Origin of the sequence: Blautia sp. BIOML-A1 (assembly GCF_009883055.1) — a bacterium.
Classification (GTDB): Bacteria; Bacillota; Clostridia; order Lachnospirales; family Lachnospiraceae; genus Blautia_A.
In genome coordinates, this window is sequence record NZ_WWVR01000030.1 from 1 (window position 1) to 41,138 (window position 41,138).

31 protein-coding genes and 2 tRNA genes are annotated in these 41,138 nt (G+C 44.5%); 5 read left to right on the forward strand and 28 right to left on the reverse strand.

All coding sequences use genetic code 11. The features are described 5' to 3' along the window. Positions 1-124: 124 nt before the first annotated feature. Entirely contained in the window at positions 125-1,051 is a 927-nt protein-coding gene (locus tag GT674_RS12565) for a hypothetical protein (protein WP_161286022.1), read from the reverse strand. A gap of 134 nt (positions 1,052-1,185) precedes the next feature. Here GT674_RS12565 and GT674_RS12570 point away from each other — a divergent pair. Further along, positions 1,186-1,259, forward strand: a tRNA-Pro gene (locus tag GT674_RS12570). A gap of 169 nt (positions 1,260-1,428) precedes the next feature. On the opposite strand, the gene GT674_RS12575 is transcribed toward GT674_RS12570, so the two are convergent. The 22 genes from GT674_RS12575 to purF form a co-directional block, all read right to left on the reverse strand. Further along, positions 1,429-1,908, reverse strand: a complete 480-nt coding sequence (locus tag GT674_RS12575) for a fibronectin type III domain-containing protein (protein WP_161286023.1) — start codon at positions 1,906-1,908, stop codon at positions 1,429-1,431. 116 nt (positions 1,909-2,024) lie between these two features. After that, a complete protein-coding gene (locus tag GT674_RS12580; RefSeq protein WP_161286024.1) occupies positions 2,025-4,688 on the reverse strand; it encodes an isopeptide-forming domain-containing fimbrial protein in 2,664 nt (887 codons plus the stop codon). Beyond that, positions 4,685-5,905, reverse strand: coding sequence for a hypothetical protein (locus tag GT674_RS12585; RefSeq protein WP_161286025.1), 1,221 nt, complete (start codon positions 5,903-5,905; stop codon positions 4,685-4,687). Before GT674_RS12585 ends, GT674_RS12580 begins: the two co-directional genes overlap by 4 nt. Positions 5,906-5,919: 14 nt before the next feature. Beyond that, on the reverse strand, positions 5,920-6,465 hold the full coding sequence (locus GT674_RS12590) for a hypothetical protein (RefSeq protein WP_161286026.1): 546 nt from the start codon (positions 6,463-6,465) through the stop codon (positions 5,920-5,922). Between the two features lie 29 nt (positions 6,466-6,494). Then, positions 6,495-7,148 carry a TasA family protein gene (locus tag GT674_RS12595; RefSeq protein WP_161286027.1) on the reverse strand — a complete coding sequence of 218 codons (654 nt, stop codon included), beginning with the start codon at positions 7,146-7,148 and terminating at the stop codon, positions 6,495-6,497. Further along, positions 7,120-7,614, reverse strand: a complete 495-nt coding sequence (locus GT674_RS12600; protein ID WP_161286028.1) for a signal peptidase I — start codon at positions 7,612-7,614, stop codon at positions 7,120-7,122. The genes GT674_RS12595 and GT674_RS12600 overlap by 29 nt, the downstream gene beginning before the upstream one ends. Positions 7,615-7,853: 239 nt before the next feature. After that, complete coding sequence (gene ilvC, locus GT674_RS12605; RefSeq protein ID WP_161286029.1) at positions 7,854-8,873, reverse strand: ketol-acid reductoisomerase; 1,020 nt, start codon at positions 8,871-8,873, stop codon at positions 7,854-7,856. 91 nt (positions 8,874-8,964) lie between these two features. Further along, complete coding sequence (ilvN, locus tag GT674_RS12610; RefSeq protein WP_022214762.1) at positions 8,965-9,462, reverse strand: acetolactate synthase small subunit; 498 nt, start codon at positions 9,460-9,462, stop codon at positions 8,965-8,967. A gap of 153 nt (positions 9,463-9,615) precedes the next feature. Continuing rightward, positions 9,616-10,668: a tyrosine-protein phosphatase gene (locus GT674_RS12615; RefSeq protein ID WP_161286030.1), complete on the reverse strand. Its 1,053-nt coding sequence runs from the start codon at positions 10,666-10,668 to the stop codon at positions 9,616-9,618. 18 nt (positions 10,669-10,686) lie between these two features. Continuing rightward, a complete protein-coding gene (locus GT674_RS12620) occupies positions 10,687-11,499 on the reverse strand; it encodes an HAD family hydrolase (RefSeq protein ID WP_161286031.1) in 813 nt (270 codons plus the stop codon). Between the two features lie 22 nt (positions 11,500-11,521). Next, positions 11,522-12,790, reverse strand: coding sequence for a M18 family aminopeptidase (locus GT674_RS12625; RefSeq protein WP_161286032.1), 1,269 nt, complete (start codon positions 12,788-12,790; stop codon positions 11,522-11,524). A gap of 132 nt (positions 12,791-12,922) precedes the next feature. Beyond that, the gene (locus GT674_RS12630; protein ID WP_161286033.1) at positions 12,923-14,137 is read right to left on the reverse strand and encodes an LL-diaminopimelate aminotransferase; all 1,215 of its coding nucleotides are present in this window, start codon (positions 14,135-14,137) and stop codon (positions 12,923-12,925) included. A 29-nt stretch (positions 14,138-14,166) separates the two neighbouring features. After that, entirely contained in the window at positions 14,167-15,612 is a 1,446-nt protein-coding gene (gene gatB, locus GT674_RS12635) for an Asp-tRNA(Asn)/Glu-tRNA(Gln) amidotransferase subunit GatB (protein WP_161286034.1), read from the reverse strand. After that, on the reverse strand, positions 15,609-17,084 hold the full coding sequence (gatA, locus tag GT674_RS12640) for an Asp-tRNA(Asn)/Glu-tRNA(Gln) amidotransferase subunit GatA (RefSeq protein ID WP_161286035.1): 1,476 nt from the start codon (positions 17,082-17,084) through the stop codon (positions 15,609-15,611). Before gatA ends, gatB begins: the two co-directional genes overlap by 4 nt. Before the next feature lie 13 nt (positions 17,085-17,097). Then, complete coding sequence (gatC, locus tag GT674_RS12645; protein ID WP_161286036.1) at positions 17,098-17,391, reverse strand: Asp-tRNA(Asn)/Glu-tRNA(Gln) amidotransferase subunit GatC; 294 nt, start codon at positions 17,389-17,391, stop codon at positions 17,098-17,100. Between the two features lie 43 nt (positions 17,392-17,434). Then, on the reverse strand, positions 17,435-18,766 hold the full coding sequence (gene aspS / locus GT674_RS12650) for an aspartate--tRNA(Asn) ligase (RefSeq protein ID WP_161286037.1): 1,332 nt from the start codon (positions 18,764-18,766) through the stop codon (positions 17,435-17,437). A 49-nt stretch (positions 18,767-18,815) separates the two neighbouring features. After that, positions 18,816-19,364: an ANTAR domain-containing response regulator gene (locus GT674_RS12655; RefSeq protein ID WP_161286038.1), complete on the reverse strand. Its 549-nt coding sequence runs from the start codon at positions 19,362-19,364 to the stop codon at positions 18,816-18,818. Positions 19,365-19,453: 89 nt separating this feature from the next. Then, positions 19,454-20,761 carry a type I glutamate--ammonia ligase gene (gene glnA / locus GT674_RS12660; protein ID WP_161286039.1) on the reverse strand — a complete coding sequence of 436 codons (1,308 nt, stop codon included), beginning with the start codon at positions 20,759-20,761 and terminating at the stop codon, positions 19,454-19,456. A 128-nt stretch (positions 20,762-20,889) separates the two neighbouring features. Continuing rightward, positions 20,890-22,374 carry a glutamate synthase subunit beta gene (locus GT674_RS12665; RefSeq protein ID WP_161286040.1) on the reverse strand — a complete coding sequence of 495 codons (1,485 nt, stop codon included), beginning with the start codon at positions 22,372-22,374 and terminating at the stop codon, positions 20,890-20,892. Between the two features lie 15 nt (positions 22,375-22,389). Beyond that, positions 22,390-26,943 (reverse strand): glutamate synthase large subunit, encoded by a 4,554-nt coding sequence (gene gltB, locus GT674_RS12670; RefSeq protein WP_161286041.1) that lies wholly within the window; start codon positions 26,941-26,943, stop codon positions 22,390-22,392. A 31-nt stretch (positions 26,944-26,974) separates the two neighbouring features. After that, positions 26,975-28,612: a CTP synthase gene (locus tag GT674_RS12675; protein ID WP_161286042.1), complete on the reverse strand. Its 1,638-nt coding sequence runs from the start codon at positions 28,610-28,612 to the stop codon at positions 26,975-26,977. A 216-nt stretch (positions 28,613-28,828) separates the two neighbouring features. Further along, positions 28,829-30,238 carry an amidophosphoribosyltransferase gene (gene purF, locus GT674_RS12680; RefSeq protein ID WP_161286043.1) on the reverse strand — a complete coding sequence of 470 codons (1,410 nt, stop codon included), beginning with the start codon at positions 30,236-30,238 and terminating at the stop codon, positions 28,829-28,831. A gap of 305 nt (positions 30,239-30,543) precedes the next feature. Here purF and GT674_RS12685 point away from each other — a divergent pair, with 305 nt between their 5' ends. After that, positions 30,544-32,655, forward strand: coding sequence for a glutamine synthetase III family protein (locus GT674_RS12685; RefSeq protein WP_161286044.1), 2,112 nt, complete (start codon positions 30,544-30,546; stop codon positions 32,653-32,655). 247 nt (positions 32,656-32,902) lie between these two features. Next, complete coding sequence (locus tag GT674_RS12690) at positions 32,903-34,645, forward strand: ammonium transporter (RefSeq protein WP_161286045.1); 1,743 nt, start codon at positions 32,903-32,905, stop codon at positions 34,643-34,645. Between the two features lie 244 nt (positions 34,646-34,889). On the opposite strand, the gene GT674_RS12695 is transcribed toward GT674_RS12690, so the two are convergent. Next, positions 34,890-35,543: a trimeric intracellular cation channel family protein gene (locus GT674_RS12695; RefSeq protein ID WP_161286051.1), complete on the reverse strand. Its 654-nt coding sequence runs from the start codon at positions 35,541-35,543 to the stop codon at positions 34,890-34,892. A gap of 225 nt (positions 35,544-35,768) precedes the next feature. Between GT674_RS12695 and GT674_RS12700 the strand changes: the two genes are divergently transcribed. Continuing rightward, positions 35,769-36,731 carry a P1 family peptidase gene (locus GT674_RS12700; RefSeq protein WP_161286046.1) on the forward strand — a complete coding sequence of 321 codons (963 nt, stop codon included), beginning with the start codon at positions 35,769-35,771 and terminating at the stop codon, positions 36,729-36,731. Positions 36,732-36,874: 143 nt separating this feature from the next. Here GT674_RS12700 and ttdB read toward each other — a convergent pair whose 3' ends face one another. From ttdB to GT674_RS12715, 3 genes are all read right to left on the reverse strand, one after another. Next, on the reverse strand, positions 36,875-37,501 hold the full coding sequence (ttdB, locus tag GT674_RS12705; RefSeq protein ID WP_161286047.1) for a L(+)-tartrate dehydratase subunit beta: 627 nt from the start codon (positions 37,499-37,501) through the stop codon (positions 36,875-36,877). After that, complete coding sequence (gene ttdA, locus GT674_RS12710; protein ID WP_161286048.1) at positions 37,501-38,400, reverse strand: L(+)-tartrate dehydratase subunit alpha; 900 nt, start codon at positions 38,398-38,400, stop codon at positions 37,501-37,503. The genes ttdB and ttdA overlap by 1 nt, the downstream gene beginning before the upstream one ends. A gap of 88 nt (positions 38,401-38,488) precedes the next feature. After that, positions 38,489-39,754, reverse strand: coding sequence for an SLC13 family permease (locus tag GT674_RS12715; protein WP_161286049.1), 1,266 nt, complete (start codon positions 39,752-39,754; stop codon positions 38,489-38,491). Between the two features lie 255 nt (positions 39,755-40,009). Here GT674_RS12715 and GT674_RS12720 point away from each other — a divergent pair, with 255 nt between their 5' ends. Further along, entirely contained in the window at positions 40,010-40,876 is an 867-nt protein-coding gene (locus GT674_RS12720) for a LysR family transcriptional regulator (protein ID WP_161286050.1), read from the forward strand. 59 nt (positions 40,877-40,935) lie between these two features. Here the strand turns inward: GT674_RS12720 and GT674_RS12725 are convergent. Beyond that, positions 40,936-41,006, reverse strand: a tRNA-Trp gene (locus GT674_RS12725). Between the last annotated feature and the right edge of the window lie 132 nt (positions 41,007-41,138).

Consider the following 41,138-nt stretch of genomic DNA (forward strand, 5'->3'; position numbering starts at 1 on the left):
CAAAATCTTTTGGTTTATAATTTGTGATTTTTGATGTGTTCATAATATACCTCCATAAGTATATTTAAACACATTTAGCATCTTTTTGCAATATATTTAGTTGCTTATATCATCCTCCTTTTATTTAAAATTTAATTTTATATTGTGCTACATAAGCCGGACGAGAAGCTGCATTAAACAGAGCTCCGTACATATTATCATAATAACGACCATTGATCATTACAAAACTGTGTCCCTCTGCCAATGTGATTACATATGGCTGATATCCCAGTTCCTTTGCCACTGCTGCTACGGAACTTGCTATTCCATAGCAATTGCCGGTCAGACCATTCTGAAACATCTGAAGTGCATATTTATATACCCATTTGCGGCTTCTGAATTCAGCCGGGCTGGGATCCATATTTCCCACAAATCTGTTATAGGCTATAATGTAATTAAAACATGCTCGCAGTTTTTGATAATTAGTCATGCCTGAATTTGTATGATTTGCAATAAATCTCCTCGCGGCTATCTTACAGCGTGCCTGTGTAGAATCTGCAGCATAGCCATTCCTGCCAAGCCTGAGACCGCCTATCGTTTTGTTTACAACGCATCTTCCACTTTTGTATGCGTAATATATCTTTCCGTTTACTTCCTGCCATCCACTGACAGCTCTGCCATATTTGTCAACAATAAACCAGTTTTTGTTTATCTTTACAACCTTCGTCTTTCCAGGTAATACTCTGTGAGACTTCATATCAAAGATATAACGTGTACCTTTTATATCGTAAGAGCCACCCCTGGCTGCCACACCATTTGCACAAAACCAGTAATATTGTCCTTTTATCTTCTTCCATTTATTTCGGATGGGTTTATTATTCACATAATAACGATATCTGCCCTTCTCCTTGACAAGCCCTTTCTTAATAGAAATACTGTTCTTTTTATCGGAAGCAGATATCTTTGAACTGCTATCTGATGCCGCCTGAACCCTCCATGTGCCACACGAAATGGCTAATATGCAAATGAGTACCGCAAACATCGTCTTACCGGCCCACTTTTTCCTTTTCAATTTCACCTTCTCCTCTCCTTCTCAGTGTTTTATATTATAATATATTCCATTATTAATTTCAATCAATTACCTTATAAAAATAAAAAGCGGTTGCAAAAGTATTTTTAACTTGTTATAATACTACACAGATTCGTCGGGGTATGGCGTAGCTTGGTAGCGCGCACGGCTGGGGGCCGTGAGGTCGCAGGTTCAAATCCTGTTGCCCCGATTTGATATTGCAGAAGCAAAAATCCCGGAGTCTGATGACTCCGGGATTTTTTATTACCTTTATTACCTTTTTTGAAACCTAATTCAATATTTTTATTTTACATTTACTCAAATATTTCTGCTAATGTCATAGAAATTTTCAGAAAGTCTTTTAGCACTCCTTAATCAGCTTATTTTATTTTGACATTTCTGACATTGCTCCATTTGGAGTACCAGTAATTACTGCCTACCTTTTTGTAGGTCCGGACTCTCACATAGTATTTTCTTTTACTCTTAAGTCCTTTGAAGGTATAGCGTGTTACTTTTGTATTTTTTGTTTTGGCACCAGAAAATTTCGCATTTGTCGCATACTGAATCTGATATCCTGCATTGCCCGCCGTTTTTTTCCACGTTACCTGAAGTTGTCCTTTTCGAGAACTCTTGGCTGAAGAAAGGGTTGTTTTCTGTAAATTAATGCGGAAAGTTGTTTTGCCGGAATACTTTTTATAATTACCCTTGCCCTGAATGGTAATCATTGCAGTTCCTACAGCCGTATTGTTTTTATAGGATACTGTATAATATTTGCCGGAAATCTTTTTGTTTCCTGCGTAGACTGTTACAGCCGGTTTCTGTGCTTTTCCGTTATATGTGACTGCTGATTTTGAAGACACTACTTTGAAATTATAACTTTTAAGTTTTGGAATACTCCTGAATTCCAGATTTTACAAAATGTTTTTTACACAATAAAAGAGCACTCGTTTTCAGAATGCTCTTTCTTTACAGTTTTTTATTCTGTTTTTTTCACTGGTATTATGTTTCTTACTATATCTGTATGGCTGTATCCGTCATAACGCGTTTTTATATTGGTAAAGGTAAGCTTCGCCGTTTTGTTTTCTCTGTCCAGGACTGCAATTCCGTCTTTTCCTGTAATCTGCACATTTGAGGTATCGGCAGTAACATCCTGGAATCTATAGCGCAATGTCTCTTTTTCACTGATCGTATATCTGCCAAGTGGAATCCTGGAAATCGTACAGCTCAGAATCGCATAGTCATCTTGTTTATTATAATTTCCCTTCTCAAATTCTACATAATTTTCATAACTATGTTCCATCCCTCTCTGATCTTTTCCGGTTATTATAAAACGAAAAACCGGATTTCCATGTGCCCAGATAATATCCTTTTCCAGAATCTTCTTTGTCACTGTAATCTCACCATATGGAAGTCGGGCAAGTGTATTCTCTGCTTTTAGTGTAAAATCCTGTTCCATATCCAAAATGGAAATATCTTTTTTCCATCCACCTATATATCCTGCAGGTGCCTGTGTCTCAACAAGTCTGAATTTACCTTTGTTCTGTCCGGTATACTGCAATTTTTTGCTATATGTTTTTGTTTTCTTCGAATATGAAAGCCTCTGTCCTGCAGATGTATAATTCTTCTTCTGTTCGTTCCATTCATACACTTCAAACACTGCATCTGACAGGATTATGTTTGCATCGGCTGCGTCTGTCTTTTGAATACTGCAATTTCTTTCGATGCTGCCTCTCACCCACGATACATTCGTTTTTTGGACATCTGTCATCCTGGAAGATTCCAGCCGCCTCTCAGCCTGATTTGAAATATGATAATACATTCCGTCTTTATAATGTCCATGACCGGCAACTACTCTGTCAGCTTTCACCTTGACATGAATCCTGAAATAATATGTCACATTGTTGCACACCGCATCTGACTTAAGGAAACTGTCCACAGCTGTAAATTTTACTGTATTCTGTGCATTGCTGACCGTAAACCGCTGTGTAACATCATTTCCGAGTGCGGTCTTTACAGAAGCACTCCTGTATTCCAGACAGGAATCCAGTTTATCTGTAAGCTCAAATTTTTTATAATCTCCCGGAAGGACTGTCTGTGCTATCACATAATCAAATTCTCTGTTCTTTGGAATATGATAGGGTTTTTCCTCCGCTGTATCTGATTCTGATTCATGACGTGTCATATCACTGTAAGCGGCATTCGTATTGCCGACTTTTTTCTCCGGTTTTTCATTTGGCTCATACGTTCCGACTGTCTGTGCTCCTGACATAAAAAATGCAGTATAAGGATTAACACCATTCAGTCCAGCCTCTCCTGCAAGCCAGTTTAAGGTGAAAGATTTGTTAAAATCCACATGGCACCATCCTTTGACATCATCAATCTCTGTTGCCACCCCTTCCGGTGCACGCACTTCTGTGTATGCACCACCATTACTTGTAGTTCCTGTCGTAGCCTGCAGATGCTTATATCCACTTCGGATATACATGGCATCCACTCCCCAGCCATCATATACACGAAATCCCTGTCCACCGTCGAGGTCCATCATTGTCACATGTCCCTTCGGATAAATCTGATTTCCTGTTGCATGGTCAAAGAACTCAAATTTAAAGCGCACGCTTCCTGCAGAGACCGTCGAAAAGGCAATTCTGTCATTATAAAATAAAATGCAGGGAGAAATCACCGTATCATCCACGCCTATATGAGAATAGCTCACCGCTCCCCATTCCGGTACAGTGATTCGAAGATCCACGATCTTTCCTTTATATTCTCCTACATTTGTATATTTTACAGAAATTTTGCCCTTCTGATCTGCATTCTGAATGCTGCATGCAGAAAATGTATTTTTATAATTCGTCATTCCTTTTTGGGACCAGCCAAACTGTGCATCCAGTTTAGATGGAAGATTCGCAGAAGCTCCGCGCACTTCCGTCAGCTTTGTCACTCCTTTGCGAAACGCATATGCAAATGCATATTCCGCCCGCATTTTGTAGTTTTCCGCCACTGCCTTTACGGCTACGGTTCTTGCGGCTGCCGCGACATCTTCTGTCTCTTTGCCATCTGTAAAAATATCTGCTTCTTCTGCTGTTTCCTCATGATCCTTTTCAAATTCAGCCCGCAGAAGAACCTGTCCCTGGGGCATAAAAAACTCATATTTCTGATTTTCTCCCAGAGTTACAGAAATATTTTCTCCTTCACTTTCTGCCATTACTTCTCTGCATTCATACCCGTCAAAAGGCTGAATATAAAATCCTACGATTTCTCCTGCCTGAAAAGTATGCTCCTGCTCCTGTAGCTGCTGCAATCCTTCTTCACTCAGATCTGTTTTACTGTTTTTCTCCAGATTAAGAAGATCCGCTTCAAACACGATCACACCCTGATCAGCACTGGTTATTACCTCAAAATAATCCTCCGCAGAATCCTGTTCAAAATCTGTCTCCGGAGATTCCTCAAATTCACTGCTGTCGCCTTCTGAAAATTCTGGTTCCTGCTCTTCTATTGGGATTTCTTCCTCTTCTGTCTCATCCTGAAATGTTTCCTGCTGCTCTCCTGAAAGTTCCATATCCGAAGCGGCAGAGATTCCTGTCACGGCAGAAACTGCGAGCAGCACAGCAAAAACGCCGGAAATCACCCTTTTTTTCATGTTCGCCTGCCTCCTTTCCATGTTTTGACCATGAGCAGCAGACCACCGGAAGCTATAAGAAGTGCGAAAAGAACTCCTGGTCTTGATAAATCACCGGTTTTAACATGAGCTGTTTTTCGGCCTTCGACATCTTTTGCTGCTGTTGTTCTGCCAGAGTCTTCTTTTTTTCCGGAAGTTTCTCCTGTGTCGGGGACGACTTCCTTTGCCTTCTCATTGACCGTGAAGATCCAGGTAACGTCTGCTGATTTCTGTGCCATTCTGTTATCCCACTCCGTGGGAACTTCCAGACGAAATTTCATATTTCCGGTTTGCCCGGATGAGAACCTTCCAAGTGATCTGTTTTTTTCAAGTCCTGCTGATTCCAGATTTCCTCTGTACAGAATCTCATTTCCCATTGCCACCGTAAGCTTCACGTCCTTAAGCATAGCCCTCTTCTCTTCGTTTCTGCCCTTCACGCTGGTGCGAAACAGAAGCTCTGCCGGATCATCCGTAGTATTCGACAGGGTGATCGTATCTGTAAGAACATCTCCCGGCATTGCAGTTCCGAGATTTGTAAAAAAATCTCCCGGCACAGCCAATAGTTTATGTGCTTTTCCATTAAATTCTACCGTCAGCTTTGTCTGCGGTTTCTTACAGGTCATTATTCCGTTTTCTTCGTGAATACACTGCCGGATCAGCTGATTTCCCCAGGGTGACATTGCCGCAAAATCCGGTGTGAAATTTGCTGCCTGAATTGCCTCTGCCTGAATGATCATTCCCAGCTTCTGAAGCTCATGCTCCTTTTCCCAGGAAGCTGGAATGTGTACACTCTGAAACAGGTCGACAGATTCTCTCTTCTTCAGAATACTTGTATAATAGTAGTATTCACCACGTCGGATCCATTTGGCAGGAAAACCTGAAAGGTTTGTGTCATTCAGACCTTCCAGTTCCTTCACCGAATTTGTATACAAAATCCTGGCACGCACCCAGCATGGAAGTGCATGATTTGTAATTCTGGGAATTTTGGATATCACGGCACCCGGAAGGATCTCGCCGGTGTTGCTGTAAGGAACTTCCTTTGTCCCCTTTTTTTCATATTCTTCCATGCTGATCTTAATATCTCCCACTGAAATATGATTCACGACCTGTAAAGTGTCCGAGAAATACCCATATGTCCCTGACACACACAGAAGACCCAGAAAGAGAATTCCTGCTGCTGTCTTTATTCTTTTTCTCATCGCTTCTCTCTCCTTTATGTACAGTAATATTCCCATGCACTTTTGTAATCTCCGAATCCGGCTGCCTGCACCGATTCTTCATAAATCTGTACTTCAAAGGTGTCAATCTGATCCAGATAGGTCTTTTCCAATTTTGATGCATCTATAAAGATCCCGGAAAAAAGTGGTGTCGTCTTTTCGCCTTCTCTGAGGATTTTTTTATAATAATAAAATCCATCCTCCGCCTCCAGCCAATTCGTCCTGTCTAGCTGTTTCAGTACTGCCGCCCTTCCTATATCCGAATTGGAATAACCGACAGAAACTCTTACATAACAGTCGACAAGAGCGGCTTCTCCCTGTCCGTTTACAATCCTTACCTCTTTTGGAATATCAGAATTTTCGTCTTCCGGAATTGGTGACGGTATAGGGAAATCTTCCTCGATTGTCGTGGTATTCTTTCCGATCCCAATCGTATTTACCATCTGGTCATGTGAGGTCAGATACGCATTTGTACCTCCAATCCCCAAAACAAATCCCAGTAATACTGCTCCTGCCATTGCCAGTCTCTTCCTGTTTTTCATGCCCTTTACCTGCTTTCTTTTTTGTCATTTTATGGTGTGACACCACCTTCTTTATCCTTGTTCTGATTTACATATTTCTCATAAGCTGCTTTGGCCTGATCGGTCACACTTCCCGAATCACCTCCGGTATAAGAAGTCTGGATCGCATATGCTCTGATCGGTATGTTCAGTTTCTGTTCATCCAACTGTCCCTCAATGAGATTGATAAATTTCACGGAATCGAACAAAGCATCTGTTGTCTGTTCCGGTTTCAGAATCTGATTATATGCATAGACATAAATCTGATCCTCTCCAGCCTTTCTGGAACTTAATTTCGTCCAGGACGACGAAGCCTGAAAAGAAAACAGCTCCTGATTTTTCAGATCCAGTCTTGTGCCATCTTCCGCTGCGGTCTCCACATCTGCCATTGGAACGGCCACTTCCAGATACACGAATGCATCATTTACTCCTGTGTTTTTGATCTGAGGATCTTTTTTTACTTCTTTACCAGGTTCAATCTTCGTCTGCTCTTCCTGATCAAATCCCGGTTCTTCCAGATCGATAGAAACTTTTCCCACTGTAAACTGATTATCCGCCTTATCAAAATCCGTCAGATACGCGGATATTCCGCCAACGGATGCCAGGCATAAAATGCCCGCCGCAAGTCCTGCTTTTTTAAGATTTCTCTTCTTGTCTTCTTTCATATTGAATTCTCCTTTCTGTCAGTTCATTTTGGATAAAGAAAAAAATTTCCTGACCGATCATTACTGTCAGTATGGCCAGAATTGTTCTCTGCTTCATAAAAGTCACCAGATATCCGACAAACGGTATGCTAAATATCACTGTTCCCAGCACCTGCTCTACCTCTACCGGCAGCGGATCTTCGCCTTCGTTTGCATCTCCTTTTGTGATCAGAACTGTTCCTTCTCTTCTCACGACACGATGCGTTATCCGTACATCACGCAGGCGGTAAGTGATAATATCTCCTGTTTGCGGATCTCGTCTTCTGGTATCTGTAAACACCAGACCTCCTGTCCTGATCCCCGGTTCCATAGAACCCGACAGGACCACATCTGTGGAAATTCCTGTCCTTGAAAGAATCAAAAACAGCAGGCCTGCAATTCCAAACAGGGTTAGAAAAAAACGCCCTGCCTTTTCTGCTGTTTTCATAGATCTGCCTTTCTTTTTTATATAAAATTTTCAGTCTGTCAAAATTCATGAATTTAAACCAAAAATGGATTTTCGAAGAAACTCTTTAGAAGAAGAGTCCCGGCAGAGAGGTCTGCCTTGTGTAAGATGGTCTTATCATACTCTGCGATACCTTGAAAGTCAATCAGATTCGTTCCTCTTATTTCGGCAAAAAAAGACGCACCCAAAAGGGTGCGCCCACTAAAATACAACAGATTTATTTAGTTGTTGATAAGTTTGTCTTCGCCATTCCAGCTGTACAGTTTACGGATTTCCTCGCCAACTTTTTCTGACGGATGCTCGGAAGCAAGCTTTCTCATTGCTTTGAAGTGAACCTGTTTTCCGGCGTCAGACATATCAAGCAGGAATTCTTTTGCAAAAGTACCATCCTGGATGTCTGTAAGAATCTGTTTCATAGCTTTCTTTGTTTCTGCTGTAACGATCTTCGGTCCTGTGATGTAATCGCCATATTCAGCAGTGTTGGAGATGGAATATCTCATTCCTGCGAATCCTGACTGATAGATCAGGTCAACGATCAGTTTCATCTCATGGATGCATTCAAAGTATGCATTTCTCGGGTCATATCCAGCTTCGCAGAGAGTTTCGAAACCTGCCTGCATCAGTGCAACAACTCCACCACAGAGAACTGCCTGCTCTCCGAAGAGGTCTGTCTCTGTCTCTGTACGGAATGTTGTCTCAAGAAGACCAGCTCTTGCTCCGCCGATTGCAAGACCATAAGCAAGTGCTTTGTCAAGAGCTTTGCCTGTGTAATCCTGCTCTACAGCTACCAGACATGGAGTTCCTTTTCCAGCCTGATATTCGCTTCTTACTGTATGTCCCGGTGCTTTTGGTGCGATCATAGTAACATCTACGTTCTTTGGTGGAACGATGCATCCGAAATGAATGTTGAAACCATGAGCAAACATCAGCATGTTACCTTCTTCAAGGTTTGGCTCGATGTCATCTTTGTAAAGTTTAGCCTGTTTCTCATCATTGATCAGGATCATGATGATGTCAGCCTGTTTTGCTGCTTCTGCTGCTGTATATACTTTAAAGCCCTGCTCTTCGGCTTTCTTCCAGGACTTGCTTCCCTCATACAGACCCACAATGACATTACATCCTGATTCCTTTAAGTTCAGTGCATGTGCATGTCCCTGGCTGCCATAACCGATAATCGCAATGGTCTTACCATCCAGTAATCCTAAATTACAGTCTTCCTGGTAAAAAATCCTGTTTGCCATCTTTGTTTCCTCCTAAGCTATTTGTAAATTTTTTCATAATTTATCGTTAAGGGCTGTTACCCTTAGCAAACACTGTTATTATGTAAAACTCCTATAAGAATTTCACATCACTGGCACCTCTGGAAAGTCCGGTAATACCAGTTCTTGCAAGTTCCAGTATCTCATACTCTCCCAGAAGGTCAATCAGAGCACTTAACTTACTCTTGCTTCCTGTCATTTCAATGACCAGGGAAGTCTTGCCGACATCAATGACGTTGGCACGGAAAATATTTGCGATGGAAATGATTCCCTCTCTCTGCTCCGGTCTCGCTGCGACCTTCACAAGAACCAGTTCTCTACTCACACTGTTATCCGGCTCAAGAACCTTGATATCTCTTACATCTACCAGCTTGGCAAGCTGTTTGGTGATCTGTTCCAGAATCATGGAATCTCCACTGCATACAACTGTCATTCTGGAATAACGCTCATCTGCAGTCACACCAACTGTCAGGCTGTCAATATTATAACCGCGACGGCTGAAAAGTCCGGAAATACGGCTCAAAACACCTGCGGTGTTATCTACTAACAGGGACAAAATTCTCTTTTGCATAACCCACCTGCTTTCACCACTTTAATCTTTTAAACAATTCCATTGTAAAATTGTCTGCATGTTTTACATTATAGCAATATTAATTCGTTTGTCAACGTCAAATTTTGCTGTATTTGTATACTAACGCATACATTTCGCCATTTTTCTGTATTTTTATACAAGATATTTTCTGCGGAGTGCCTCTATTGCCTTCGGAGTCAGATAAAGAGCCTTTCTCATGAACACTTCCTCACTTCCATAATCCTGCTCGATCGTCTCAAAAACGGCTTCCAGATATTCTTCTTTTACACGATACAGAGCTTTGATCTTATCCATGGTTTCATTGTCCACGATCATCTTGGTCTCCAGAAGCCGGATCATATGCTGTAAATCTTCCTCCAGATAACGGTTTGTCCGAAGATAATCTTCCATGATCGTTTCTCTCGGAATTCCCAGTGCACAGAGAAGAAGTGCAGTTCCGACACCCACTCTGTCTTTTCCCATGCTGCAGTGCCACAGTACGGCCCCATCTTCCTGATGCAGAAGGACATCCAGAAAACGCGCATACTCTTTTACGGAAAAATCATCCCGCACAAAAGAAATGTACTGTTTCTGCATAAATTCATCGATTGGCTGGTCAAATCCAAGCAGCATCTCCAGAAGACCTTTTGATCTTGTGATTCCCAGGGTCTCTTCGTCCACGATCGGAATCTCATGGTACTCCACTCCCTCCAGAATACTGTCCGGTTTTTGCAGAATTTCCATTCTGGTACGAAAATCAACAACAGTTGACAAATGATATTCGTCAAGCAGGGTATCCTCATCCTGGAGAGATATATGATAGAGACAGCCGCTGCGCAGAAGCCTGTGAGGAAGAATATGCCTTCCGTCCCTTGCTATAAGTGCACCGAGATCGCGGGTATTTGGAAGACTTTTAAGTGGAATCCTGGCTCCTTTGGGAAATCCTGTCGCAAGTTCCGGATTCAGGACCTTAAGAAGCTGGATACAGTCTTTGATCTCTTTGTCTGTCATCTCAAATTCATAACGCTTCCGGCGTCTGGTAATGATCACCAGCGAGCTGGTGCTGAACTGCTTGTGCATTCCACCCTCGACACCTTCGCGTCTCATATATGCCCACAGGATATCTTTACATGGAAGATAATTGATCAGCATTCTTTTTGCGAAGATAAAATTTCCGTCCTCGATTCTTATTTTTCCAAATTTCATATCTTTCTCCTGCCTTTCTCAGATCAGGCCGAGTTTTGTGAGTCCGTTCCGGATTCCATAGTGAAACATATCTGTGGTCACATAGTCTGCCAGTTCCCGGATCTTCTTTGAGGCATTGCCCATAGCCACCTTTGTTGCCGCATATTCAAACATGGACAGATCGTTGTTGCTGTCCCCAAATACTACTGTATTTTCCCATGGGATATCAAAAATCCGGCATACCGCTGCGATTCCGACAGCCTTATTACAGCCCTTCGGAACAAGCTCGATTGTCGTTCCTACAAAATCATTGTTTTCATGACGGATCACATCATAATACTGTGACAGTTCCAGACATGCCTGTCTGTCATTGCAGCCCGCTGTCATCTTGGCACTGATCTTGTTGATATGCATAGTATCCTCATATCCTCGGATCGGTCTCCATTTTGGTCCAAGTGCCTCAGTAATGAGATCACGGTACCAGTTGATCTCCAGCGTATATTCGTCCTTATCATAATACATGAAATCTGCTCCCTCCATAACCGGGACCAGACCATATTTACGAAGGACCTCAACAGAAAGCTTCGCCACTTCCGGCGTCATCTCATTATTATACAGCCGGACACCATCCTTCTCGATCGTCGCTCCGCAGGCACTGATCATGCCGGTAAACGGGATCTGCTCCAGATATCCCGGCACAAAAGCCCTGCTTCTTCCGGTGCACAGCCATGCCTCATGTCCGTTTTCTCTCAGTTTGCGGATCGCTTCCAGTGCACTGTCCGGAACACCCTTTTCCATGTCACAGATGGTGCCGTCCGCATCAAAAAATACTGCTTTCTTTTCCGTATTCATGCTCTTTCCTCTTTATGTAAATTTATGCAAAAAATTCCTCTGCCACTTTTATGAAATAACTGGTATCCTTTACTCCGGCAGTCTCATACGGTGAATGCATGGAAAGCTGTGGAAGACCGATATCTACCGTGTTCATCGGAACCTGTGTATTGGAAATATTTCCAAGTGTAGATCCTCCCGCCATATCAGAACGGTTCACAAAGGTCTGATACGGAACTTCTGCCCTGTCACAGAGATCTTTGAAGAATGCCGCAGAAACCGCGTCTGTACAGTATTTCTGATTTGCGTTGTATTTGATGACGATTCCCTCATTCAAAAGCGGATGATTGACCGGATCTGTCATATCTGCATAGTTCGGATGCAGGGCATGTGCATTGTCCGCCGAGATCATGAAGCTGTCTGCAAGCGTCATCAGATATTCTTCATAGGTTCTGCCCAAACCATTATGAATGCGAAGCAGTGTATCCTTTAAGAAGGTAGATGCCGCACCCTGCTTTGTACCGCTTCCAACTTCTTCATTATCAAGAACACAGTGAACAGCGATGCAGTCCGCCTTCTTTGCACGCACAAAGCCCTCCATGGAAGCAAATGCACACTGCAGGTCATCCAGTCTGCCACAGGAGGCAAATTCGCGTTCTGCACCCCATATGGAGCCTTCCATGCGATCATAAAGGAAAAGATCATGGCTCAGGATGTCTTTTCCATCTACGCCAAGCTGTTCTCCAAGAAGCTTCTGCAAAGACACATCCTTTCCGCCCATACTGAATAACGGAAGCATATCTTTCTGTGCATTATAGGAGATTCCGCTGTTTGCCTCACGGTTCATATGGATCGCAAGATTCGGGATCATCACCAGATCACGGTCAAAATTGACCAGTCTTTCTTCTAATTTTCCGTCTTTTCGAACGATCACTCTACCGGCGATGGACAGCGGACGGTCAAACCATGGTGCCATCAGCATACCGCCATATTTCTCCACATTCAGCTTCACATACTTCTTCTCTACTACGATCTCTGGATTTTCTTTGATCTTGAAAGACGGTGAATCACTGTGGCTAGCTATGATATGGAACTTCCAGGATTCCTTCTCCGGTATGGAAAAGGCGATCAGTGCCGAATGATTCCGTGTGACCACATAGTTTCCTCCCGGAACCAGTTTCCAGTGTTCCTTCTCGGAAAGCACCTGGAAGCCTTTTTCTGTCAGTCTGTTCTGCATCTCTTCTACTGCATGGAATGCGGTAGGGCTTTTTTTAATAAAATCAAGCAGTTCTTTTGTTGTTTCATAATACATATCTCATCAAACTCCTCATCTGTCTGTTCTGCCCTTGATTATACGTTATTATTTTGCTCCTGACAATGCCAATCTCACCTTCACAGACGGAAAAACAGGGTGCCGTCCCGACACCCTGCTGCCATTTTTTTATTATAAAGCTTTGATCCTGCGAATTGCCTCTAACGTATTCTCATAGGTTCCAAATGCCGTCAGACGGAAAAATCCTTCTCCGTGTGCACCAAATCCTGATCCCGGAGTGCCGACAACGTGGGCTGTCTCCAGAAGATAGTCGAAGAAATCCCAGGAGCTCATGTTATTCGGTGTTTTGAGCCAGATATACGGAGCATTCACACCACCGGATACAGAATATCCTGCCTCTTTCAGTCCATGATAGATGGTATGTGCATTTCTCATATAGTAGGCAACCTGTTCTTTCAGCTGTGCCTTTCCTTCCGGAGAATAAACAGCCTCACCTGCTCTCTGTACGATATATGGAGCACCATTAAACTTGGTTCCGTGGCGTCGTGCCCAGAGGTCATGAATGGCAACATCTTCACGGACAAGATCTTTCGGAACAACTGTAAAACCAAGACGTACACCGGTAAATCCTGCATTCTTGGAAAAGCTTCTAAGCTCAATCGCACAGGTACGTGCGCCCTCACACTCATAGATACTGTGCGGCACATTTTCCTCTGTGATATAAGCCTCATAGGCGGCATCGTAGATGATCACAGCACCATTCTTGTTTGCATAGTCTACCCATTCCTGGAGCTTGTCCTTCGTGATCGCTGCACCGCTTGGGTTATTCGGGAAGCAGAGATAGATAATATCCGGAGTTTTCACCGGAAGTTCCGGAAGAAAACCGTTATCTTCCAGACACGGCATATAGATCACTCCGTCAAAGTTCTCGTTCTTTTTGTTGTAATCGCCGGTACGTCCTGCCATAACATTTGTATCTACATATACAGGATAAACAGGGTCGCAGACTGCTACTTTGTTATCTATACCAAAAATCTCCTGAATGTTTCCAGAATCACTTTTGGCTCCGTCAGAAACAAAGATCTCATCGGCACTGATCTGGCATCCGCGTGCCTCATAGTCATTTTTTGCGATCGCACTTCTCAGGAATTCATATCCGAGATCCGGTGCATAGCCATGGAAAGTCTCGGCATTTGCCATCTCATCTACAGATTTGTGAAGTGCCTCGATGATTGCCGGTGCAAGCGGCTGTGTGACATCACCGATTCCAAGACGCACGATCTCAACATCCGGATTTGCGGCCTGATACGCAGATACTTTTTTTGCAATAGTGGAAAAAAGATAACTGCCTGGCAGTTTCAGATAATTTCTATTTACTGTTACCATAATATTACATCTCCTGTACTATCAGATTATCACTGATTTTTTCTCTTTTCTACTTCTTTGACAATTGCCTCACGGACTGCATCCGGGCTTGCCTTGCCTTTGAGTTCTCTCATCATTTTTCCGACAAAAAATCCGAAAACTTTTTCTTTGCCGCCAAGAAGTTCCTCAAGCGGTCCGGGATTCTCGTCCATGATCTTCTGCAGTGTATCATTGAGGAGTCCTGTATCCTCCACAATCTTAAGACCGTGCTCCTCAATATAGGATACCGGCTCAATGTCCTCGTCAAAGACTTTTTCGAATACTTTTTTTGCATTCTGTGCACTGACTTCTTTTTTCTCTACCATCTGGATCAGATCTGAGAGATGTTCTGGTGTAAAGGAAACCTTCTCCACATCAAGACCTTTGTCCTTGGTCAGACGGAGAACTTCTCCCATAAACCAGTTTGCTGCTTTTTTCGGGCTGCCGCAGAGGTTTGCCACTTCCTCAAACAGCTCGGAAAGATGTCTGGATTCTGTAAGGATTCCTGCATCGTATGCCGGAAGCTCAAATTCCTGCTGATAACGAAGCTGTTTTTCTTCTCGAAGTTCCGGCTGTGAACTGCGGATCTCATCGATCCACGCATCTGAAATATGGATCGGCGGAAGATCCGGATCCGGGAAATAACGATAATCCTTGGCATCCTCTTTGGAACGCATTGCATGAGAGGATTCCTTGTTGTCATCCCAACGGCGGGTTTCCTGCACAACGGCTCTTCCCTCTTCGATCAGCTCGATCTGACGTTCTCTCTCTCCCTCAATCGCTCTTGCAATTGCCTTGAAGGAGTTCAGGTTCTTCATCTCTGTTCTCGTTCCGAAGGTTTCACTGCCGACTTCACGGACGGACAGGTTGACATCGGCACGCATGGAACCTTCCTGCAGCTTGCAGTCAGATACACCAAGATACTGCATCATACAGCGAAGCTTCTCAAGATAGGCAATGACTTCCTCCGAGCTTCTCATATCTGGCTCGGATACGATCTCGATCAGTGGAACGCCACTTCGGTTATAGTCTACCAGAGAGCAGTCCTCCCACTCATCATGGATCAGCTTTCCGGCATCCTCTTCCATATGCATTTCGTGAATGCGGACTTTTTTCTTTCCGGCAGAAGTTTCAATCTCTACCCAGCCATCATGGCAGATTGGCAGATAAAGCTGTGATATCTGGTAGTTCTGCGGGTTATCCGGGTAAAAATAGTTCTTTCTGTCAAATTTGCAGTACTGGTTGATCTGACAGTTTGCCGCGATGCCGGCTTTGAGTGCAAATTCAACAACCTGACGGTTCAGTACAGGAAGAGAACCCGGCATTCCGGTGCAGACCGGGCAGGTATGTGTGTTCGGTGCTCCACCAAACTCTGTCGAGCAGCCGCAGAAAATCTTTGTTTTTGTCGCAAGTTCTACGTGAACTTCAAGACCGATGACGGTTTCATACTGTTTCATGCCTCTCTGCCTCCTTTCAGAGGAGTGGGAAATACCCCTCTTTCTGCTTCATACGCAGCTGCTGCACGGAGGATCTTGTGCTCTCCGAAGCAGTTTCCGATCATCTGGACACCAATCGGCATTCCGGCTTTGTCCTGACCGCACGGAACTGTGATTCCAGGCAGACCACAGAGGTTTACGGCAACGGTATAGATATCGCCAAGGTACATGGCAAGCGGATCCTTGAGGCTTTCTCCAATCTTCGGCGCAGTATAAGGAGCTGCCGGTGCAAGGATCACATCATATTTGTCAAAGGCACGGTCAAATTCCTGTTTGATAAGAGCTTTTGTACGAAGTGCCTTCAGATAATAGGCATCGTAATAACCAGAACTCAGTACAAACGAACCAAGCATAATACGACGTTTGACTTCCTCACCGAAGCCTTCTGTCCTGGTCTTTTTGTACATATCGTGAAGTCCCTCATACTCAGCTGCACGGTAGCCGTATTTGACACCATCGAAACGTTCCAGGTTGGAACTTGCCTCCGCACTGGCGATGATATAGTAGGCTGGGATCATATATTCCATAGTCTCCACAGCGAAAAATTCTACAATCGCTCCCTGTGAGGTGAGGACTTTGAGTGTATCCATGAATGCCTCTTTGACTTCCGGGTCAAGCCCCTTTGCAAGGAATTCCTTCGGCACACCGAACTTCATTCCGAGAAGTTTTTTCTCCTCGATGCTCTTTGAGAAATCAAGATCCTTACGATCCAAAGACGTGCTGTCTTTCGGATCGTGTCCTGCGATCACTTCCAGAAGTGCGGCACAGTCTGCCACATCCTTTCCCACAGGTCCGATCTGATCCAGGGAAGAAGCATAGGCAACCAGTCCATAACGGGAAACTGTACCATAGGTCGGCTTGATTCCGGTCACACCGCAGAAAGAGCTTGGCTGACGGATAGAACCGCCGGTATCAGAACCAAGTGCCAGATAAGCCTCTCCTGCTGCCACAGCGGCACAGGAGCCACCTGATGAACCACCAGGTACATGTTCCAGATTCCACGGGTTTCTTGTTACGCCATAGGCAGAAGTTTCTGTCGTACTTCCCATGGCGAATTCATCCATATTTGTCTTACCTATGATGATCATTCCGGCTTTTTCCAGACGGTCGATGACCTCCGCATTATACTGCGGCACAAAATTCTCCAGAATTTTTGATGCACAGGTTGTCTTTTTGCCTTTGATGCAGATGTTGTCTTTGACTGCGATCGGCACTCCGGCAAGCGGACCTGTGTAAGTACCATCCATGATCCCCTTCTCTACTTCTTTTGCTCTTGCAAGGGCATCTTTCTTATATATATCAAGATATGCGTGTACTTTGCCTTCTTTTTTCTCAATCTGGTCAAAAACCTCTTTGACACCGTCTGAGACTTTTACCTGACGCTGTCTGATCTTTTTGGCCAGCTCAAGGGCTGTCATTGTCTCCAGTTCCATAATATGTTCTCCTCTATCCAATGGTCTTTGGTACCTGATACTGTCCTTCTTTTTCCTTCGGTGCGTTCATGAGCATTGCTTCCCTGTTATCTCCGTTTGTCACAACATCCTCACGAAATACATTTTCATCACCAAAAATATGAGACAGCGGCTCCACGCCATCTGTATCCAACTCGTCCAGTTTTTCTACATAATCGAGCATTTTCTGCATATCCTGTTTTGCCTTCTCCTTCGCTTCATCCGTCAAAGAAAGCTTTGCGAGGATGCATACATTTTCAATTGTCTCGTCATCTATAATTTTTGCCATCTGACCTTTCCTCCTTCTCTTATGGAATACTGCCTTTGCACAGTTACGGCTCCAGTCTGTTCAGATCTCTCGGGAACAGACATGCTTCACGGACATTTTCTTCTCCAAGAAGCTGCATGGTCAGACGCTCCAGTCCGATACCAAGTCCTCCATGTGGCGGCATACCATGTTTGAAGGTATCCAGATACTGTTCCATTCCTTCTTCTTCCATGCCTCTTGCTGCGATCTTGGCTTTAAGCTGGTCGTAGTCATGGATTCTCTGTCCTCCGGTCGTCACCTCAAGTCCGTGGAAAAGAAGGTCAAAGCTTAACGTAAATTTCTCATCGTTTGGATCATCCATTGCATAGAACGGACGTTTCTTGGACGGATAGTGAGTTACAAATACAAAGTCCGCATCGTATTCTTCTTTGAAATATCTTCCGATCAGAGCTTCCTCCTCCGGTTCCAGATCATATGGGTTGCGGATCTTACGGTTATATTTCTCAGCGACAAGCTCTTTGGCCTTGTCAAAACGTACCGCCGGGATCTTGTCGACTTTTGGAAGCTGGATTTTGAGGATCTGAAGTTCCTTAGCATAGTCTTTCCTCAAAAGCTCAACTGCATACTGAAGAAATCCTGTTTCCATTGCCATGATCTCTTCAAAGCTGTCGATATATCCCATCTCAAAATCAAGACTGGTGTATTCATTCAGATGACGCTTGGTGTTGTGTTTCTCAGCACGGAATACCGGTCCTGTCTCAAACACTCTGTCAAACACACCGACCATCATCTGTTTGTAGAACTGTGGGCTCTGTGCAAGCACTGCCGGTTTGTGGAAGTAGCTGAATTTAAAAAGGTTCGCTCCACCCTCGGCTCCTCTTGCTCCGATCTTCGGTGTATGGATCTCTGTAAATCCGTTTTCATAAAGGTAATCACGAAAAGCACGGGTAAGAGCTTCCTGAATCTTGAATTTGGATCGTTCCTGGATGTTACGGAGTGCGATCGGACGCAGATTCAGTTTGGCCTCCAGAGATGTGTTTAATTTCCATTTGTCGATCGCGAGCGGCATCGGCTCTGCCGGCTGTGACAATATCTCAACCTCCCGGATACGGATCTCTCTTTCATGAGGAGCACGTTTCTCCTCATTCAGGATTCCCTTTACACGAACTGTCATCGCCTCTTTGAGATCATGGATTGAAATATCTACTTTTTCATTTTCAAAAACTGTCTGAAAGAGTCCCTCTCTTCTTCTGAGGATCACAAATGCAACATCACCCATATTACGGATGCTGTGAACTGCACCTTCCAGAACAACTTCCTGATTCAGAAGAGATTCTCCCAGTAAATCTTCCCATGAACTGATTTCTTTTTTCCATGTACCATCCAAAAACTCCATTTCCTCATCCTCCATATATATATAAGTCTCTTAAAAGTTTTTCAGTCTGTCATCCATCATATAAAAGCATCAAAAGCATCTGTGCAGTTTCTACCATATTTGTCCCGGAATCCATACTGGATTTCTGAATATAACGATAGGCTTCATCTTCACTTAAATGATTCCTTTGCATCAGCATCATTTTGGCATTGGATATATAATTCTGTTCCTTCCAGGACCGTGCCTTAGGTTTCTGTTTCTCTTTTCGTCTTCTCCGCTCCTGCTGCGTCAGGATCATATTTACCGTATTGACAAGATCACTCGCCTTAATCGGCATCTGTACCGACAGAATCGATGTCGGCACCTCACAGATTACCCTCGCAGATGCAAGCAGCAGCATTTCAAATTCTCTCGGCATACATTCCGAAAGATCCAGATAATTCATATCCGGAAGCCGGTGGCTGCAGATCAGCACACCGCTTCCAAGTTCAGACGCACTTGACAGAGCATTTGATGCAGTTGTACATACAGATGCAACGATAAACCCATGCCGTTCCAGAACTGCACGGATTTTTTTTGCATCTTCAATTTGGGGTAATGCGATCACGATGCTGCTCATACAAGTGTCTCTCCTCTTTGTCGTTACTGTTCACTCCGTTCACAGCGGGATATTACCTGTGAACAGTTACTCTTTTTCGTCTTATGTGCTTACAGGCGATACAGGTATTCCTCTACTTCCCAGTCTGTCACCTGTCTGGTATAACGAAGCCACTCATCCTTCTTGGCTGAAAGATAGGTTTTGCAGAAATCCTCGCCCAGTATTCCGCGGATCCATTCGCTGTTTTCAAAAAGCTCAATCGCATCCTTCAGTGTCTCCGGAAGATGCTCAGGTGCCTGATCCTGATTGGCAATATTAGACGATTTTGCAGGAGAAATCTTATTTCGGATTCCATCCAGTCCGGCTGCAAGACATACTGCAAATACCAGATATGGATTCGAAGCCGCATCCGGACTTCTCAGTTCCACCCTTGTTCCTTCGCCTCTTGTCACAGGGATACGGACAAGAGAATTCTGATTGTGCTCTGTCCAGGTAAGCTCTGTCGGTGCATCATATCCCGGCACAAGACGCTTATAGGAGTTCACGATCGGATTCGTGATCAGTGCCATCTCCCTGCTGTGTGCAAGAAGTCCTCCTATAAAATAGCGTGCCTCCTCACTGAGTTCTCCCGGATGATCTGTATCCTCAAACAGATTTCTGCCGTTTTTGAATAAAGAAAACTGGATATGCATTCCGGAACCATTTACTTCTGATTTCGGCTTCGGCATAAAGGTTGCATGAAGGCCGTGACGTTTTGCCACGATGCGGACTGCCATCTTGAAAGTCATAATACAGTCTGCAATATCACGCACCTCGTCATAGCTGAAATCAATCTCATGCTGTGCCGGAGCTGCCTCATGGTGAGAAGATTCCACCTCCATCCCCATATCTTCCAGTGTCAGTACCATATCACGTCTTGCATTCTCGCCGAGATCCAGAGGACTCATGTCCAGGTATCCGGCCTTTTCATGTGTCACCGTTGTAGGATTTCCATTATCATCTGTGTGGAATAAGAAAAACTCACACTCAGGATCGATATAGCAGGTATATCCTTCCTGCTCTGCTTCTTTCGCTACATGCTCAAGAATATATCTCGGACTGTTTTTGTATGGTGTACCATCTGGACAGTAAAGATCACAGATCATTCTCGCAACTTTTCCCTGCTGCGGACGCCACGGCAGGATTGCAAATGTATCCGGTACCGGACGAAGATAGAGATCGGATCCCTTCTCCGGATCCATTCCCGCAATCTGTTCCGCGTTGATGATACACTGATTATCTAATGCACGCGGAAGTTCCCGGGCAGTGACAGCAATATTTTTGATCGCACCGAACATATCAGTAAACTGAAGACGGATGAACTCTACATCCTCCTCCTCAACCATCTGTAATATTTCTTCTCTGGTATAATTCCCCATGCCATTCTCTCCTTATGATTTAAGTATAAAAAAAAAGGGCGTACTTCCGGAAGGTAACCCTCCGAAAGAACGCCTTTGTTCATGCAGGTATTATAGCAACCGGCATGGTCTTTGTCAACGTTTTTTTCTCAGAGATTTGTGTATCCCATCAGGGACTCATCTACTGCTTTTGCAGCCTCCCGGCCCTCGCGGATCGCCCATACGACCAGTGACTGTCCTCTGTGCATATCACCGGCTGTAAATACCCGCGGTACCGAAGTTGCATAATCATCCGGCTTTGTATCAACATTTGTTTTTCCATTGACTGCCACATGGAAGGCATCTGTCACATATTTCTGACTTCCGAGAAATCCTGCCGCGATCAGAACCAGATCTGCCGGGATGACTTTTTCACTTCCCTCAACAGGAACCATCATCATTCTTCCGGTCTTTTCGTCCTTCTGCGCTTTGAGATCTACAATCTTTGCCTTGCACACGTTACCGTTTTTGTCGGCAATGAATTCTGTGACGGTTGTCTGATAGATTCGAGGATCATGCCCGAAAACTGCGATTGCCTCCTCCTGGCCATAGTCTGTCTTTAAGACTCTCGGCCACTGCGGCCACGGATTGTTTGCCGCACGCTCCACCGGTGGCTTCGGCATCATCTCAAGCTGAGTCACGGATTTTGCACCCAGGCGGACTGAAGTTCCCACACAGTCATTTCCTGTGTCACCGCCGCCGATAACAAGGACATTTTTTCCTTTTGCCAGTTCATAAGGAACTTTGTCAAAATTGCTGTCCAGAAGTGTCTTTGTGACCATTCCCAGGAAATCCACCGCAAAGTAGATTCCTTTTGCTTCTCTTCCCGGCACTTTGATATCTCTCGGGTTTGATGCACCGCAGGCAAGCACGACTCTGTCATACTGTTTCAGAAGTTCCTCTGCTTTGATGTCTTTGCCCACGTTTGTATTAAGGACAAATTTTACTCCCTCTTCTTCCATGAGGCGGATTCTTCTGTCTATAACAGATTTCTCCAGTTTCATGTTCGGGATTCCGTAGCGGAGAAGTCCGCCCGGTCTGTCACTTCTTTCATAGACTGTGACGCTGTGTCCTCTTCTGTTCAGCTGCTGTGCTGCAGCAAGTCCGGACGGTCCGCTTCCAATTACAGCAATCGTCTTACCGGTACGTACATTCGGTTTCTGAGGCTGCACCCAGCCTTCTTTGTAAGCAGTCTCAATGATCGCTCTCTCATTTTCCTTTGTGGCAACCGGTTCTCCGTTTAAGTTGCAGGTGCAGGCAGCCTCACACAGTGCCGGGCATACTCTGGAGGTAAATTCCGGAAAACTGTGGGTCTTGGACAGTCTTAAATATGCCTGTTTCCAGTTTCCTGTATACACCAGATCATTTGTCTCCGGTACAAGATTGTGCAGCGGACAGCCTGAAGCCATTCCACCAAGCATCATTCCTGACTGACAGAAAGGAACGCCGCAGGCCATGCAGCGAGCTCCCTGAAGTCTCTGTTTTTCTTTGCTGAGCGGAGTCCGGAACTCATTGAAATTTGCAATCCGAACCTTTGGAGGCAGCACTTTGGCTGTCTCCCGGTTATAATCTAAAAATCCTGTTGGCTTTCCCATGTTTCCTCATCCTCCTTAATGCTTTGCTCCGATGCTTTCATAAAATGCTTCCATCTGTGCCTGTTCACTTGTCAGTCCTTTTTCTTCCAGTTTGGCACTGAGAGTAAGCATCTTTTTGTATTCGTTCGGAATCAGTTTCTTAAAGTGCGGCAGGTAAGCATCAAAATCAGCAAGCACTTCTGCACCCCGTCTGGAACCTGTTGCCGCAACATGGGCTTCGATCAAATCACGAAGTTCTTTTTCATCATATTTATTCTCTACTTTCTCAATAGAGATCATAGATTTGTTGATATTTTTGTAAAGTTTGTTTTCAATGTCAAGGACATAGGCGATACCACCACTCATACCTGCTGCAAAGTTCTTGCCGGTACGTCCAAGTACTACGACACGTCCGCCTGTCATATATTCACAGCCATGCTCGCCTACACCTTCTACTACTGCACTGGCGCCTGAGTTTCGAACTGCAAAACGTTCTCCTGCAACACCATTGATAAATGCGTATCCGCTGGTAGCACCATAGAGTGCAACGTTACCGATGATGATATTGTCTTCTGGTTTATAGGCAGCTTTCTCCGGAACCTTGACGATCAGTTTACCGCCGGAGAGGCCCTTTCCGAAGTAGTCGTTGCTGTCACCGGTAAGATTCAGAGTGAGACCTTTTGGAATAAAGGCACCGAAGCTCTGTCCGCCAGCTCCATGACAGTTGATCACGATCGTATCATCCGGGAGTCCCTTTCCGGTCTGTCTGGTGATCTCTGCACCGAGGATCGTACCAAAGGTACGGTCTGTATTTGTCACATCAACATCCAGTTCGATGTGTTCGCCCTTTGCGATCGCTTTGCCGCATTTCTTAAGAAGGACTTTTTCATCCAGTGTCTTTTCCAGTTCAAAATTATAGACTGCTTTTGGATCAAAGGTCACCTTCTGTCCGTTTCCGGCATATGGATTGTTCAGGATCGCGCTCAAATCGATCTTGCCTCTGTGCGGCTCTGCCTCGGAGGCTTCTTTGGACTGTCTTAACAGGTCTGTACGTCCTACCATTTCATCCACTGTATGTACGCCAAGACGTGCCATGTATTCTCTCAGTTCCTGAGCAATAAACTTCATGAAGTTTTCAACGTATTCCGGTTTTCCGCGGAAGCGTTTGCGAAGCTCCGGATTCTGTGTTGCCACACCTACCGGACAGGTATCCAGGTTGCAGACACGCATCATGACACAGCCCATGGTTACAAGCGGTGCTGTCGCAAAGCCAAATTCCTCCGCACCAAGAAGTGCTGCAATTGCAACGTCACGGCCGCTCATCAGCTTACCATCTGTCTCAATACGGACACGGTTACGCAGTCCGTTCATGATCAGGGTCTGATGTGTCTCTGCAAGACCAAGCTCCCACGGAAGTCCTGCATTGTGGATGGAGCTTCTCGGAGCTGCACCGGTACCACCGTCATAGCCTGAGATCAGGACAGTCTGCGCTCCTGCCTTGGCAACACCGGCTGCAACAGTACCTACACCTGCCTCTGATACAAGTTTTACAGAAATATCTGCGTAAACGTTTGAATTCTTAAGGTCATAGATCAGCTGTGCCAGATCCTCGATGGAATAGATATCGTGATGAGGCGGCGGGGAGATCAGACTTACACCAGGAGTGGAATGACGTGTCTTTGCGATCCAAGGATAAACCTTCTTTGCCGGAAGATGTCCGCCCTCACCTGGTTTCGCACCCTGTGCCATTTTGATCTGGATTTCTCTTGCTGATACCAGATAACTGCTGGTAACACCGAATCGTCCGCTGGCTACCTGTTTGATCGCGGAGCAGCGGTCATTCTGGCTTCCTGCGGAAGCAATACGCTCATCACTCTCTCCACCTTCACCTGTATTGGATTTTCCATGGAGATGGTTCATCGCGATTGCAAGTGTTTCATGTGCTTCCTGAGAGATGGAGCCGTAGGACATCGCACCTGTCTTGAAACGTTTTACAATCTCATCGACGCTCTCTACTTCCTCGATCGGGATTCCTTTTTCCGGATAATTAAATTCCATCAGTCCACGAAGTGCCCCGTGGCTTTCCTCATCTACCAGTGCAGTATACTGTTTGAACAGGTCATAACTGCCCGTCCAGGTAGATTCCTGAAGCAGATGGATGGTCTGTGGATTGTATTTATGCTCCTCTCCCTGACTTCTCATCTTGTGTGCACCGACACTGTCAAGGGTCAGATCTGTATTTAAGCCAAGCGGGTCAAATGCCTCTGAGTGGAGTTTCTCCACGTTATCTTCGATATCTTCCAGAGTGATTCCACCCACACGGCTTACTGTTCCGGTAAAGTATTTGTCGATTACTTCCTGAGAGATACCAATTGTCTCAAAGATCTGAGATCCCTGATAAGACTGGATCGTAGAGATACCCATTTTGGATGCGATCTTGACGATACCGCTTAAGACTGCATGGTTATAGTCTTCTACTGCTGCATAGTAATCTTTATCCAGCATATGGTTGTCGATCAGTTCACGGATCGTCTCCAGTGCAAGATATGGGTTGATCGCACTTGCACCATAACCGAGCAGAGTTGCAAAATGATGAACTTCTCTTGGCTCTCCGGACTCTACGATCAGTGCCAGTGAAGTACTCTTTTTGGTCTTTACGAGATGCTGATGTACTGAGGACACTGCCAGAAGAGACGGGATCGGCATATGATTCTCATCTACACCACGATCGGAAAGCACAAGGATATTTGCACCGTCACGGAACGCCTTGTCAACCTCTACGAAGAGACGGTCGATCGCTCTCTCGAGTTTTGTACTCTTATAATAGAGAGTTGAGACAACGGCAACCTTAAATCCGTCGGCATTCATGTTTTTGATCTTCAGCATATCTGTGTTTGTGAGGATCGGATGAAGGATCTTGAGTAAATGGCAGTTTTCCGGCTGCTGCACCAGAAGATTTCCGTCTTTACCTGCATAAACACTTGTGGAAGTTACAATCTCCTCACGGATCGCATCGATCGGCGGGTTTGTTACCTGGGCAAACAGCTGTTTAAAGTAATCAAACAGCGGGCGATGCTGTTTGGAAAGCACTGCCAGCGGTGTATCCACTCCCATGGCTCCGATGCTCTCTGCCCCGTTCAGTGCCATGTTGCGGATAGAGGTACGATACTGTTCGTAAGTATATCCAAATGCCTTCTGAAGACGTGCTCTGTGCTCCGGTGTGTATTCCTCCATACGGATATTCGGGATCTTGATATCTTTAAGCTGTACGAGATTGCTGTTCAGCCACTCACCATACGGCTGCATTTTGGCATATTTTTCTTTCAGTTCATCATCATCGATAACTTTCCCCTGAACGGTATCCACCAGGAGCATTTTTCCCGGATGCAGACGCTCTTTGAGAACAATTTTTTCCTCCGGAACCGGCATAACACCAACTTCTGAAGAAAGGATCATATAGCCATCGGAAGTGATGTAATATCTGGATGGACGAAGACCGTTACGGTCAAGCACTGCTCCCATCACATCTCCATCCGAAAACAGAATGGATGCCGGTCCGTCCCATGGCTCCATCATGGTTGCATAATACTGATAAAAATCTCTCTTCTCCTGAGAAATTGTATCGTTGTACGCCCACGGCTCCGGAATAGTGATCATGACTGCAAGCGGAAGCTCCATACCACTCATAACAAGGAATTCCAGGGTATTGTCAAGCATTGCCGAGTCGGAACCATTGCGGTTTACAACCGGAAGGACTTTGTGAAGCTGTCCTTTGAGGTACGGAGATTCCATATTTTCCTCTCTGGCAAGCATCTTGTCAGCATTTCCACGAATAGTATTGATCTCACCGTTGTGTACGATAAAACGGTTCGGATGTGCTCTCTCCCAGCTTGGATTGGTATTGGTACTGAATCTGGAATGTACCATCGCAATCGCAGATTCATACTCCGGATTCTGAAGATCAGCAAAGAAGGTACGGAGCTGACCTACCAGGAACATACCTTTATAGACAATGGTACGGCTGCTCATGGAAACCACGTAGGTATTATCATTACTCTGTTCAAACTCACGGCGGGCAATATAGAGCATACGGTCAAATGGAAGTCCTTTTTCTACTTCCTCCGGTTTTTTGATAAATGCCTGCATGATGCATGGCATACACTCTTTTGCTTTGTGTCCGAGAACCTCCGGGATCACAGGAACGGTTCTCCAGCCAAGAAGCTCCAGTCCTTCTTTTTCCACAATGATCTCAAACATCTTTTTGGCCTGGGCACGTTTGATCTCATGCTGCGGGAAGAAAAACTGTGCGATACCATATTCTCTTTCCTCACCGATATCGAAGCCCTCTTTCTTACAGGCTTTTTTGAAAAATTTATGGGAAATCTGCAGAAGGATACCTACACCGTCACCGGTCTTGCCTTCCGCATCCTTACCTGCACGATGCTCCAGATGTTCTACGATCCTGAGAGCATTTGCAACAGTTTCATGTGTTTTCTTTCCTTTGATATTGACAACTGCACCGATACCACAGTTGTCATGCTCAAATTCCTGGCGATACAGACCTTGATCTTCTCTCATTGCTTCCTGCATAATCTTCGTCCTCTCTATCATAATATTACTTCTATTCTTTATTTAACTGATTCCTGCTTTCCTTCTCTTTCGCGTATTCCTTCGCCGCTTTTACGAAGCCACGGAATAAAGGATGTGCATGATTCGGTCTTGATTTGAACTCCGGATGTCCCTGCGTTCCCTCATAAAATGGATGATCTTTGACTTCGATCATCTCTACGATATGTCCGTCAGGGGAAGTTCCCGCGATCATCATGCCCTTTGCAGACAGTTCTTCACGAAATGCGTTGTTGACCTCATAGCGATGTCTGTGACGTTCCTGGATCTCTTTCTTTCCAAACAGCTCCAGTGCTTTGGAATTATCTGCAAGAACACAGGGATAACTTCCAAGTCTTAAGGTTCCTCCAAGATCTTCAACACTCTCCTGATCCGGCATCAGTGCGATCACAGGATGTTTCGTAGCCGGATCAAGTTCTATACTGTTGGCATCCTCATATCCCAGCACATGACGGGCAAATTCTACGATCGCCATCTGCATTCCAAGGCAGATGCCAAGGTACGGGATTTTGTGAACACGGGCATACTGTGCTGCCAGGATCATTCCTTCGGTACCTCTGTTTCCAAATCCTCCCGGAACCAGGATACCATCCACCTTGTGAAGCATCTGATCCAGATTTTTCTCATTTAATTCCTCGGAATCTACCCAGGTCAGTTCTACCTTTGCTCTGCAGGAAATGCCACCATGCTTCAGTGCTTCTACAACACTTAAGTAAGCGTCATGCAGCTGCGTGTATTTTCCTACCATGGCAATGTTTACTGTGGCTTCCGGGTTTCTCAGATCGTTGACCATCTCCATCCACTCTGTAAGATCCGGTTTGCGGTTCTCCAGTCTCAAAGATTCCAGAACCACATCGGCCAGTTTTTCTCTCTCCATGGCAAGAGGAGCTTCATATAAATATTCAACATCAAGGTTCTGTAATACATGACTCACCGGAACATTGCAGAACAGTGCGATTTTACTCTTAATCTCATCGGTCAGCGGATGCTCGCTTCTGCATACCAGAACATCCGGCTGGATTCCCATTCCCTGCAGTTCCTTGACGCTTGCCTGTGTCGGCTTGGTCTTCATTTCTTCGGAAGCCTTCAGATACGGGATCAGGGTAACATGGATCAGGATCGCATTGTCATGTCCGACATCATGCTGGAACTGACGGATGGATTCCAGGAAAGGCTGGCTCTCAATATCTCCGACCGTTCCGCCGACCTCAATGATCGCGATTCTTTCTTCTGATGAAGATTTGGCACGATAGAAACGACTCTTGATCTCATTGGTAATATGAGGAATAACCTGTACGGTTCCTCCGCCAAAATCTCCATGACGCTCTTTCTGAAGTACAGACCAGTATATCTTACCGGTTGTCACGTTGGAATTTTTATCCAGACTTTCATCGATAAATCTCTCATAATGACCAAGATCCAGGTCTGTCTCCGTACCGTCATCGGTTACAAAAACTTCTCCATGCTGGATCGGATTCATTGTTCCCGGATCAATATTGATATAGGGATCAAACTTCTGCATGGTCACCTGATAACCCCGGGCCTTTAAAAGTCTTCCAAGTGATGCTGCCGTGATGCCTTTTCCAAGACCTGATACAACACCGCCTGTAACAAAAACATATTTTACTGACATTGTGATTTCCTCCTCCATCTGCCTTACACATAAAATATCTGAAAAATCAAAGGCGCCAGAAGCAGATAAGGGCACTTTCCCCTATCAGCCTCTGACGCCTTTGTCAGACACAACTTTAAATATGTGCATTACTATATCTTATTTTTGACTTTTTGTAAATATGTAATTTTTACATAAATCGATTTTTTTTGCACTTTCTGCAAAAAAGTCACAAGATCAGCAGCCACAGTCAATCTTCTTATTAAGTTCCGCCTCCACATCCAGAGGATAATTTCCATCGAAACATGCCTTGCACAGAGGAAGTCCCCCTGCCATTCCCTCCAGGAATTCGCTCTGCATATATCCGAGGGAATCTGCACCGATCATCTCACGGATTTCCTCCGTACTGTGACTGGATGCGATCAGCTGGTCGTTGGACGGCACATCTGTTCCGAAATAACAAGGATGAAGGAACGGTGGTGAACTGATGCGTACATGCACCTCCAGTGCTCCTGCTTTCTTGAGCATACGGATCAGGTTTGCGATCGTAGTTCCTCTTACGATAGAGTCATCTACCAGAACAATCCTCTTACCTTTTACTGCTGATTCCAGAACACTCAGCTTCAGATGGACACTGGATTCTCTTTCCTTCTGGGTAGGTTTGATGAAGGTTCTTCCAATGTAACTGTTCTTATAAAAAGCAAAACCAAACGGAATACCGGATTCTTCAGAGAATCCCTTGGCTGCCGGGATTCCGGATTCCGGTACACCAGTGACAAGATCTGCGTCTACCGGATAGGATCTGGCAAGAGATTTACCGCCGCGGATACGCGCATCATAAATCTTTACTCCATCCATCTCGCTGTCCAGTCTTGCAAAATAAATATATTCAAACACGCAATGGGCATGCTTTCCACCAGCAAGTTCCTTGTTGGATTCAACACCATTTCTGGAGATCGTGACCATCTCACCCGGTTCAATGTCCCTTACAAACTCAGCACCAACAGAAGTCAATGCACAGCTCTCAGATGCAAGCACATAAGCATTGCCCCTCTTTCCAAGACAGAGCGGCTTAAGTCCCAGCGGATCACGCACACCGATCAGTTTACGGGGACTCATGATCACCAGTGCATAGGCACCCTTTAATTTACGGGCAGTTTTAAGTACTGCTTCCTCTACAGTTTTGGAATGTACACGCTCTCTTGCTACATGAAATGCGATTACTTCTGAATCTGTAGTCGTATGGAAAATCGCACCATTCTGGATCAGCTCCCATTTCAGTTCCGGGGTATTGATAAGGTTTCCATTATGAGCAAGTGCAAGCGTTCCCTTTATATAGGACAATACAAGAGGCTGTGCATTCTCAGCCACTGACGCTCCTGTTGTTGAATATCGTACATGGCCGATGCCGAGATCTCCCTCCATATTACGGATGGTATCCTCGCGAAGGACCTCACTTACCAGTCCTAAATCCTTATGGAACTGGATATTCCCTCTTTCTCCCTCCGTGCGGGAAACTGCAAGTCCGCAGGACTCCTGTCCACGGTGCTGAAGTGAAGTAAGTCCATAATAAATGGATGGAACCACATTACCTCCATCCAGATCATACATTCCGAATACGCCGCAGGCTTCCTTTAATTCTGCCATCAGAATTTCCTCCAATTCTTATATTCAAATGCTTTCCGAAGTACTTTTTACACTGCAATTATAATGGAAGAAAGCGATTTGTCAACCCTTGTCCTTTCAAAAAAGCATACAAATAAATTCATCTGTCCAAACAAAAAATTTGAATTTTTTTCGAAAAAAATTATTGACATCCTGATTTTTTTGTGTATACTACATCACATAAGCAACGGCGCTTTGGATGATAATTCCAAGGCGCCTTTTTTGTTTATCTGAAGATTTTATTTGAAAAAATTTAGATTAATGGAGAGTTGAAAGGAGATTTTATTATGGCACAGAGCATTCCTGAAATCTACGGCAGCCTTGTTTTTAACGACAAGATCATGCGTGAAAAATTACCGAAAGACATGTACAAGGCACTGAAAAAAACAATTGAGAACGGTACACATCTCGAACTTGATGTTGCCAACTCTGTTGCAGTTGCCATGAAAGAATGGGCACTTGATCATGGAGCTACCCATTATACTCACTGGTTCCAGCCAATGACAAACTTCACCGCAGAAAAACATGACAGCTTCATCTCCCCGACAGGTGACGGACAGGTGATCATGGAGTTCTCCGGCAAAGAACTTGTAAAAGGTGAACCGGATGCATCCAGTTTCCCGTCAGGCGGTCTTCGTGCTACTTTCGAAGCCAGAGGATATACCGCATGGGATCCTACTTCACCGGCATTTATCAAGGATCGTACCCTTTATATTCCAACTGCATTCTGCTCCTACAGCGGAGAAGCACTGGACAAAAAGACTCCTCTTCTTCGTTCCATGGACAGTCTGAGTAAAGAAGCACTCAAGGTTCTTCGTCTTCTCGGAAACACAGATGTAAAACATATTGATACTACTGTAGGACCGGAACAGGAATACTTCCTGGTGGACAAAGACCTCTATAATAAGAGAAAAGACCTGATCTTCTGCGGACGTACTCTGATCGGTGCTCCGGCTCCAAAGGGACAGGAAATGGAAGATCATTACTTCGGAACTCTGAAGCCTCGTGTATCTGCCTATATGCATGATCTGGACGAAGAACTCTGGAAACTTGGCATCCCGGCAAAGACAAAACACAACGAGGTTGCTCCTGCTCAGCACGAACTGGCTCCTGTATTTGATACAACAAACGTGGCTGTCGACCACAACCAGCTTACTATGGAAATCATGAAAAAAGTAGCTGCCAAACACAATATGGTATGCCTGCTTCATGAAAAACCATTCGAAGGAATCAACGGAAGTGGTAAACATAACAACTGGTCCATGAGCACAAACACAGGTGTAAACCTTCTCGATCCAGGCAAAACACCTGCCGAAAACACACAGTTTCTGGTATTCCTTGTAGCAGTTATCAAAGCAGTTGATGATTATGCAGATCTTCTTCGTATCTCTGTTGCAAGTGCCGGAAATGATCACCGTCTTGGTGCAAATGAAGCTCCACCGGCAGTCGTTTCTATCTTCCTTGGAGATGAACTTACAGAGGTTCTCAAGGCTATTGAAAACGATGAATTCTTTGTCGGACATGGTGCCGTTCAGATGGATATCGGTGCAAAGGTTCTTCCTCATTTTGTGAAAGACAATACCGACAGAAACCGTACTTCACCATTTGCATTTACCGGAAACAAGTTCGAATTCCGTATGCTTGGATCATCTTCTTCCGTAGCAAATCCGAATATCATTCTCAATACTGCAGTTGCTGAAGTCTTAAGACAGTTCTATGATGAACTCAAAGATGTTGCTGCAGATGAAATGGAAAAAGCAGTCCATGAACTGCTCAAAAAGACCATTTCCGAACATAAACGTATCATCTTTAACGGCAATGGTTATACAGATGAATGGCTCGCAGAGGCAGAAAAACGTGGGCTTTACAACCTGGTATCCACTCCGGATGCACTGCCGCATTTCGTTGATGAAAAGAATGAAAAGCTTCTCATCGACCATCATATCTTTACACATGCAGAGCTTCATTCCCGTTATGAGATCAAGCTTGAGAACTATGTAAAGACACTTCATATCGAGGCAGGTACTCTGGTTGAGATCATCCAGAAAGATCTTCTTCCGGCAGTTACTACATACATGGAAAAACTTGCTCAGACTGCTGCCCTTAAGAAGTCTGTCGTTCCAGATATCTCCGTATCCACAGAAGCCAAACTTCTTACAAAACTGACAGAGCTTTCTGAGGCAATGATCAAGGATCTTGACAGACTGAAAGAAGATACGGCAATGGCTGAATACGAAGTCGACAAAAATCTGCTCAAGAGTGCAAAACTCTATCAGAGTGTCGTACTTGACGATATGGAAAAAGTCCGTGTTTCCGCTGATGCAGCAGAAGCTCTGATCCCGGATGATATTCTTCCATATCCTACTTATGGAAAACTGTTATTCTCTATCTCTGACTGAGATAAAGGAATTCAGTTATAACAATTTCACACTGGTAAAACCAGGGGATATCTTATAAAACATGAATCCTTCATAATTCATTATCGATTTCCTCATCCATCCATTAATCACACGATACGGATATCCCCTGTTTTACATATACTGATTCGTAAAGGCGCGAAAATGATGAAATTTCATTCTCGTGCCTTTTTTGAATACTGATACTATACTAACTTAGTCAACTTTTTAGGGAAAGAGAGGTAACTTTATGGACTATTCATCAGTAAACACAATCTGGGTACTTTTGGGTGCCGCACTCGTTTTCTTTATGCAGGCTGGTTTTGCAATGGTAGAAACTGGTTTCACCAGAGCAAAGAATGCCGGTAACATTATCATGAAAAACCTTATGGACTTCTGCATCGGTACTCCTACTTTCTGGATCGTCGGATTCGGAATCATGTTTGGAGCCGGAAACGGATTCTTCGGAAGAATCGGAGGAATCGCTTCAGAAGCAAACTATGGATCTTCTATGCTTCCTGACGGAGTTCCGTTCTGGGCATTTCTTATCTTCCAGACCGTATTCTGTGCAACCTCCGCTACGATCGTATCCGGAGCCATGGCAGAACGTACTAAATTTTCTTCTTATTGTATTTACAGCTTCCTGATCAGCCTGATCGTCTATCCTGTGTCCGGTCACTGGATCTGGGGCGGCGGTTTCATCAGCCAGATGGGATTCCACGATTTTGCAGGTTCCTGTGCAGTACATATGGTCGGCGGTGTCGCAGCATTTATCGGTGCGATCATCCTCGGACCTCGTATCGGTAAATATTCAAAGAGTGGCAAATCTAAAGCCATTCCGGGACATAACCTTACTGTCGGTGCCTTAGGTGTATTTATCCTCTGGTTCTGCTGGTTCGGATTTAACGGTGCTTCCACTGTCAGCATGGAAGGGGATGCCATCGTAACTGCAGGTAAAATTTTTGTGACTACAAACCTTGCTGCTGCTGTTGCAACAGTAACTGTACTTATCATCACATGGGTGAGATACAAAAAACCTGATGTTTCCATGTCCCTCAACGGATCTCTTGCAGGTCTGGTTGCCATCACAGCAGGATGTGATACCGTTTCTCCTGCATCCTCAGCCATCATTGGTATTATTGCAGGCTTCATTGTTGTATTTGGTATTGAATTTATTGACAAAGTTCTCAAGGTCGATGACCCGGTCGGTGCCGTTGGTGTTCATGGTTTAAACGGTGCTTTTGGTACTCTCGCTGTTGGTCTTTTCTCTGACGGAACAGGTACAGACTGGAAAGGTCTTCTGGCCGGCGGCGGCTTCCACGGATTTGGCGTACAGTTTATCGGCATGATCATCACCATCGCATGGGTTGCTGTTACTATGACAATTATCTTCCAGGTGATCAAACATACAGTTGGTCTTCGTGTAACTGCAGAGGAAGAGATCGAAGGTCTGGACTCCAAAGAACATGGTCTTACAAGTGCCTATGACGGATTTGTTGTACATGACACAATGACTGTACCTGCTCCTATGGGTGTTGCAAAAACCGCTCCTTCTGCAAATACTTCTGCAAATGTTGCTCCTGCCGAGGTTGCAGCTACTGTTCCAGAGCTCCCGAAGGAAGGTGTACATAAACTGACAAAGGTTGTCATCATTACCCGTCAGAGCAAGCTGGAAGAATTTATGCATGCAATGAATGAGATCGGTGTCACCGGTATCACGATCACAAACGTTATGGGATGCGGTGTACAGAAGGGTTCACGTTCCTACTACCGTGGTGTCGAGATGGATATGAACCTTCTGCCGAAGATCAAAATTGAAATCGTAGTCAGTCTTGTTCCGGTAAGAACCGTTATCGAAACAGCCAAGAAAACTCTTCATACCGGTCAGTACGGTGATGGTAAAGTCTTCGTATACGACATCGAAAATGTTGTCAAGATCCGTACCGGTGAAGAAGGATTTGAAGCACTTCAGGATACTCAGCCACTGGAATAAACTTCCCCTGGCCGTATCAATAGATTTATTGATTTTCCTCAAAAAAACAGCTCTTCTTTTTCTGTGTAGAAGAGCTGTTTTTTTGTCTGTTTTCGTAACTATTCAGAAGGTAGTATCCCGCGAGGCGTTTTGGCATGTTTTTTGCCAAAATCCCGAGACATATAAGGCAAAATGCCATCACCGAAGGTGATTTGGAATGCATTTTGACTCGTAACTGTGAGGGTACTGAACAGTTACCTGTTTTCTATTCTTCTCTTGTAAGCTTCGGAAGGTTCCAGCGGTAATGTGCTGCCAGATAACGGATCAGAACCACCACTGCAGAAGCTCCCACCATTGCTGCCACCGCACCGGAGTGCCGGTACAGGATAACGCAGACGATTGCACCGACGATCGAGGCACAGGCATAGATGTGACGCACCAGAATATATGGCGGGACACCTGCCATAACATCGCGAAGAAGCCCTCCCCCGACTCCTGTGACGGTACCAAGGAACACCAGAAGGAACGTATATTCCATGTAGCCATGAGAAATTCCTGTGTTCACCCCTACAACTGTAAAAATCCCAAGTCCGATCGAGTCCATGACCAGCATAACCTTGTCATAGGTTTCTCTGTTATGCCCCTGCAGAAGCTCCTTCTTAAGATACAGGATCGTAAAAACAATACAGGATGTGATCATTGCCACGATCGTATAGACCGGATGCTGGAACATGGCCGGCGGCACGATTCCGAGGATCACATCACGGACAGCACCTCCTCCGACTGCTGTTGTAACACCAAGCACGATCACCCCAAAAATATCCATCGCCCGGTCCACCGCAACCATTGCACCAGATGCCGCAAAGGCGACCGTCCCGACCATTTCCATCATAAATGTAATAAGCTGCTGATAATCCATAACTTCCCTCTCCCCCAATTTCTGCCTTATCATATCTTTCGGGTAACTCATCACAGAAACTCCTTCGATACATTATTTCCATTATACTATACTTTCTTATTCTTGCAATTTAATATTACAAAATTTTTTATACTGTGAAATTTTTTTGGCATCCATATTTTGACTGATCTGTGCTAAAATATAAACCAGATTCAGATTCTATTTTACAGATCATGGAGGATTGTCATGCAAGTTATCAGTATAAAAGATTTTTCAGAAATCCGGATTGGAAATGCGCAGAATATCACTGGTGGGACAGGCTGCACCGTTATCTTAAGTGAAAACGAAATGTGTGCCGGACTGGATGTACGCGGCGGCGGTCCTGCTTCAAGAGAGAGTGAACTTCTCAAGCCTCTTGCCAGTGCCCAGGAAATCCATGCCGTACTTCTTGGTGGAGGCAGTGCCTTCGGTCTGGATGCAGCCGGTGGAGTCATGCAGTTTCTGGAAGAAAAAGGGATTGGTTTTGATGTCGGTGTGACCAGAGTACCGCTTGTCTGTCAGTCGGATATTTTTGACCTGACTGTAGCTGATCCTCACTGCCGTCCGGATCAGGCAATGGGATATAAGGCCTGTGAGAATGCCTATCTCAACAATTATCAGGACGGAAATTTCGGGGCAGGTACCGGAGCAACTGTCGGCAAATTCAGAGGAATGGATTTCTGCATGAAATCCGGCATCGGAAGCTATGCGCTGCAGATTGGTGAACTGAAGGTCGGTGCCATCGTCGTTGTAAATGCCCTTGGCGATATCTGTGACTATCATAACGGACAGATCGTCGCAGGCATGCTCTGTGATGACCGGAAATCTTTTGCAGATTCATCAAAACTTCTCTATCAGTCCTTTGAAGTCCATGAAAACAAATTTACCGGAAATACCACGATCGGTGCCATCATCACCAATGCACAGTTTGACAAGAGCCGTCTCTGCAAGATTGCCTCGATGGCACACAATGGTTATGCCCGTTCCATCCGTCCGGTACACACCTCTGCGGACGGCGACAGTATCTACGCTCTTTCTGTCGGAAATGTATCCGCAGACTGTGATATGGTCGGCACACTCGCCGCTGATGTCATGTCAGAAGCGATTCTTGCAGCTGTCAGAAGCGCAGAAACTGCCTACGGTTATCCTGCCGTCAGAGATCTGTTATAAACAACTATTGTAACGACTTTTCTTTTCACTGAACGCTATAATACTATAGAAAGCCATACAAAAGGATCATGGCAGTAATCCTTCTGTATGGCCTTACTATGGCAAAATTTTGATTTACTAAGTATGTTTTTGATTCACAGGGTTTATTTAATAAAACTTACATGTTTGCAGATTTCTTCTACTGCTTTGTCTTTTCTCTGATTGAAAATAACTTTATTCTCTTCAAAGAGGTTACGTCCTTCTGTATCAATGGATACGATCAGCGGTCCGAATTCTTTGACACGGCAATGCCACAGTGTCTCCGGCATTCCAAGATCTCTCCACTGAGCATCTACGATCTCTTCAACTTCAGTGGCTGCTACAACAGCGTTTCCAGCAGGGAATACACAGTGGATCGCACCGAATTCTTTACATGCACGTTCTGTGTTTTCTTTCATTCCACCTTTACCGATGATGACACGAACGCCTGTCTCCCTTACAAATTCATATTCAAATTTTTCCATACGCATACTGGTTGTCGGTCCTACAGATACCATTTCGAACTTGTCATCTTCCAGCGGACGAATGATCGGACCAGCATGGAAAATAGCTGCATCTCTTACATTTACCGGAAGTTCGCGGCCTTCTTCAACAAGACGTCTGTGTGCAACGTCACGACAGGTTGTCATGCTTCCATTTAAGTATACGATATCTCCTGCATGGATATCTTTCAGATCTTCTGCTGAGATCGGTGTTGTCAGAATTTTCTTTCCATCTTTCATTTCCAGCATTATAAAGTCACCCCCGAATGTGTTGTGATTGTGTAGTTAAGGTCTTTATCAAAAATGATGTGTCCACGTCTGTGGGACCAGCATCCAACATTTACAGCTACTCCGATAGTGGATGGATGTCTTGCTGTGTTTTCAATATGAACACCCATTACGGAGTATTTACCACCCATACCCTGTGGTCCAAGGCCAATTGCATTGATACCGTCTTCGAGCAGTTTTTCCATAGATGCAGCTCTCTCGTTTTCATTGTGGCTTCCAAGTGGTCTCATAAGTGCTTTCTTGGAAAGCAGAGCGGCAGTCTCTACAGATGTTGCAACTCCAACACCTACAAGAAGTGGCGGGCAGGCATTTAAGCCATAAGATGTCATAACATCCATAACAAATTTTGTTACACCTTCATAACCTTCACCTGGCATCAGGACCATAGCTTTTCCCGGAAGAGTACATCCGCCGCCAGCCATGTATGTGTAAATTTCACATTTGTCGCTGTCCGGAACGATGTCCCAGAATACAGTAGGTGTTCCTTTACCAACGTTCTTACCTGTGTTGTACTCATCAAAGGTTTCTACGCTGTTGTGACGAAGAGGTGCTTCAAAAGTAGCTTTGACAACTGCTTCTTTGAGAAGAGCTTCCAGTTCACCGATCAGAGGGAAGTTTGTTCCGCATTTAACCCAGAACTGTAATACACCTGTATCCTGGCAGCTCGGTCTGTTGAGTTCTTTTGCAAGAACCTGGTTTTTCTGCATGGTCTGATAGATGACTTTGGAAAGCGGGCTATCCTCTTTCTCTGCAAGTTCATTGATCTTTTCTTTGATGTCGTCCGGCAGCACTTTACCAATATAGGAAACAAAGTTTGCCATATAAGTGGTAAGCTGCTCTACCTGTTCTTTCTTACCCATTTGTTTGTCCTCCTGGTTGATATAATTTTAAAGTTAATAATTGCGTTTAAATTTCTTTATCATCAAATTCCTTTCACGTTTCTCATTCTCACGGGAAGAATGGAAAAGCGATCGGAAGAATGATCATACTTACAACAGTTGCGATGATGATAAGCGGGAATCCGGATTTTACATAGTCCATAAACTTATATCCGCCTGCACCAACTACCATTGTATTTGCCGGCATTCCAATCGGTGTCGCATATGCACAGGAACCTCCGATCACACATGCCATCAGTACGGCTCTTGGGTCAGCTCCCATTCCCTGTGCGATAGACAGACAGATTGGAACCATAAGAGCGGTTGTCGCTGTGTTTGACATAAAGTTTGTCAGTACGGCACAGAGAATAAATACTACAAAAGTCAGAACATATGGAGATGGATTTTCGCCAAGCGCGCCGATCACTTTTCCTGCGATCAGTTCTCCTGCTCCTGTTTCCTGCAATGCCGCTGCCAGAGAAAGAGTACCTCCGAAAAGGAAAATTGTCTTGAGATCAATGGATTTCAGTGCATCTTTCTCGGAAATAACTCCTGTAATGATCAGAAGCAGTGCTCCGATTCCACCGGAAATACATAATTTAATGCCAATTTTGTCTTCAAAGATCATCGCCAGCAGTGTCAGAACCAGAATGATCAGAGATAACCACTGTTTCCATACTGGAACGTTGCTGAAATCTTTTTCTGTGTTAAAGGCTCCCTCATCTTTTACATCATGATTTGGGAGAAGGCGGTATCCGATAGTCGCATAGAACAGAATACCTGCGATCAGAATTGGTAAACCTACAATTGCATATTCGAAAAATCCGAACTTCATGTCGATTTCCTGAAGTGCACTCTGTGCAATCAGATTTCCCGGTGCTCCGATCAAAGAAAGGTTACCTCCCATGGCAGCTGCAAATACCAGCGGCATCAGAAGACGTGATCTTTTGTATCCGGACTTTGCTGCGATACCGATGACTACCGGAATCAGAACTGCGGCCGTACCTGTATTGGATAACACACCACTCATGAAACCTACGATCACCATAATTGCAATGATCAGCATTCTTTCTGTCTTTGCAAATTTTGTTACAATACCTCCAATCTTGTTTGCCATGCCTGTTTCAAATAATGCCCCACCTACGATGAACATGGAGACAAACAAAATGACATTACTGTCGATGAATCCTGCAAAAGCTGTTTTAACATCCAGAACTCCCGTCACTACAAGACCGATACAGACAATCATGGATGTAACTCCCAGCGGAATCTTTTCAAGTACGAACATGATTACCGCGAACAAGAGAAACAGCAGCGTAATTGTTGATGGACTCATTGCCACACCCTCCTACTTTTTCATTTTGTAACTTTGAGCAATCCCTCGGCCGATTTCATTACTGCTTTGTTATGCGTTTATTATATATGGGATTTTCCATATTGTACATTTATTAAAACATATACACCCATAAGAAAAAGTTATTGAGTTTTTTGTATCAATAACCATTTCTTTTCGTTGCACATCTCATTTCGACATGCTATTATATATGATAATTTTGTAAATCACACTATAAAATATGGAGATCCTTTTATAATGAAATTAACTCAGTTAGAATACTTTTGTGTAGCCGCCAGATACCATAATATCACAAAAGCCGCAAAAGAACTTTTTGTAACCCAGCCTTCTATTTCCAATGCGATCAAGGCTCTGGAAGAAGAATTCGGCGTTAACCTGTTTTTCAGAAATAATAATAAACTGACACTCACACCAGAAGGAGAGATTTTTTATAAGAGTGCCGAGGAACTTCTCGCTCATGCAGACTCGGTAGAATCGGAATTTCACGAATTAAGAAAAAAAGTCACCCCAATACGAATCGGTATCCCTCCCATGCTTGGAACGATTTATCTGCCTGAATTATATCTGTCTCTGAATGAAAGTTTTCCAAATGTAGATCTTCGTCTTTTTGAATTTGGTTCTATCAAGGCATGTAATCTTGTTCTGGAGGAGAAACTGGATATCGCGATCGTCAATGCAGAACAGCCTTCCATTGATAAATGCAATTCACGCATTATTGATACGGAAGACCTGCTTTTCTGTGTCGCGCCAGATCATCCTCTGGCAGGTCAGAAAACTCTTCTTCTCACCATGCTTGCAGATGAGCCGCTGATTCTTTTTAACACAGATTCTGTACAGGTCATGACACTGACCAGACAGTTTAAAGCAGTGGGAGTAAATCCTCATATTATTCTGAACACCAGTCAGATCACAACTCTCATCAATATGGTAAAATCCGGACATATGGGAACTTTTTTGTACCGTTCTATTGTTGAAAAACATCCGGATATTGTCGGGATCCCGGTCATGCCATCTATTGAGCAGCGTATTGGTGTTATATGGAAAAAGGGAAAATATCAGAATACAACTACAGAAAAAGTGATCAAATTCATTGAGAATTTCTGAGAAGAGAACGTGAAAAAAGAACCGAAGACATCTGAAATGTCCTCGGTTCTTTTTAATAGCAGGGGATGAGAGAATCGAACTCCCACCAAAGGTTTTGGAGACCCCTATCATACCATTTGACCAATCCCCTATAAAGATAGTTATCGTATCTTCAAAACCACATACATGTTGACTAAGTAATCGAATCAATTTAACCATGCTTGTTGGTCAAGCCCTCACCCTATTAGTAGCAGTCAGCTCCATACGTTACCGTACTTCCACC

Bases quoted from the DNA above. Each gene is read 5' to 3' on its own strand.
- GT674_RS12580 (WP_161286024.1), bottom strand. From the start codon at position 4,688: ATGAAAAAAAGGGTGATTTCCGGCGTTTTTGCTGTGCTGCTCGCAGTT.
- GT674_RS12585 (WP_161286025.1), bottom strand. From the start codon at position 5,905: ATGAGAAAAAGAATAAAGACAGCAGCAGGAATTCTCTTTCTGGGTCTT.
- GT674_RS12590 (WP_161286026.1), bottom strand. From the start codon at position 6,465: ATGAAAAACAGGAAGAGACTGGCAATGGCAGGAGCAGTATTACTGGGA.
- GT674_RS12595 (WP_161286027.1), bottom strand. From the start codon at position 7,148: ATGAAAGAAGACAAGAAGAGAAATCTTAAAAAAGCAGGACTTGCGGCG.
- GT674_RS12600 (WP_161286028.1), bottom strand. From the start codon at position 7,614: ATGAAAACAGCAGAAAAGGCAGGGCGTTTTTTTCTAACCCTGTTTGGA.
- ilvC (WP_161286029.1), bottom strand. From the start codon at position 8,873: ATGGCAAACAGGATTTTTTACCAGGAAGACTGTAATTTAGGATTACTG.
- ilvN (WP_022214762.1), bottom strand. From the start codon at position 9,462: ATGCAAAAGAGAATTTTGTCCCTGTTAGTAGATAACACCGCAGGTGTT.
- GT674_RS12615 (WP_161286030.1), bottom strand. From the start codon at position 10,668: ATGAAATTTGGAAAAATAAGAATCGAGGACGGAAATTTTATCTTCGCA.
- GT674_RS12620 (WP_161286031.1), bottom strand. From the start codon at position 11,499: ATGAATACGGAAAAGAAAGCAGTATTTTTTGATGCGGACGGCACCATC.
- GT674_RS12625 (WP_161286032.1), bottom strand. From the start codon at position 12,790: ATGTATTATGAAACAACAAAAGAACTGCTTGATTTTATTAAAAAAAGC.
- GT674_RS12630 (WP_161286033.1), bottom strand. From the start codon at position 14,137: ATGGTAACAGTAAATAGAAATTATCTGAAACTGCCAGGCAGTTATCTT.
- gatB (WP_161286034.1), bottom strand. From the start codon at position 15,612: ATGAAACAGTATGAAACCGTCATCGGTCTTGAAGTTCACGTAGAACTT.
- gatA (WP_161286035.1), bottom strand. From the start codon at position 17,084: ATGGAACTGGAGACAATGACAGCCCTTGAGCTGGCCAAAAAGATCAGA.
- gatC (WP_161286036.1), bottom strand. From the start codon at position 17,391: ATGGCAAAAATTATAGATGACGAGACAATTGAAAATGTATGCATCCTC.
- aspS (WP_161286037.1), bottom strand. From the start codon at position 18,766: ATGGAGTTTTTGGATGGTACATGGAAAAAAGAAATCAGTTCATGGGAA.
- GT674_RS12655 (WP_161286038.1), bottom strand. From the start codon at position 19,364: ATGAGCAGCATCGTGATCGCATTACCCCAAATTGAAGATGCAAAAAAA.
- glnA (WP_161286039.1), bottom strand. From the start codon at position 20,761: ATGGGGAATTATACCAGAGAAGAAATATTACAGATGGTTGAGGAGGAG.
- GT674_RS12665 (WP_161286040.1), bottom strand. From the start codon at position 22,374: ATGGGAAAGCCAACAGGATTTTTAGATTATAACCGGGAGACAGCCAAA.
- gltB (WP_161286041.1), bottom strand. From the start codon at position 26,943: ATGCAGGAAGCAATGAGAGAAGATCAAGGTCTGTATCGCCAGGAATTT.
- GT674_RS12675 (WP_161286042.1), bottom strand. From the start codon at position 28,612: ATGTCAGTAAAATATGTTTTTGTTACAGGCGGTGTTGTATCAGGTCTT.
- purF (WP_161286043.1), bottom strand. From the start codon at position 30,238: ATGGCAGAATTAAAGGAAGCCTGCGGCGTATTCGGAATGTATGATCTG.
- GT674_RS12685 (WP_161286044.1), top strand. From the start codon at position 30,544: ATGGCACAGAGCATTCCTGAAATCTACGGCAGCCTTGTTTTTAACGAC.
- GT674_RS12690 (WP_161286045.1), top strand. From the start codon at position 32,903: ATGGACTATTCATCAGTAAACACAATCTGGGTACTTTTGGGTGCCGCA.
- GT674_RS12695 (WP_161286051.1), bottom strand. From the start codon at position 35,543: ATGGATTATCAGCAGCTTATTACATTTATGATGGAAATGGTCGGGACG.
- GT674_RS12700 (WP_161286046.1), top strand. From the start codon at position 35,769: ATGCAAGTTATCAGTATAAAAGATTTTTCAGAAATCCGGATTGGAAAT.
- ttdB (WP_161286047.1), bottom strand. From the start codon at position 37,501: ATGCTGGAAATGAAAGATGGAAAGAAAATTCTGACAACACCGATCTCA.
- ttdA (WP_161286048.1), bottom strand. From the start codon at position 38,400: ATGGGTAAGAAAGAACAGGTAGAGCAGCTTACCACTTATATGGCAAAC.
- GT674_RS12715 (WP_161286049.1), bottom strand. From the start codon at position 39,754: ATGAGTCCATCAACAATTACGCTGCTGTTTCTCTTGTTCGCGGTAATC.
- GT674_RS12720 (WP_161286050.1), top strand. From the start codon at position 40,010: ATGAAATTAACTCAGTTAGAATACTTTTGTGTAGCCGCCAGATACCAT.